Consider the following 55,725-nt stretch of genomic DNA (forward strand, 5'->3'; position numbering starts at 1 on the left):
TCGGCCAGGACGAGCGGCTCACCCCCTACGAGGCGCTGGAGGTCTACACGGCCGGGTCGGCGGCGGCGTCCGGCGACCAGGACGACAAGGGCCGGATCACCGTGGGCCGCCTGGCCGACTTCACCGTACTCGGCCAGGACCCGCTGCACGCCGAGCCGGACGAACTGGCGCAGATCCCGGTCCTGTCCACATGGGTCGGCGGCCGCCAGGTCTGGCACGCCGGATAGTCGAGCGTTCGACGTATGTCCCACGACCACTGCCATCGAACTCCACAGGGTTCGAACTGGAGCACACGTTCCGGTGTAAAAAGCAGACGCTGAGCTGGACCGCACCCAAGTCCGCACCCCTGAAGCCGTTGGCAGGTGGACCTGGATCGTCATTGCCGCGCACCCAACTCTAGATCGCCCAGCCCTTGGCCGAAGATCTGCGCGATCCTTGGAAGCGTCCCGCCGCTCGGGCCGTCTCCTCCCGGCCCGTCGTCCGCCCGAGCACAGCAAAGGCGTGCTCACGTGCACGGCACCAAGGGCGTTCCTAGCGGCCAGCGGTCCGGGCCGTACGTCCGTTTGAGGCCGCCACGCTCACCTCCGGGCCAGGCGACTGCAAGGATGCGGAGCCATGGTCGGCTCCGAGAAGTGCGATCCCCGGACGATCAAGGCACATCAGGCGACCGTGACGCTGCACGCCGATCGCGTGGAAATCAGCAGACGCGGTCTGGGGCGGGTGGCGAGCGACAAACACACCGTTATCCCGCTAGCCGAGATCGTCCAGGTGCAGTGGAAGGATCCGACCGTGTTGGTCAACGGGTGCCTGTTCCTGGCTACCGCCGAGGACGTCAAAACCGTGAAGCCGCTGGGTGCGTCCAAGGAGAAGGCGATCGGCGGGAACCCGCACGTCGTACTGTTCACCAGCTTTCAGCGAAAGCGGTACGCCGAGCTGCGGGCAGCGGTGAAAGCCGCGGTGCCAGACGTGCCGACGGCGCCGGTCGGTTAAGAACCTCCGACAGGGTGTTGCATGGCCTGTGTGCCGTCTCGGCGAGGCGGGCCGGCGAGACGAAGCCGTGCTCGGCGTACCAGACCGCTCGGCGCATGGGATCGACCTCCTGATCACCTTGGATCAGCTCGACGACGAGGCGGAGCGGGACGCGCCAGATGTCGGCGAGGGAGATCGCGTCGCGAAGAGCAGCCTCAGCGAAGCCCTGGCCGCAGAGGATGGGCACTGTGCGGATCAGGTCGAGGGTGACCGGCTCATCCGGGCCGGTCCAGACGAGATGGAGCTCGACATCCGGGCGTGCGGCCTGGAGCCGGGGACGTCCTGGCGGAACCGATCACAGGTCGGCACATGCCCGCTCCGCCCCTAGAGAGTCGCTGGTCACAGACCACCACCTCGATCACAGGACGAGACACGTGGGTCAAGTGTCAATCTGCATTGACACGGGTTCCCGGACTGCCGCGCCGCCATGACTGCTCGACCTTCAGCAGCTCGTCCGCGGACGTGGTGGTCGGGTGTGCCCGCGGACTCACAGACGCCCTGGCGGCCGGATGTCACTGTACGTCACGCCAGTTCGAGCCATTCGACCTAAACAAGTATTGCTCTTCGCCAGCAGGACCCGTTCACGCACTTGGGCGGTCAGACCTGCCCCTGTCAAGCGGCGTCTTCCCAGGTCAACGACGCGCACGCCCCGGACGGCCGCGCTATCGGCGCCCTGGAGTCGGAGGGCTACGTCTGGGCGGTGCGGTGTGCGGGTTCTGGTCCGCGGGACGCTGGCGCGTGCGGGAGCTGGCCGTCCAGGTCGGGGACGGCGATGATCGCTGCCATTGACAGGAAGAAGCCGCCGATCACGATCCGCAGCGCGACGAACCACCAGCTGGGCGGCTTCACGCCGCGGGAGGCGCCCGCCGCGCGGTGTTCCTCGATTCCGGCCAGCACCGACAGGACCTCGGCGCCGCGCCATCCCACCCGCGTGGCGGTCAGGGCGTGCAGTCTGCGCAGGTACACCGCGCGCAGGCGCGGCACGGACGTGCGCGCGCAGGGATGTCGAAGGACGGCATGTCCAGCCGCTGTGTTTGCGGCCATTAGAGTCTCGTTTGGGGCGCTGACGGTCGGGCTGATGAGCCTGGCCAGCATCGTGCTGCCGCGAGCACAGATGGTCGGCGCCGGTGCGGGCCTTGCCGCCGCGGCCGAAGTCGGCGAGTTCGATGTTGCCGTACTGGCGGGTGGAGGCGATGACTGTCCATCCCAGGCCGGGCACTCGTTCGACGTACACGCCGGTGAGCTGGTCCGCGCACACAAGCCGGTCGGACAGGTCGCGCACCCACACGCTGGAGGTCGCCATACCGGCAGTGTGACCCTTGCGCGCCGATAGTGAACAGCCCCCCTTTGATGGCGACGCTCGACAGGACGAACCTTTCGACGGTCGCTCAGGATGCTGCGTTGGAGGTGTTGGCTGAGGCCGAATTCCCTTCGGGGTTGTTCGAGCTGCTGTTCGCGTTGTTGCTCGTCTTATCGCCCGGCAGCGTTGGCCTCATGCAGCCGGCCGCCGCTGTGTCAGCGGCGGCCGGGCTCGGTAACCAGGCATTCGGTGGGGGCTCCGCCGCCACTCTCAGATCTCAGGGCCGCGCTCGGGACCGCCAGGCTCAGCAGCAGGGCTGACCAACAGATCGAGATCGCCGTCTATGCGCCTTCCCAAATACGGGGTGGGTACCCGGCATTCCTCCGCCGAAGCCGCGAGCCCCACCTCTGGTCGGCGCGACGAGCGGGAACACGGAGCCGCTGGCCGCGTCCACACGAAATCGCCTTCATTACATGCCTGGCGGTCTTTGTCCGCCGCACGATGAGCGACCTCGGGGTGCGGTCGACACAATGACGTCCTGTCATCGGCATCTGAGTTTGTGGCCCAGCCGAAGCCGCGCCTCCCCCGCCACGCGTGATTTGACGCCGACCGCGGTCAGCACGGCTTGGACGTCCGCCTCGGGCCGGGGGGCGAGGCCGGCCCAGCGTGGGGGCGTCGTCGTCGCGGCGGGCGACGGGAGCACGGCGGCGCACGAAGGTCTCCAGGACCTCTACAACGTCGTCATGATGCGGACGGGAGTCGGCGGCGACGTGGGCCAGGGCGTAGATGCCGCCGAGCCGGGCGTCGATGTCGTCGGAGCTGAGGCGTTCCAAGGCCTTCGTAAAGCGGTCGGTGACCTGTCCGCGGTGGGAGAGCCGGTAGTTGCGTGCGGTGTACCGCAGGGAGATCGCCACCACGATCGCTCCGCCGGCCGAGACCACCAGCAGCCGCGCGTTGTGCCGATCACGGGGCTCCGACACCCCGATCCAGTCGGGCATCCGCCACATCGCCACCGCGTACACCGCCGCCAGCACGGCCAGGCCGAGCCCGGCCAGCACCACTCCCCCGGCCCGCACGGCCGGCGTGGCGAGTTCGTACTGTGCTCGTCGGCGAAGACGCGTCATGCGATCCACAGCAGTCGGACGCTGCTGCCCTGCAGCCGGTTCGCAAGCCTCACAACCATCGTTTCTCGGACACTGCCCGAAGGCCTCTGTCCGATGTCGATGTCGTTGGCGGGAATGCGCCCGCAGTCGTTGACCTTGATACCGGCCCTCCTCGCCCATTCCCGATTCTCCGCGGACCGGTCCCGGTTGCCGGCCCCGTTGTCGTTAGGCGGACCGCTGGACGAAGTCGAGGGCGGTTTCGGCGACCTCTTGCCAGGCGTGGTCGATGGTGAGGGAGTGGCCCCGGTTGGGCATCTTCACGATCTCTGTGACGGCAGGGTTGCGCTTCTGCCGTTTGTAGGCGGCGTGCGCGATCGCCCAGGGAACCGTGTGGTCCTTTTCGCCGTCGATGATCAGCAGGGGACCGCGGTTGGGGCTCTTCGTGTTCACCTTCGCCTCGGTCCACGGATTGAGATTCGCGTTGCCCATCTGCATGAGAGCGAGCCCAGAGCCGGCGACGTGGAAGTTGTCGTAGAGTTTCCGCGCCTCCCTATCGTCCAGCGCATTCGCCCATCCGTAGGCGAACTGGTCGAACGTGAGAGTGATCGCGCGATCGCGCGTCAGCGGGTTGACCAGGAACGGGCCCGCCACCTTGAGCACGGAGGCCGGCAGCGGCAGAACGCCCCGGAAGATCCCGGGGTCGATGGCCACCGTGGCCGCCGAGAGGCCCTGGCCCGCCAGCATTTCCGCCAGAAGACCCCCGGTCGAGTGCCCAATCAGCACTGGCCGCTTGTCCAGGGCGTTGACGATCTCGGTGGTGTGGTCGGCGATCTGCTTCAAGCTCTTCTTGGCGAGGACGCCCGGGTTCGCCCGGGCCGCTTCCACCGTTTCCGGATCGTCCGGCCAATCCGGTGTCAGCGGTGCGTAGCCTGCCTGCTTGAAGAAGGCCACCCAGTTGGCCCAGCTGCTCGGCAGCAGCCAGAGCCCGTGAATGAGGACGACCGGGGTGTTGTGAGAGGCGTTGGCCGCCTCGATCTCCCGGTACTCCCGCTCAGAAATTGACAGCATGCCGACCCCCCTTCGGTCGGGTGAAAGTCAACTCCACCCCGTTGTTGCCGGTCGAATTGTTCGTCGTTGCTCCTGTGAGTGAATATGGAAGCGCCGCTGGCGACTCCCCGACCGGGCCTCCTCCGCTCGCTGGCCGGCGGAAGGGCCCGGAGCCGGGTGTGCCGGTCAGCTTCGGAGGAAGGCCAGCAGTTCGGCGTTGAGCTGGTCTTGGTGGGTGGCTGTGATGCCGTGCGGAGCGCCGGGGTAGTAGACGTCCTTGGCGCCCTTGATCAGCCGGGCGGATTTGATCGCCGAGTTCTTGACCGGGACGATCTGGTCGTCCTCGCCGTGCAGCACCAAAGTTGGCACATCGAATTTGGTGAGGTCGTCGTGAAAGTCGGTCTCGGAAAAGGCCTTGATGCTCTCGTAGGCGTTGAGGAGACCCGATTGCATGCTCCACAGCCAGAACTGATCCAGCACTCCCTGGGAGATGCCGGCACCGGGCCGGTTGGCGCCATAGAACTGGATGGCCAGATCCTGGTAGAACTGCGAACGGTCGTTGAAGAGGGCTTCGCGCATGTCGTCGAAGACCTCGATCGGGAGGCCTTCGGGGTTGGCTTCGGTCTTCACCATGAGCGGGGGCACCGCCGCGATCAGGACCGCCTTGGTGACCCGGCTCGTGCCGTGCCGGCCGATGTAGCGCGCGACCTCCCCGCCGCCGGTGGAGTGGCCCACCAGGGTGGCATCCTTGAGGTCGAGCGCCTCGATCACCGCGGCGAGATCGTCGGCGTAGCCGTCCATGTCATTTCTTGTGGGGGTCTGGCTGGATCGGCCGTGACCGCGCCGATCATGCGCGACCACCCGATAGCCGTGCTGGACGAGGAACAGCATCTGGCCGTCCCATGCGTCGGAGTTCAACGGCCAGCCGTGAGAGAACGTCACGGCCGGACCCTCGCCCCAATCCTTGTAATAGATCTCCGCACCGTCATGCGTAGTGATCGTGCTCATGGCACCGGCTCCCCGTGGAAGGCGAGGTCGATACGGAACACCGTCGACCCCACCGGTCTCGTCGAGTCCGTAGAACACTCGGTCCCGTCCATGGCCCGCGACTTGCCATGCTGGGCATGGCTCATCCCCTCCCCCCGAAGGATGAGCTCTTAACTTCAGAGCGTGAAAGGCCTGGCAGATAGATGGTGAATTTCGCTTTACCTGATGCGTCCTGTATCAAGACGGCGCGTAACTCCAACCAGACGGCACGATGGGGTCGGATTGCTGCCGCTGCTTCACCAGCGCCGGCTGACTGACCATGCCTCCTTGACCGAAGGATGTGACATATTCGACAGCGAACCGGATGCCACGCTGGAGCCGTTCTCGTCTCCAGACGCGCCGCCGACGCCGAGGGCGTCGGCCGCCCGCCCCCCACCTGAACCCAAGATGTCACCATATAATTACGTGCAGTGACAGTCTCTAGGTCGGGCGCGCTGAACAGTTTGCAGGAGGGGCTGGGTGGTGACCGGGAGGCTTGGGGCATCTCTGTTACCACCGGGGCCCACCAACCTGCCCGGGGTTCGTCCGCACCCACCGCCAACGCTCCGCGGAGAGTTGCATCCTGTGCCTGGGTGCAGGGCTTGCCGTCGGATTTGTGGCCCCCGTCAAGGCAGGCGGGACGAGGAACTGGGATGGCCGAGTCTGAGGTGCCGATCACGTGCACGCTGAGCGAGTTCCTCGGCGGGGCTCGTCGGGATGGTGGCGGCGGGTTCGGTCAATTCGCTCCCCTCGATGGCGGGCGGTAGTCGATGGGTCAGAGGTCGGTGATGCGGATTGCGGGCGCGCGGGGCGATCAGCTGCGCACCGAAGACGTGCCTGGCCCTCGCGGCCCTCGCTGCGGCCTGTCGCAGCTCAGCCTCGCGTTGTTCCCTGTGCAGTGCCTCGCTCATGGCCGCATCGATGGCGCGCTCGTCCACCACGATCAACTCGCTGTCGGGCACGACCGGGGTGGCGATGACCTTGTACCGCCCCGACAGGCCGCGCGCCGCGATCCAGCATTTGATACGGGACTCGTTCTCGTGTGAGCAGCAGATGGTGCGTTCGGCGTCGGTAAGGACCTGCGCCCAGAACTGGATCTCGGTCCTTGAACACAGCCGGGACCGGGCCCTCGCCGTACTAGCCGATTCCGAAACCGTCCCCATTGGTCGTCTCCACCCCGAGACGGGAGTGCAGGCTCTGGTCGATGAGGGAATGGACCGGCCTGAACAGCAGATCCTCGGCAGAATGGGGATCGCCGACGTAGACCATCCATCTGCACATCGCTACCTCGCATCGATTGGACGACGACGCACCTGTGAGCCTGGTCAGGTCGGCCGAAACCCGATGTCATCGCCCTTCGGATCAGGCCCATGTCCTTGCCGGCGCGATCAGGTACACGAAGGCGCCCAGGAACGGCAGCACGATCACGAAGATCGTCCATCCCGCCTTGCCCCAGCCGCTTGTCAACGGCCACTCGTTCGTCCCCGCTTGTGTGGTCCGGGGAGATGCTTGACGCAGTGTTCCTAGGACGTGCTTGACGGCGTCTCGCGTGATGCTTGCCGGTCCCAGGTGATGGTTGACGGTTAGCTTGTTCTTTACCTCAGCCGTCGTTCATGCTGGTCAGCACGTTGAATGGAAGAGGCCGCCGACGAGGTGGGTCTGGGCCAGATTGTTGTAGGACTCGACGGCTGCGGTCGTCTCTTCGATGTGCACCTCGATCCCGTGATCTTCCAAAATCTTCAAGGTCTCGGGCATGGTCTGCAGGCGTAGTTCCATGCCGCGGCTCAGCACGATCACGGTGCAGCCGTTGTCGAGGAGTTCTTGGACGTCGGCGGGTTGGATGCCAGGTTCGTGACGGGTGCCGTGCTCGGACCAGTCCCAGGCGCGGCCGCCCCCCGGATACAGCTTGAAGTCCTTGCCGGATGCCAGGCCCTCGACCTCCATGCGGCCCCACGAGATGTGCGTGATCAGGGGCGACTTGTCCATCGGCGGACTCCTTGTGGCTCGTACCAACCCTGGATCTTCTGGATCGTAGGCCCGGCCGAGGCGTTTCCCAGACATCAGACCGGCCTTGGCGCGATCATTTATGGATCATTCAGCCCGTTCGTGACTCCGTCACCGTGAACCCCCCGCGAACGGCTTTGTGCCGCCGCCACGCCCGTCTCCGGCACCGCGGACTGCAGAAGATCGCCCCCGTCTACCGCTCGGCGCCGACCACCCACTCGGTTCGGCCCGCGAGGAAGCTGCTGAGTGCAGGAATTAACGGTAGGCGGGATGTCGGTAATGCTCGTGTCACCTGGTAAGCGCCGCAGTCGAATATGCCCCCCGGCATCCGCATCAACGCCGTGTGTCCCAGCCTCATAGAGACCCCGACGGTCGCCGACATGTTCGAAGGCCAAGCCGAGGCCATGGCCGACATCATGAAACAGCAGCCCATCGGCTGGCTGGGCACCGGGGCTTGAGCAGCAACCGAACGGCCAGTCACGGTAGCCCACGACGTCGTTACCATGCTCCAGCGCGACGGCCCACCCCACCGCCCTCGGCGAGGCCATCCCCTCCTACGGCCGGATCTTCAAGACCCTGCACATCCTTCAGTTTATCGACGTCGACGAGACATACCGGCGCGACATCAAGGACATCCGCAACCTCCAGGAGAACCGCCACTCCCTGGCCCGCAAGATCTGCCACAGCAGGAAAGGCGAGCTCTATGACCGGTACGAACGCGGCCTTGAGAACCGGTTCGGCGCGCTCGGCCTGGTCCTCAACTGCGCCACTCTCTGGACGACCGTCTACCTGGACGCCGTCGTCCGCCAGCTCAAAGCCCAGGGCTACCCGGTCCGGGAGCAGGACATGGCCCGGCTCTCGCCGTTCGTCCACTCCCACCTCGGCGTTTATCTGGACAAGTTGCAGACTAGTTATGCGGCTGGATCAGCGAGGTCTGCGGCCTGGCCGCGGCAGGTGATGCCAAGACACCGGCCGCAGTCGTTCGTCGATCAAAGGGCTCGTTCGTCGGGGTCGGCGGATTGGGTGCTCTCGCCGAGATCAGTGAGCAGCTCGCAAATGCGGCCGGATATGGCTGTGTGGCGTTCGGCCTCGCGGGGCCAGCCGCGTTCAACGGCGTCCTGGACGAGCTGCTGTTCGCGAACCAGCCGGGCCCGTAGCCGTGGGGCGTACTCGTTGGTGGTGAAGAATTTCGAGCAGCGCAGATAAAGGTCGCACTCGCACGGCCCCTCAGCGGGGTGCGCAGGCAGTGGCCGAGTTCAAGCTCGGTCTTGAAGTAGTTGGTCTTCAGCCAGTCGAGGGTGTCTTGATCCAGTTGGTTGGCCAGCAGGGCTTCGGCGGCGGGGCCGGCGACCCGGCCTCCGGCCGCGATCACCTTCTCGTACTGCTCCCGCAGCACCGGGTCGCTGATGTGGGAGTACGTCGCCGACATCGTCGCACTCCGGTGGCCGAGGATCGCCATGATGGTCTGGATCTGCGCGCCGCCTTCGGCGAGTTGCGTGCCGACGGTGTGCCGGAATCTGTGCGCGGACACGGTCGGCCGTCCTTGGGTGTCGAGGAGCCCGGCGGCGTGGCAGGCGATCTCCAACGGCTCGTCGAACAGGTATCCCTTGCCCATGGGCTGCCCGCGGTGCATGAACACCCATCGGACCGCCTGCTGGGCCCAGGTGTCGAAGCGGGCCGCTGGGGCGGCCGCCTTGGCGAGCTCGATCAGTTCCTGCAGCGCCTCGGCGGCCTGGGGGTGCAGCGGGATCATGCGTTCGGTGTAGGTCTTGCCGACTGGGATCCGCAGCCGTGGGTAGCCGTCAGGGTAGGTATCCAGGCAGTCGATGGTGAGACGGCGGACTTCGCCCTTGCGGGCGCCGCTCCAGCGCATCAGCAGCGACGCGGTGCGCTGGTAGGGGTTCTCCAGGCCTTCGATGGCCTTCATCAGCCGGTCCAGCTCGTCACGCGGGATGAACCGCGGCAGCCGGGCCGGCAGCTTCGGCAGGTCGGAACGGCCGAGCAGCGGGCGGGAGGGCACGTCGACACCCTCGCCGTGATGGCCTCGATGCCTGGCTTGAGGCCAAGCTGCTGACCAGAGAAGAAGACAGGTTCGTGCGTGTGGCCGATCTCGACGGAAGCGCGATCGGCTTCGTTGACGCGGTGTTGGCACGGCCGCATGAAGAGGCCGAACGTCAGTTGCTCCGCGAGCTTGCGCTTCCTCGGGTGTTGGTCAATGCGCTCGCCGTGCAGCGTGGCCACTGGCGGTCCGGCGCGGGTGCGGGGCTGATGACGGCGGTGGAGCAGTGGGCCCGTGCACGTGGGGCACATCTGATCACCTTGGACACCTACGCCACCAGCCCGGTATCGGTGCCGTTCTATGAGCGCCGGATGGGATATCACCGGCAGAGCATCGTCTTTGCCAAGCGACTTCGCTGAGCTTGACCTTTGACCCCTGAGCCTGATCGTTGGGCGATGCGTGCCTAGCAGGTCTGGGCCAAGGGCATCAAACCGGTCATCGCCCGCCGTGGCAGCCCGCAGGTTCAGGGTTGGGTGTCCCGCTACGTCGTCGAGCACACGACCGGCCTGCTGCACTGGTTCGGCCGCTTGCGCATCCGCTGGGAGATCCGTGGCGACATCTACCAAGCGTGCATGGCCCTGACCGCAGCCATCATCTGCTGGCGACGCCTCATCCGCTGATTCTGTTAGGACCTTCTAAGGGGGACGGGGTTGCAGGGCTCCGCCGGGCCGCGCACCTGATAGGAGTTCGTTGCCACTGCCGTCGAGCCGTTGCCGCGGTGCACCGAGAGCGTCCACAGCAAAGTGTTCCCCGGCTTGATGCGGTCAGGGTGCACAAAGAAGACCGCGCGCTTTTTCCTGTCAGGGCGGAGCCACCCGTCATCCACCGCGCTCGTGCGGCTGTTGGTTCCCCGGTCGGCGTCGCCACGCGGGAAGACTGAACATCGCATGCCGAAAGGGAGGAGATCGATGTCCGCATTGATTCCCAGCGCGGCGAGCTTGCGTTCCACCCCGTTCAGCCGGTGCTGGACGGCCTCGGGTGGGCCGGTGAGGTCATCCATCGTCACCTTTATCCGGCCGTCCGGCAAGCGCTCGGCCGCGTACGCCTGGTCACTACCCGATTCGCCGGCGCCGATCGCGCTCAGGGGCACCGTCACGACCGCTGCGATTCCGACGGTTGCCGCGCCCAGCACGTACCGCCGCCGCCACGCCCCGGGGAGGCGTTCCCGCGTCCGTGTCTTCTCCTCGAGCCGGGCTCGGGCCTCGACGACCGCCTCACGCGACGGACCGGGACGGGCGTCGTGGTGCTTCCGCAGCATCTGCATCTCGTCCATCACTCCACGTCTCCTTCGAGTGCCTTGCGCAGCTTGCGCCGCGCCCGATTGAGCCGGGAACCGACCGTCCCGGCGCGGATACCGAGGGCTTGCGCGACCTCCTCGTAGCTCAGATCGCCATACGCGACCAGCAGCAAGACGTCGCGGTCTCCCGCGCCCAAGCCCGCCAGCACCGCCGCCAGCCGGGGCTGCATCCGCTGGGCGCTGACCATCTCGGCCACCCGGTCGGCGTGGTCGGTCTCGGCGGTCGCGCGTCCGGTCACCCGGTAGGCGCGCGTCTCGGAACGGCGATGCCGCCGAATGAGGTTGGTGGCGATGCCGTACAACCATGCGCGCGCCTGCGGCCGTCCGGCGTCGTACTTGTGCCGCAGTGTGAAGGCGGTCAGGAACGTCTCGGCGGCCACGTCATCGGCCGAAGCATCGCCGAGACGGGACGCGACGTAGCGGTGGATCTCCACAAAGTACCGGTCGAAGATCTCCGAGAACCGCTCAGGAACATCACGGGACGCCACGATCACCTCGGCGTCGCTGGGCTCCGCGGGCACCCTAGCTGGCGCCGCGGACGTAGGAGCAGTGGCGGTCATGCATCGGCACCTTCCGTATCCCTACGCTGACACCTGTTATTGCCCGCCTGCTCGATCCGTCTTCACGGGAGCGGTCGAAATCCGGAAGGGGACGGAGGCAGGCTGGACGCCGTTCCGGGCGACCAACAAGATCCGGCACAACACCTTGCGGTCATCCAGCCGCCTACGCCGGGGTGGCGCTTACGGCGCTCGAGCCTCGGCAGCAGCGGCTCAACCCGCAGCTTGGAACGGTTGCTGAGCGTAGTCGATCTTCTCGGTCTAGCCGAGTGCGCCGTGCATGCCCCATGTGGCGTGGTTGATCGTGCCGTCGTGGCTGAAGGTGACCGCACGCACCTCGTTCAGGCCACTTTGCTATGCCGGTGAGAACCGGCACCGTTGTCGGTGAGTTCGGGCACCGGTTGGTGATCGACCGGCCGAAAATGTCGATGAGTTTGGGCACCACTTCGGCTCCGGTGAGTTCGGTGGGAGTGCCAGCGGTCCGCTGCCACCGCTGCTGGAGCACTGTCATCGGACCTCGGCTTATCCGTTGGTCCTTGCCGGTGGAGTTGAGGCAGGCTCTCTGTGTGAACCGCTACCACTACGTCGGCCCTGCCGAAATTCGCGAACGAGTTCGAACCAGCGGCCCCGGACGCGCGATCGCTTGCTATGGCGACCTCGCCGCCTGGCTAGAAGGTCAGACCCAGGACGATCGAGAGAACCCGTTCACCTTTGTCGTCGATGTGACCATGACACTGGTGCTCGCGCCGCAGCGAAGTGAACACGTTGCTTGCGCGGGCGGCGGCCCGGTCCTGAGCGCCGGTGAGGTGACGTTCGCTCGCGAGCGAGGCCAGTGGCTGGTCTTTGAGATCAGTAATCAGTCCACCGGTTACTGTCCCGACGTCACCTCGTGGGCAGCGGTCGAGGTCGCCCTCGATCGCATTGGCATCGATCATCCCCGCGCCTTTACTCACCCGATAGAGTTCCGCCGCTGTCCGCGATGCCGACAGCGCAACATCGTCAAGGATGATCACTTCGTCTGCGCTGTTTGCCAAGCGCCGCTGCCCAGCACCTGGAACGTGGACGAACCAGACGACGAGGCCACCGGGTTCGTTCACGATGCCCCAAGTTCGATGGCGACAAGGAACCGCCAGCCTTGATACTCGATCTGAGACACCGCAGGTCAGCACCCGCTCTGGGGGTCTTGTCTTCATCGACGCAGGACACCGGCTGCGGGTCAGCCGGCGACGCGTGCGGCCTGAGCGCGGGCCTGGGCGAGCCGGTAGGAGTCGGTGCCGGTTTCGATGATGGTCCCGTGGTAGGTGAGCCGGTCGACGATGGCGGAGCAGAGGCGGGGGTCGGTGAAGGTCTTCCAGACATAGGAACAGCCTTCTCGTGATCATGTACTCCGGCGTAGAAGACGTGATCGAGACGAAGACCGTGGGGGGTCGATTCCGCTGGAGGCGCGTGCTGATGTCGATGGGCTGGGGGTGTTGTCCGGTTTCCGGATGGAGTTCTATGGGTGCCTGACAGCGCGGCGGGACGTGTTGTTCGAGCCGGCCGACGCGGTGTTGGCACCGACGGGCCGGTGAGGACGCTGGTCGATCTCACGCTCGCGCCCGAGCATCGGCGGGGTCATGGCGCACTGTATGACGCGATCAACTGCGGCCGACTCGATGTTGCCCGGCTGCGCTGGAGACGATCAGCGCGGCGCTGGAAGAGCTGGCCCGCGATGCCCCGCACCTTCTTGACGATCTGATCGACGAGGACTGGGCAAAGCAGTACGGTCGTCCGGTCCGCCTGGTCAGCCAGCCCTCCCGTCCGGCCACCGGCTCAAGCAGGCCAGCGGCGCAGACACAGGTTGCAACTCTCCACGCACCGCCCACCATGTCAAACCGCAGCTCAGCGACCGCGTGACGAGTATTGAAGCGGCACACGCTTGGGCGGACGTCGGTCCACACCGCTTCAACACGCTCAACACCCGGACGACCCGGGAGATCTACGAGGCGGAAGCCCGCGCCCATCTCCACGCAGCAGCCATCGCTGCCGAGGGCTTTGATCAGTTGACCCGGCGGGCACGCCCGGCCCAGTAGGGCTCCCGCAGCTTGTATTTCTGCAGCTTGCCGGTGGCGGTGCGGGCCAGTTCGGTACGGAACTCCACTGAGGTCGGCGCCTTGTAGCGGGCGAGTCGTTGCTTGCACCAGTCGATCAGCTCGGCCTCGGTGACCTGCTCGGTCGCCGGCACCACCAGGGCTTTGATGGTCTCGCCCCATTTTTCATCGGGCACTCCGATCACCGCGACCTCGGTCACGGCGGGATGATCGAACAGTGCGTCCTCCACCTCGACCGAAGAAACGTTCTCACCCCCGGTGATGATCACGTCCTTCTCGCGGTCGCTGATCGTCAGGTAGCCGTCCTGCCCCAGGCTGCCGCCGTCACCCGTGTGGAACCAACCGCCCTTCAACGCGTGCGAGGTCTCCTCGGGCTGCTGCCAGTACCCTTCCATCACCGTGTTCGACCGCGCCAGCACCTCGCCTGAGGCCGACGTCCGCAGTGTCACGCCGAGCACGGGTCCCCCGGCCCGCGCGAGTTTCTCCGCTCGTTGCCGCAGGTCGAGCCCATCCCACTCGGCGCGCGCCCGGTTGACCGTCAGCAGTGGTGAGGTCTCGGTCAGCCCGTAGATCTGGATGAACTCCCACCCCAGCACAGTCTCGACGCGGGCGATGGTATGGGTGGGCGGTGGCGCCCCCGCGACGATGACGCGCAGCCGGTCGCGACCGGGTATCTCGCCGTCCCAGTCCTCGGCGGCGGCCAGTACGGCGTTGACCACGGCCGGGGCCGCGCACATCACCGTGACTCCGTGTTCGGCCACCCGCCGGAGGATCTCCGCGCCGTCGACCTTGCGGAGCATGACGTGACGGGCGCCCATGCCGGTCATCCCGAAGACCATTCCCCACCCGTTGACATGGAACATCGGCAGGGTGTGCAGGTAGACATCGCGGTCGGTCACCCCGGTGTGGAGCGCGAAGGTGGTCGCATTCACCCAGATGTTGCGGTGGGTGAGCTGAACGCCCTTCGGGCGGGCGGTGGTGCCGCTGGTGTAGTTGATCGTGGCGGTGGCGTTCTCGTCCGGCTGCCACGGCTCTGGCTCGAAGCCGAACCGGTACAGCTCGGCGTCGGCGGTCTCACCGAGGGTGAACCGATGCCGGCAGGACACCGGCGCTAGCGTGTCCGCCAGTTCCGGATCCATGAGGAGCACCTCAGCACCCGAGTCCTCCACGATGTAGGACGCCTCGTGGGCCGACAAGCGGAAATTGATCGGCACCAACACGCGGCCGTAGCCACTGACCCCGAAGAACGATGTCAGCAGCCGGGCGCTGTTGTGCGACACGATGGCCACTCGTTTCCCGTGCCCGACCCCGAGGGCGTCCAGTCCGGCCGCTTGCGCCGCCGCGAGTTCCGCCACGCGCCGGTAGGTCAGCCGCTGCCACGCCTGCGCCGACCGGCCGGGCTCGTCGACAATGCCGATGCGATCTGGATAGACGGTCACGGCGCGGTCGAGAAAGTCACGAATCCCGAACGGGACGAGCATGCGGTCCTCCTGCTACCCGGATGATGACGGCGTTCCTGCCGACCCAGACCCCGCACGGCATCGCAGGCGCGGACCGCGAGGGCGTCCGCGTCCGCCGCGCCGCGTTGATGTGCTTCATGCCGGGCCCTTGGCCAGCTCTCAGCTTTCCCGCGCTCCCTCGTCCTCTCGTCCAGAGAACGGAAGAATGGTGATCTCGCTGCAGCACACTCCAGGGGGCTGCTCCAGCGCGAACCGCACCGCGCGCGCGACGTCGGCGGGATCGAGCAAGCCCGGATAGCCGTCGTAATAGGCGGCGGCCCTGGCCTCGTCGCCGTGCCAGCGCGCGGCGGCGAAGCCCGTCCGGGTCATGCCCGGAAGCACCTCCGTCACGCGCACCCCGATCTCGGCGCACTCCTCACGCAGCGCCTCGGTGAAACCGCGCACCGCGAACTTGCTGGCGCTGTAGGCGGCGAGCCCCGCCGCGGGCCGGACGCCGTTCACCGACCCGATGTTGACCACGTCCGCCGGACTCGCCTTGGCCAGCGACGGCAGCATCGCGTGGGTGAGCCGGAGCAGGCCGACGGTGTTGGTTTCCAGCACCGAGACGGCGTCGTCGATGTCCGATCGGTGGAAGGGGGTCCGGCCGCCGATATCGTGCCCGGCGCAGTTGACGAGCGCGTGCAGGTCCATCGCGCCGTTCCGGACGGTTCGGGCGAGGCGGGCGACGGACTCCGCGTCGGTGACGTCCACGGCGACGGGGACGCAGGCGGGGCCGAGCCGCTCAGCAAGGGCGGCCAGCGCATCCAGCCGGCGGGCTGCGATCGTGACGTGCCAGCCGGAGCGCAGCAGGGTCTGCGCGACGGCCGCTCCGATGCCGCTCGACGCGCCCACCACCAGAGCGTGCCTGCTCACCGGGCACCCCGCTGGGGGCACGCCGACCGGCCCGGCTCCTCGGGAAGCCCGGCGGGCCGGTCGAGGAGCGGGGGGTGCACCGGCCAGGGCCGGGCTTCCTCGAACCGCGCCGCCGCCGCTATCACCCGGTCGTCACGATGCCGATCGGCGACGATCTGCAGGCCCACGGGCAGCCCCGCATGGTCGAGGCCGCAGGGGACACTGGCCGCCGGATGCCCGGTGAGGTTGAACGGGTAGGTGAACGGCAACCGGTCGAACAGCGGGGTCTCCGGCTCCACGTCGGCCGGCCACGCGGTGGCCGGCATGGTGGGGGTGAGCAGCAGGTCGTAGGTGTCGAACAGTTGCCGTACGCGGTCGTAGAGCTCGGCCCGGCGGGCGAGGAGCCGCCGGTACTCCATCGCGCTGCGCCCGTGCCCGTCGCGCACGTACGCCAGAAGGCTCGGCTCGATCCAGTCGGGACGTTCCTCGGCACTCTCCGCGAAGCGGGCGACGAAGTGGATCGCCCAGGTGGGATGAATGATCTCTCGGGCGAGACGCCCCCATCCGATTCGCACCTCCTCCACGGAGGCTCCGAGTCGCTCGAACAGCAGGGCGGCCCGCGCGCTGACCTCGCCGACGGTGGCGTCCACCGTCGCGTGGCCGAGGTCGGGACTCCAGGCCACGCGCAGGCCACGCACAGATCCACGGCACGCCTCGATGAAGTCGGGCGGTTCCCGGTCGATCGACAGCGGATCCCGCCGGTCGGGGCCCGCGAGAACGTTGAGCATGAGAGCGGCGTCGGTCACGGTCGTGGTGAGCGTGCCGGCGGTGGCCAGCCCGGCGTACCAGTCACTGCTCGGCCACTTGGGGATCAGCCCGTTGGACGGCTTGACCCCGACCGCCCCGCAGAAGGAGGCGGGGATGCGGACCGAGCCCCCGCCGTCCCCGCCCTGTGCCAGCGAGCCGAGCCCCGCGGCGACCGCGGCGGCGGCGCCACCCGAGGACCCGCCCGGGGTACGGGTCGGATCCCAGGGATTCCTGGTGGGCGGGCCCAGCAGGTTGTCGGTCATGTCCTTGTAGCCGGCATGCGGCGTGTTCGTCTTGCCCAGCAGGGGCGAACCGGTGGCGCCCAGCCGCGCGACGACCAGCGAGTCGTGGCCGGGAACGTGGTCCTTGGCCCACATCGAGCCGCCGGTCGTGCGAATTCCGGCGGTGGGTTCCAGGTCCTTGATCGAGTGCGGGACGCCGTCAAGCGGGCCGAGGCGCTCCCCTCGCAGGGCACGGGCCTCCGCCGCCTTGGCGTCCCGGCGAGCCCGTTCCGGGGTGACCGTGATGAACGCGTTGAGGTGCGGGTTCAGCTCGTCGATGCGCTCAAGGAGTGCCTCGGTGAGTTCGACCGGGGAGAGTTCTCTCGCCTCGATGAGCGTTCCGGACTCGTGCGCGGACAACCGCCACAATTCGCTGCTCACCGGTCACCTGCCGCGAAGGACGCGAGCACGTCGCGAAATCCCCGGAGCGTGGTCGAGATGTCGTCGTGGGTGTGCGCGGCCGACAGGTACCAGTTGCCGCGGGCACTGGCCCAGATGCCGCGGTCCACCAGCCCCGCCACAAGCCGGCGGTAGCCCGACATGTCGGGCGGTGCCGCCTCCTCCCAGGGCTCGCCGGGGTCCCGGTCGACCAACGCGATGTAGAACGCCGCCGGGAAGCCGCGCACGCGAAGCCGGACCCCGACCTTGTCGGCGATCTCGGCGAATCCCGACATGAGGCGCGAGCCGACCGCTTCGATGTGCCGGTGGACCTGGCCGTCGGCGATGGCGTCCACGGTGGCCACGACGGCGGCCATGCTCGCGGTCGAGCCGTTGTAGGTCCCGCGGTGGTTGACCGTTCCGTCCTCGACCATGCTGAGAGCCGCGCGGTGCCCGGCCACCGCCGCCACGGGCCAGCCCGCGGCGATGCCCTTGGCGTACATGGCGAGATCTGGAGTGACGCCGAACACCTCGGCCGCTCCGCCAGGTGCCAGGCGGGCGCCGGTCACGATCTCGTCGAAGATCAGCTGCGCGCCGCACGCCTCGGTGAGGCGTCGGCACGCCCGCAAGTAGCCGGGCGCGGGAAGGGTACCTCCATGGTTGAACATCACCGGCTCCATGATCACGGCGGCTATCCGCGTGCCACGGCGCTCCAGCAGCGTTCTCAGAGCGTGCTCGTCGTTCCACGGCAGCATGTGGGTCCACGGATCCACTCCGGCCGGCCACCGTGCCGCCGTCTGATCGGCGCCGGGCGCGGGCGCGTCGTCCACCAGCCAGCCGTGGTAGTGACCTTCGAATCGGACGATCTCCTGACGGCCGGTGTACGCCCGCGCCACGCGGAGGGCCAGCTCGGCGGCTTCGCTGCCGGTGGTGGTGAACCGGAGCATGCCGGGCCATCCCAGCAGTGACCGAAGCTTCTCCGCGGCCAGCACCTCCAGCGGGTGCTGGGATCCGAGGCACATGCCCGACTCGGCGGCCGCGTTGGCGGCCTTGAGCACGGCCTGCGGCGCGTGGCCGAGCAGGTTGGGTCCCCGGCCGAGGACGTAGTCGATGTACCGCCGGCCCGTCACGTCCTGCACATGTGCCCCGCTGCCCCTTTCGAAGAACATCTCGGCGTGACCGAGCCGGGCGTTGGAATGCACCCCGCCCGGGGCGACGTCCAGGGCTCGCGGACGCAGATCGGTGGTCATGCCGTGGCCGTCATCGGCGCGGTCGTCGGTCATCGAGTCGCCTCCCATTGCGGCGCGTCTCAGTAGGCGGTCATGGCTCGCCGGTCCTTCGGCTTGAGCACCGGGGACTCGGTCTTGGAGGAGATGACTTCGAGCACGACGGGACTGCCCGTGTGATCGGCGGCGGCCTTCGTCACGGCCTCCGCGAACTCGTCCGGCGTCGCGCAGCGGCGCCCGAGAGCGCCCATCGCGACGGCGGCCGCCGCGAAGTCCACGTCGGTGAAGTCCTGGGAGATCGGTTCGGTGTCCGGGTATCGCTGTTCGGCGGAGTGCCGGGTCCAGGCGAGCACCGAGTTGTTCAGGACCGTCGCCACGACCGGTAGTCGCAGCCGGGCGAGGGTCTCGAGCTCTGACTGGGAGTAGGCCCATCCGCCGTCCCCGGCGACGCAGTACACTCGCCCGTCCGTGCCTGTGTCCTTGAGCGCCAGCGCGCTGCCGATCGCCGCCGGCAGGCCCCAGCCGAGGCCGGCCAGTCCGCGCGGGGCGACAAAGGTCCGGCCCGACCGGCGGGTACGCCAGTGCGCGGCGCCCCAACCGGAGGAAAGGCTGGCATCGGTGACCAGCACGTCGTCCTGGCCCATGACCGCGCCGAGAGCCCGCATCACCGCCTGGGGCTTTACCGCGCCGTGCCCGTCCACACCGCCGTCCAGGGCGCCGCGCCACCACTCCTCGACCAGCCGCCGGATACGTTCCAGGTCCCAGTCGCTGCGACCCCGCTCCGGAAGGGCGTCCGCGAGGGCCTTCGCGCCGAGTCTGGCGTCGCATTCCAGGCCAAGGCTCTGCGGGAAGTTCCGCCCGATCTCCGTCGCGTCCAGGTCGAGGTGCACGATCGGCGTTCCCGGCGGCGGCAGCGTCCAGTTCAGAGTGGCGCCTTGGGCGGCCTTCGTGCCGATGAACACAACGCAGTCGGCCTCAGCCAGCAGATCGTTGACCAGCGGTAGCCCGAAGGACCCTGCCGGCCCGACGGCCAGCGGATGGTGTTCGGAGAGCACGCCCTTGCCGTTCAGTGTCGTCGCGACGGGCGCCTCCAGGTTCTCGGCCAGCCGCTGGACCTGGTCTCCGGCTCCGGCGCTCAGCGCCCCGCCGCCGGCGAGCAGCAGCGGCTTCCGGCTACGCCGCAGGAGTTCGACGGCACGTTCCACGGAGGACGGATCCGGGCTCGTCCGTGACTGCGGGTAGGTGACGCTCAGCCGGGCATGGGGCGCGAGCCCAGGGGCCGGTGCCGGGAAGTCCGCTGAGAAGACGTCGTCAGGTATCTCCAGGATGACGGGCCCCGGCCGCCCGGCGGTGGCGATCCGCAGCGCGGCGGCCAGAACGCCGTCCAGATTCTCGGGGAGCTCGACCCGGCCGTAGTACTTCACGCACGGTTCGAGGAACGAGCGCTGCTCGAAGCCTTGCGAGGCGGAGCCGAACCGGCGCCGGGTCTCCCAGTGCCGGGGGATATCGGCGATGATCGCCAGCATCGGGATGGAACTGGTGTACGCCTCCAACAGTCCGGATATCAGGTTGCTCACGCCTGGCCCGACAGTCGCGTCGCAGACGCCGACCCTGCCGGACATCCGTGCGTACGCATCCGCCGCGAAGGCGGCGCTGCGCTCGTCTCTCATCAGGGTGTGCGTGATCGCCCCACGCTGCCGGGCGATCCCGTGGTAGAGCGGCGTCGTCTGGCCCCCTGGGACGCCGAACACACGCCGGACACCGGCGGCGACGAGAAGTTCGGAGAGGCGCTCACCAACATGCAAGGCATACTCCCAGGCCAGTCGTTCACATCATGGACGCCATATTCTCAATCCGGACAGTAGAGTCTCGGTAGGGTGAGCGTCAACCCATCGTGAACACGTCGACCACGACGTGGTCATCGGGCCGGAGCGCAGCATGTGGAACGAAAGGTGCGACGATGTCCATGGATCCGGCGAAGATCGGCACGATCAAGGTTCTCGACAAGGCCGCCGCGATCTTGCAGGTCCTTCGCGAGCACGAGCGGGTGACCCTGGCGGAACTGGTTTCAGCCGTCGGCGAGAGCCGGACGACGGTCGTGCGGATATGCGAAACCCTCGTCCGCCACGGGCTGCTGGAACGCGAGGACTCCACGCGCGTCAGCTACCGCCTTGGCCTGGCCCTGCTTGAGCTGGGCGCACTCACCAGGCAGCGGCTCAGCATCCGCGGCGTCGCCTATCCGATCCTGGCCGAGCTGTCGAAGAAGACGGGCGACTCGACCAACCTCGTGGTGGAGCGGGACGACGCGGCCGTCTGTCTCATCCGGATCGTCGGCTCTTACCCCGTCGTCAGCCAGGCCCTCTACGAAGGCGGCCGTCTCCCTTACCACCAGGGCGGATCGAGCCTCGCCCTGCTCGCCTTCGGCGGCGAGGAACTGCAGGAGGCCACGCTCGCGCGGCGGGCGGCCGACGAGCAACGTTCGCTCGCGGAGAGGCTCGAACAGATCCGCAAGCTCGGCTACTGCGTCAGCCGTGGCGAGTTCCTGCCGGAGACCGGCGCGGTCGGGGTTCCGGTCTTCGACGCTCTCGGTGCCACGGCGGTCGCCGGTATCAGCGTCAGCGGCGTGGTCGGCCGGCTCAGCGACTCCCGCCTACCGGAGTTGACGACCGCGGTCATGGCGGCGGGTGAGAGCATCAGCCGCGGGCTGGCCTACACCGGGCCTTATCCACGGCACCGAGCCTGACGACACGGACGGCCTGCCTTCCGAGGTTCACCACCGCAGGCGTCCCCTCCGGCGCCCATCCACACGCTCTGTCTCGCCGCTGATACACGTGTGCGTGCAGGCGTCCGCATGCGGGCGTCCCGTCGCAGGCCACGGCGTTCTCCCGGTCGCCAGGCCATTGACAACCGTTCATGTCAACGCTCATAGTGTCCGCACACTATGTGGTTACGGTCACCACGATGTGAACAGAAGTGGATGGCCGGGGAACCCCGGCCGTGAACCACGGGAGGCGTGATGATGAGACGCAGCCGGATCACCGCAATGCTCTGCGCGGTGCTCGCCTCTGCTGCCTGCGGCCTGGTGGGCGCCGGGTCCTCTGGCTCCGACGGCGAGGACTACCCCACCAAGGAAGTGCGCCTCCTGGTGCCGTTCGCGGCCGGCGGCCCCACGGACCTGCTGGACAGGACCATCGCGAAGGCACTGGAGCCGCGACTCGGGAAGCCGGTCGTCGTCGAGAACAAGCCCGGCGCGGGGGGCGGCAACGCCTACAACGAGATGCTGCGCGGCAAGGCGGACGGCTACACGCTCTGCGACCTGAGCCTGCCGTTCGCAGTCATCAGCTCGACCATGCAGGACGTCGGATACAAGATGGACAAGTTCCAGCCCATCGGCGTCACCTACCGCGGACCGGGCGTCATCGTCGTACCGGCCGGCTCTGAGTACCGGAGCGCGAAGGATCTCTTCGACGCCGCGCGCGCCAAGCCCGGCGACGTCGAGATCGCGACAGCGGGTGCGACCGTGTCCGCGCATATCGAGTTCGAGCGCATGCGACGCGACTACAAGGTACCGATCAAACCGGTGCCATTCGAAGGGGTGGCACCGGCCCTGACCGCGCTCCTCGGCAAGAACGTCGACGCCGCGGCCATCGACGCCAACAAGGAGAACCTGCGGCGGATCGCATCGGGAGAGCTGCGCGCGCTGGCGATCACCTCCCCCGAGCGCGCTCCCTTCCTGCCCAGCGTCCCCTCGCTCAAGGAACTGGGGTTCACCGACCTGACGCTCAGCGTCAGCTTCGCCGGCCTCGCCGGCCCCAAGGGCATGCCGGACCCGGTGCTGCGCAAGCTCGAGACGGCGCTGCGGGCGGCCCTCCAAGACCCCAAGGTGATCGCCGCGATCGGGGAGAACTACATTCCCAAGCCGTTCCTCGGACCCGAACCGTACGCGCAGAAGATCACTGAACTCCAGCAAACCTACGGCCGAGTGCTCAATCGCTGATCGGGAGTCCGGCATGGAGCAGCTTCTGAAGGTCGTTGGCCGGCGGGCCGCCGCCCTGTTCTCGCTCAGTGTGGGATGCGTGGGCATGGCGGGCTCGCTGGCCCTGGAGACCGGATCGTTGAGCGATCCGGGGGCGGGCATGTGGCCGCTGATCGTCAACTGCCTGACCGTCATCGGGTCGCTGGCGCTCCTGCTGCACCGCGACTTCCAAGACCACGAACCGTTCACCGGCGGATTCCGGGCGGTGGCCGCGGCCGTCGTGGGCATGATCGGTTACGCGGTGCTCTTTCCGTACACGGGATTCACGCTGCCGGCGTTCCTGCTGCTGGTGTTCTGGATCCGGGTGCTCGGCGGGGAGACCTGGCGTCTCACGGTCATCGTGTCCGCAGCCGCCCCCACCGCCTTCTTCTGCCTGTTCTCACTGGTACTGAACGTCCCGCTGCCCCGGGACATCATCTGGGGAATCTGAGGAAGGCTACACATGGGTCTTCTCGACGGCCTGGCCGTTGCACTCCAGCCCACGAACCTGGTGCTCGTCTTCTTCGGCGTGTTCGTCGGCATGGTCATCGGGGTGCTGCCCGGACTGGGACCGACGGCGACGATGTCCCTCCTGCTCCCGCTGACCTTCTCCATGGGTCCCGAGTCGGCGATCATCATGCTGGCCGGCATCTACTACGGCTCCATGTACGGCGGAACCATCACGTCCGTGCTGCTGCGGCTGCCCGGGGAGGCCGCGTCGATCGTCACCACGTTCGACGGTTACCAGATGGCGCGGCAGGGCAGGGCGGGCCCGGCGCTCGGCATCGCGGCGGTGGGCTCCTTCCTCGGCGGCACGGTCTCGGTGATCGGCCTCACGCTGCTGTCCGGCCTGCTCGCCAAGGTCGCCCTGGCCGTGGGGCCGCCCGAGTTCGCGGCGCTCACAGTTCTCGGTATGGCAATGGTCGCGTTCCTGGGGACCAAGTCGTTCACCAAGAGCCTCGTCATGGTCGGGATCGGCCTGCTGATCGCCGCCGTGGGCCAGGATCCCATCACCGGGCAGGCGCGCCTGACCTTCGGCTTCGGTGAACTGCTGGACGGCGTGGACTTGGTCGCCGTGGCCATGGGCCTGTTCGGCATCGGCGAGATGCTGCACAACCTGGAGCACCAGACCACGACGCCGACCTCGCTGCCCTCGGTGTCCCGCGTCTGGCCGACGAGGCGCGACTGGCGGCAGGCCCGCGGATCGGTAGTGCGCGGCGGCGTGATCGGATTCCTCATCGGCACCGTCCCAGGCGGCGGAGGTGTGGTCTCCTCTCTCGTCTCCTACGCGGTCGAGAAGCGCCGGGCGAAACAGCCCGAGAGGTTCGGCAAGGGGGCCATCGAGGGCGTGGCCGGGCCGGAGACCGCCAACAACGCCTCCTCAACCGCGGCGTTCATCCCGCTGCTCACCCTCGGCCTCCCCTCCAACGTCGTGATGGCGGTGATCTTCGGTGCGCTGCTGATCCACGACATCACTCCCGGCCCACAGCTCATCAGCGAGCACCCGCAGGTCTTCTGGGGCGTGATCGCCTCGATGTACGTCGGCAACCTCATGCTGCTGGTGCTCAACGTGCCGCTGGTCGGAATGTTCATCCGGCTGCTCAGCCTGCGGTTCACGCTGCTGGCGCCGCTGACCGTCACGGTGATCATGCTCGGCGTCTACACGATCAACAGCAGCACCTTCGACGTGTGGGTGGCGCTGGTCTGCGGGATCATCGGCTACCTGATGCGCAAGACCGGCTTCGACCCCGGACCACTGGTGCTCGCGCTGGCACTCGGCGCCATCCTGGAACGCTCCTTCCGCCAATCGTTGCTCATCTCGAACGGCAGCCTCGCCATCTTCGTCACCCGTCCGGGCTCGGCCGTCATCCTCGTTTTCGCCACCCTGCTCCTGTTCAGCCCGCTGATCGGCAACCTCTGGCGGCGTTCCAGGAAGCAGAGCGATCCGCCGGCGCTGACCGGCCTCCCAGAGGCCATCCCCCGTGCCCGCGAGAAGGCGGCCGGCTCGTCCGGCTCCGGCGTCGACGATTGAGAGTTTCTCGGGAAGGTCCTATGAGTTACCAGACAGGCGTCGTGAACGAATGCGACCTCATCATCTCCGGGGCGCTCATCGTGACGGCCGATGAGGCCGGCACGGTCATCTCCGGCAGTGTCGCGATCAAGGACGGGTTCATCGTCGGCCTGGGCCCCGACGGCGTGGTCGCCGGGCGGTACCGGGCGGATCGTGCGATCGACGCCGCCGGGGCGGTCGTGCACCCCGGCTTCATCGACGCGCACATGCACATCAGCCAGTACACCGCCCGCTCTGCCCTCCCGGCCCTCGAACGCGCCGGAAAGACGATGGGGCACTGGAAAGCGCGGATCTCCACCGCCGACGAGGTGGCGAGCGCCCGCCTGGCCATTCTCGATTTGTTCCGCGCCGGCTATACCGGCTTCGTCGACCCGGGCACCGTCTACGATCCGGACGCCGTCGCCGAGACGGCCTCGCAGGCGGGAATCCGGGCGTGGCTGACCGACCCGTACGTCGCCGACTTGGGACACGAACTCGCCGCGTCCTACCCAGAGCTTTTCGGCGGGGGCTTCCTCGAACGGTGGCCGCGCACCACCGACGAGGCCAAGTCCCGGGTCGGCGGCCAGCTCTTCCGGAACAAGGAGGACGGGCTCGTCCGAGGCTTCGTCGGACTGTACGGAGAGGCGAGCGACTCCTCCGAGTTGTACCGGCACGCCGTCGAGGTCGCCCGGAGTGGCGGCGTCACCGTCCAGGAGCATCTCGGCTACAGGCAAGCGGGGGCCATCTCGAAAGAGCAGCGGCACGGCCGCACTACCGTGCAACGGCTGGCCGACGCCGAGCTGCTCGACGAGCACACTTCGTTCGTGCACATGAACCGCGTCACCGCCGCGGACGCCGACCTGCTCGTCCACGCCGGAGCATCGCTCGTATGGTGCCCATACGGGCAGATGCAGGCACTTTCCAGGCCCGGCGCCCAGCCGCGGATGCCTGAGCTCTGGCGCCGCGGGCTACCCGTCGGCATCGGCAGCGACATCGCACGCATCGGCAACCTCGACGTCCTCGGAACTCTCGCGGTGTCGGCGTCGACCATGGCGGGTGACGCCGCCCGACCCGCCGAAGTGCTCCAGATGCGCTGCTCGGGCGCGGCCCGCACGGTCGGCGCCCGCGACCTCGGCGAGCTGCGAGTGGGGCTGCGCGCCGATCTCGTCATCCGGTGGCCGGCCGCCTCACAGGCGCTGGGAGCCGATACCGATCTTGAAACAGGCGTGCTCGGCGCGCGCGGATCAGTCCGCACCGTCATCGTCAACGGCGCGGTCGTCCTTGACGAAGATCAGCCCACGAGGTTCGACGCAGGCGAGACCGTGACACACGCCCGCGCATCGGCGCTCCGCCTGCGGGAGAGCATCGGGCTGGCGTGACCCCGCTTCTGCCGAAAACTCCATCCGCGCAGGTCAAGCAGCATGCTCGTCCTCGTTGAGGATTCCGCCCAGACGTGGGGCTCTTCGGATGCTCAGGTGGGCGATCTGGTCGGGTTCGGTGATCGGTAGGGGCCGTGGATGCAACCGGCGTATCGGAGGTGGTCCAGCGGCTGCGTCGGCACGCCTCCGTCCCAGCCGTGATCGAGGTGATCGAGGTGATCGAGGTGATCGAGGTGATCGAGGTGATCGAGGTGATCGACCAGGCTAGGGCGATGTCTCCCGCTTGAGCCACTGCAAGTACGCTGCCGACCCGCCGTCGATCCGCGTGTACGTCACCTCAGGGTTGTCCCAGGAATGGTGTTCGATCAGGTGCGCTTCCAACTCGGCATATCGGTCGCTCGTCGTGCGCAGGAAGACCTGCCACTCCTCGCCTGTACCCAGCTCCTCAAGGTACCGGAATGCCGCCCCAGCGGGCCCGACCACCTGGCCGGATGCTGCGAGTCTCGCACCGACCGCGGAGCGGATGAGCGACATGCCGGCCTCACGGTTTGCGGTGGTGGTAGAGACCTGCAAGTAGTCGGTCATGCGCCAGACCATACCGACCCACGTCCATGCCGGGGAGCCGGCGCCTACGGCGCCTTGACAGTGCTGGTGGTTGCGGTATCGCGTGTTCGGCGTTGTGCGCTCAGTACAGAGTCGAGCAGGCCGGGGAACAGTGCGTCGAGGTCCTCTCGGCGCAGCCGTACCAGCCGGGATCGGCCCTGCACGGTCGTCCACGTCACGCCGGCCTCGCGCAACACCCGGTAGTGGTGCGACAGCGTCGTCTGGTGCACGTCGATTTCGGCGCCGATCGCGTTGCAGAAGTCCTCGCCCATCCGGTCGAGCCGCAGGACGAGGTCCAGCCGCACCGGATCGGCCAAAGCCCGCAGCACCTCCACCAGCCGGATGGCCTCGGTCGTCGGCTGTGACACCTTACGCATCGCCGCCCCCGTGTTCCGCACACCCGCCACGCTATCAACCCATGGATACATGGACAAGCATCCATATGTTGCCTAGGGTTTCCCCTCGGTACTTCTGAGGTCCTCTGGAAAGGCGGCACCACCCGGTGTTGAAGCGACTTCTTCCGCTGGCCCTGGCGACCTTCGCCGTCGGCACCGACAGCTACGTCATCGCGGGCCTGCTCCCGGCCATCGCCACCGACCTGCAGGTCTCCACTCCCGCCGCCGGGCAGCTGGTGACGGTGTTCGCCCTGGTGATGGCCGTGTCGGCGCCTGTCATGGGCGCGCTCACCAGTGGACTGGACAGACGGTCCGCGCTGCTGATCGCGTTGAGCGTCTTCGTGGCCGGCAACGCATTCACCGCCCTGGGCACCGGCTACGAGGTGATGATCGCCCGCGTCGTCACCGCAGTCGGCGCCGGGATGATCAACTCTGTCGCCTCCAGCGCTGCGGGGGCCATTGCGCCACCGGCACGCCGAGGCAGGGCACTGGCCTTCGTGCTCGGCGGGCTCACCTTGGCGACGGCGTTGGGCCTGCCTCTGGGCATGCTGATCGGCCGTACCGACTGGCGCATCACCCTGTGGGCCGTCGCCGGGGTCGGCCTCGTCGCCATCATCTGGATCGCCGCTGGCCTTCCGAAGGTGACACTTCCCGCCGCCTCACTGGGCGACCGGCTGCGCCCACTCAAACAAGGCCGGGTCCTCGCGCTGCTGGCCGTCACCACGCTGGTCTTCCTCGGCACCTACACCTCTACACCTACATCGGCCCGGCCCTGGAGGATGCGACCGGCGGCTCCCAATCGCTGTTCACCGTCATCCTGCTGGCCTGGGGAATCGGCATCCTGGCCGGAAACATCATCGCCGGACGGCTGGTCGACCGGCACGATCCCGCGCGGGTGTTGACCGGGCCTCTCATCATCGCCGCCGTCGCCCTCGCCCTCACTTCGGTGGCGACCACCACGCTCGTGTCCACCCCGGCGTGGGCCGCAGTCTGGGGCGCGGCCCTGGGCGTCGTCGTCGTGCCCCAACAGCACCGACTCATCGCCCTCAGCCCGGCTGCGGCACCGATTCTGCTCGGCCTCAACTCCTCGGCCATCTACGTCGGAATGGCCCTCGGCGGCGCCCTGGGTGGACTGGCACAGGAGTGGCTCGCCATCGCGCCCGCCGCAATGGGGCCGCCAGCCGCCGGTGTCACGACCCTGGCGCTGCTCTACCACCTGACAACCGCACGCCGCCGTGCGCCCGCAGCACCTCAGCCGACCCCCTCCACCCCGGAGAAGGCCGAAACGTGAGGCCCCTGCCGGGCCCCGCCACGAGCTCCGGAGTCGTTGCCGGTTCCGGGGCTCCCCGGCCTGGTGGTGCAAGTCACGGGGTGAGGCCGAGTTGGCACAGTTCCGCCGGGCGTAGCGGCCGCCAGCCGGATCCATCGAGTTCGGCAAGTTCGCCTTCCTTCGCAATCCCGATCCTTCCAGGCCAGAGGCACTTTTCTCATGTCAGCAGACACACTCCGCCCGCCCCAGGCGAAGCCCGAGGTTAGATGACGCGGTGGAGGAGTTCGTCGCCGCGGGCGAGGCGGTGGCAGTTCCGCGCGGCCACTTCGAAGTACCGAGCCCAGGTCTCACCGGTCAGCCAGGCGACGTGCGGCATCACGACGACGTTGCCGAGGGCGAGGAGCGGGTTGTCCGGTTCCACCGGTTCTTCCTCGAAGACGTCCAGCCCGGCGCCGCCCAGGTGCCCAGACGCCAGGGCGTCCATGAGGGCGGCCTCGTCGATCACCGCGCCGCGCGCCGTGTTCACCACGATCGCGTCCGGCGGCAGCAGGGCCAGCTTGTCCGCGTCCAGGAGATGGCGGGTTCGGCCGGTGAGCGGGACGTGCACCGACACGATGTCGCTCGCCCGCAGCAGGTCGTCCAGCTCCCTCCAGGAAGGGTCGTCGCGGCGCGGCCGGCGCGATGTGTAGACGACGTTCGCGCCGATCGCCTCCAGCATCCCGCGCAGCAGCCCCGCGATCTCCCCGCCGCCGAGCAGCCCGACCGTCCGGCCACCCAGCTCGCCGCCCACCAGCGCACGGTCGGCGTGCCAGCCCTCGCCGCGCCGCATCCGTGCGTCGAACGCCACGAGGCGGCGCAGCACCGCCAGCATCAGCAGCAGGCTCGTCTCCGCCACGGCCTGCGCGTTGCGGCCCGGCATGTTCGCCACCCGGATCCCGCGCTCGGCGGCGGCGTCCAGGTCGATGGTGTTCACCCCGGTGCCGAGCTTCTGGATCAACTTCAGCTTCGGGGCCCGTTCCATGTCTGCGGCGGTGAGGGGACGCAACACGTGCCAGATGACCTCGGTGTCGGGCAGCAGCGCGGCAAAGCGCTCGTCGTCCCGCTCCGAGCAGCTCACGATGTCCAGGCCCGGTTCGGCATGGTCCATGTCGTAGTGCAGCAGTACCCGCATCCGGATTCCCTCCGCTCAGCGCCGGTTCATGACTCGTGGATCCGGGCGCGCCGCCTGGGTGTTCCGCGGGGCCGTCCCGCCCTCCGCCCAACGGCGGCCGAACCGCCCCCGGGCCGCTGGGACCGCCCTGTGTGCTGCCGTCGTCTTCGCATCCTGCGGCACGCGCGCCGATCGAGCGTCCAACTCAGCCTTCCGCGCGGTGACAGCGGCGTCGCCGACCGGACCGACGGGAGTGTCAGAGGACCGTACCTCGGACGGCCGGAGGTCCGCCGCCCCCCAGACCGGCGGCTCCGCCAGCTTGGGTGGCATGGCTGCGCCGGGAGAAAACACCGTGAGGCGGGGCTTCCAGCACGATCTGCGCCGCAGACCTGCCTGCCGGCAGGCTACTGGAACAGGGTCGAAGGGTCAGCAGCCGGCGCTGACCCGCAGCAGGCCGCCGGTGCCGACCGCGTTCTCGTCTCTACCGGCACGGGCGGACGACGGCAGGGCGTCCGGGCCGTCCAACTCGTCCACGAAGAACTGATGGCCGGGGATCAGCTTGCCTAGTTCCCGCCGGGTGAAGCACCGGCCGGCGAGGAAGGTGTACCGCGTGCGTCCCAGATCGAGCAGGTCGCGGTCGGGGGCGCCCTCGACGAGGACCAGGTCGGCTCGGGTGCCCGGGGTCAGGGTTCCGACGCCCGCTCCCTGGCGCACGATCTGCGCGCCGTTCCGCGTCGCGGCAGCCAGGGCGGCGGCGCGTGAGGCACCGCCGTACTTGTGCAGCAACCAGGCCTCCTGCGCGACGGTGCCGAGCGTGTCGGTCCCGGTGCCGATCAGCACGCCCGCGTCCACGGCGTTGCCGATCGTCCTCTGGTGGACGTTCCATAGCGCCGCGTAACGCGGCTGCCAGGACCGTCCCCAGAACTCGCGGCTGTTCTCGAAGAACCCCGACAGCGTCGGAGTGAGAGCGATGCCCCGTTCGGCCATGGCGGACGCATGGTCGGCCGAAAGGTAGATCCCGTGCTCGATCGTGTCGACGCCGGCCTCGATGCACCGCTCAAGGGCCCGCGACCCGTTCGCGTGGGCGGCGATGGGCAGGCCGCACTCGTGCGCGGTCTCCACCGCCACCTGGACGGCCTTCGCGGAGAACCAGGGCACCGTCAGCTCGTCGCCGGGCGGGTGCGGAAGGTCCTCGTTGCTGGCGATGATCTTGATGAGGTCGGCGCCCTCGTGGGCCTGCCGGCGGATGGTCTCCACCAGGCCGTCCAGCGTCGCGACACTCTCGGCGACGAAGTATGCGTGGCCGTATGACATCCCGATCGCGGCGCCCGAGACGGTCGCCCGGGGGCCGACCATGACCCCGTCGCGAATCGCGTCGCGGACGTGCAACCGGGAGTCGTCGTTGTGGCCGAGGTCCCGGACACTGGTGACGCCCTCGCGGAGAAGGTTGAAGGCGGTCCGCGTGGACTTGAGGGCGTCCAGCGCCACGGGCCCGAGGATGTTCGGCCCGACCGGACCGCCGAGACGCCGGTAGTGAAAGTGCATGTGCGCGTTCACCAGGCCAGGGAGAACGGTGAGGCCGGTGCCGTCGATCACTTCGGCCGCATGTGCCGGCACCATCCCGTCGTCCATCGGCCCGAACGCATCTGTCTTCCCGCCGCGGACGGCCAGATATCCCCGGTCGATGACCGTGTTGTCGGCGTCGCAGGCGACGATTCTGACGTCCTTGATGAGCACATCGATCGAACTCATGGGCATCTCCAATTCCTTACGGTCACGTCATCGCCATCCAGCCGTTGTCGGCCACCAGCGCGGCGCCGTTGACGATCGCGGTGTCGTCGCTCACCAGGGCGAGCGCCGCCGCGGCAATCTCCTCGGGCTCGCAGAGGCGGCCCTGCCGGCCGGCGATCTCTTCCTCGACGTCGCCGGCGCCGTGGGCGACGAGCTCGTCGATCTCGCGCCGCCCGTGCGCGGTCCTGATGAACCCGGGGCAGAGCGCGTTCGCGCGGATCCCGTGCGCGCGGTACTCGACGGCGATGGCCCGCGTGAGCTGCAGGACGGCGCCCTTGGTGACGCAGTAGGCGCTCTCATTGGGGGACGCGGTGAGACCCGAGATCGACGACGTGTTGAGGATCACTCCGTGGCCGGCCGCCATCATGTGGGGCAGCACCTCCCGGCACATCAGGAACATGCTAGTGACGTTGATCGCCAGGAGCCGGTTCCAGTCCTCCTCAGAGGTGTCGATCAGTCGCTCGACCAGCACCGTTCCCGCGTGGTTGAACAGGATGTCGACGCCTCCGAGCCGTTCGGCGGCGGTCGCGACGTACCGCCGCACATCGTCCGCCCGTGAGACGTCGGCCTCGATGAGGTGGGCCTGCCCGCCCGCCGACCCGATCTCGGCCTCAAGCGCCCGGCCGGCCGGCCCGTCCACGTCCGCGAACAGGACATGCGCGCCTTCGCGGGCGAAGCGGCGGACGCTCGCCGCCCCGGCTCCGCCGGCACCGCCTGTGACGAGCACGCGGCGCCCGGCCAGTCGGCCCATGCCCGTCATCCGGACGCCGCGACGGGGAGCGACTGGCCGGCCTGTTCCGCGAAGAAGGGAAGCGCCTCGGTGACGTCCCGTTCGGCGTGCCCCTGGAGCACCATCAGCTCGTACAGGTGTATCGCCTGCTCGTTGAGCGACAATGTCACGCGGTGTTCGTCACCGAGGTCGGCTGCAAGACGGTGGTCCTTCAACTGCAGTGCCACGCTGAATCCGGGATCGAGGTCCCCGCGAAGCAGGCGTGGCACCAGATAATCCGTCATGAAGTAGGACTTGGCGTCGGTATGCTGGAACACCTCCAGCAGGCGTTCGGGCGAGAGCCCGACGGCCGCGCCGAGCGCGAACGCCTCCGCCGTGACGAGCGTGTAGACGCCGGACATCATGTTGCTGATGAGTTTGATCGTGCTTCCGCTACCGGACGGGCCGATGTGGAGGTACACCTTGCCCAGTGCGTCCATGACCGGCTTGGCCTTCTCGAAGGCATCGGCGTCCCCGCCGACCATGAAGGTGATCGTTCGCGCGGCCGCACCCTCGACGCCCCCGTTCATCGGCGCGCCGCCGCTGACCGGCGTGTCGAGGTAGGCGACGCCGTGCTCGGCCGCTGCCGCGTACATCCGGCGGCTCGTGACGGGTGACACGGTGCTCAGATCCAGGACGACCGTCCCGGGGGCGGCGCCCGCCAGGATTCCGTCGTCGGCCAGGAACGCCTGTTCGACGGCCGGCGGGTTGGGCAGCGACACGACGATGACTTCGCTCGCGGCGGCCAGGTCCCGAGCGCTGCGGGCCCCGGTCGCGCCATCGCGCGCGACCGCGTCGACGCGCGCCCGGTCGAGGTCGAACACACTCACCTCCTCGGCGGCGTCGAGGAGGTGCCGGGCATAGATCCGGCCGATCGAGCCCAGCCCGACCTGCCCGATGCGCTGCTTCAGTTTCCGCACGGAGATCCTCTTTCCGGTTGACCGTGCCCTCAGAAGAGAGCAGGGAATTCCAGTCGTTCCTCGAACCGCCGCGCCGCCCAGAGAACCTCGGGGTCCAGGCCCGGCCGGCCGACGAGCAGGAGCCCGATCGGCACCCCATCGCGGTCCAGGCCGCAGGGAATACTGACGCTGGGAGGGCCGCCATTGGCCCACCCGACGTGCGGGCACGCCCCGGACGTCCACCCGTAGGCGAGCTCTTCGATCACGGCGCATTCGTCGTGCCAGGGCAGCTCGGCGTCGAAGGACGGGTAGTAATTGCAGGCGAGTACCAGCAGGTCATAGCGTTCGAACGTGGACGTGAGGCGGCGGCCGAACCGCTCTGTGAGCTCGCGGACCACCCTGTCGGCCTGGTCCGCGGATCCGGCCGAGGCGCGCGCCCGCGCGACCGTCTCCCGTACCACCGGGTGCAGGCGTTCGGCGAACTCCGGCGGCCTGCCGTCCAGCGACCGGCCGATCCGCGCGAAGGCCGCGGCGACGGCAGCCTCCCACATCGGGCCTTCGAAGATCGGCTCTGGGATCTCCTCGATGCGGACCGTCCCGCTCAGCCGGTCGAGTGCAGCCTCGACCGCCGCCCGCACGACGGGATGGACGTCGCCGACGCCCGGGTCGGCGCTCGCGTTCGGCAGGTACCCGACGCGCAGGTCGCCGAGCGACTCCCAGCGCGGGGCTCCGGCCGGCCCGGCGACCTCGTCGAACACGAAGATGTGGTCGTCGACGTCCCGGCTGATGAACCCCCGCATACCGCTGGACCGGGGAACATCGCCGGGCGGATGGCCGAACGGCCCGGACTGCGCGGTGGCCTTCAGCGCGACGCACCCGCAGCCGCCCGCGGGCGACCGCAGCGACCCGCCGCCGTCGGTGCCCAGGTGGACGGGGCCGAGGTGCGCGGCGGCCGCCGCCGCGCCGCCGGAGGTAGAACCGCCCGTGCTCTTGGCCAGGTTCCACGGGTTGCGCACCGGCCCGTACAGGGCGCTGAAGCTCCCTGAGAACAGGCCGGTCTCCACCATCGTCGACTTGGCGAACAGGACGGCGCCGCGGTCGAGGAACGCACCGACCAGCGGATCCCGCTTCGCCGGAAAGCGCGTGAACAGATTCGTCCGGGATCCCAGGTACGTCGGCGCGCCCGGCACGTCCATGTTGTCCTTGACGGTGATCGGCAGCCCGTCGAGGCGGCTGAGGGGCGTGCCGCGCAGCCAGCGACGTTCCGACGCGGCGGCGGCCGTCCACGCGGACTCGTCGAAGCGCCAGTACAGCGCCGATAGATAAGGATCGACCCGCTCGGCGCGGGCGAGCACTGCCTCCAGCACCTCGACGGGCGACAACTCCCCCGCCGCGTACGCGGCGCGGATCTCACAGGCGGACATCCGGCAGATCGGGTCGGGTGGAATCGCCAGCCGTCTCGGCTCGTTCGCCACGGTCACGGCTTCCTTCCTGTCATCCGGTTGTCGCCGTCGGCCGGCGGAGCGACGCCGCCCGGCCGCCGGATTCGCGCTTGCCCGCAGATCCGGGGCCGGCTCATCCGGCCCACCGGTCGAGACGCAGGGAGAACGGCCTGCCGACCGCGGGGCCGGCGGTGAAGGATTCGTTCCCGGACAGGCGTACCGCGCAGACGCCGGCCCCATGCGAGGCCAGCGCCTCGGCCGCGCCCGCGCCGGACGACGGCCCGCCGAGCCGCAACTCCACGCCGCCGAGGCCGATCACGCCGCGGTCCTCCTCGCCATGCGCGACCGCCTCGAATCCGAGCGCGCGGTAGTGCCGCATGTGCGGCTCCACCCGCGGCACGAGGACGTCGAGGGCGGTGATGTCCGTGGCGCCGTTCGGGTGGTCGCCGGGCACGGCCGCCGGCAGGGGGGCGTCACCCCAGTCGATGAACGAGGGAAAGCCCCGCCGCCACGGACCGGCGCCCGGCTGCAGCACCGAGAAGGCCACGGCCCGGCCCGCCGGATCGTCGCGGGACAGCCGGTCCGGCCCACCCATGGCGATACCGGCGGAATCCAGCCGCGCGCGGACGTCCTCCAGGTCTCCGGCGCGCAGCACGAAGATCAGGGGAATCTCGTCATAGGCGTCCACGAGTTCCACGAACCGGGCGCCTTCGTTGAGGCGCCGTCTCGCCGCGACCGCGTCGCGCACGCCGATCAGCTCGATGTAGCGCCCGGCCCGGAACGGGATGATCACGTTCTCCGTGCCGAGGGCGTGGTGCCGACCGCCCGCCCGAACGTCGAAACCAAGCCCCCGGTACCGCGCCGCAGCGGTGTCGAGGTCGGCGACGGCGATCATCAGGTGGTCGAACTCAGGTCTGCTCATCGGCAGCCGCCTTCACCAGAAGATCGACGAAGATCTCGGGCTCGCTCAGGTGCGGTGTGTGACCCTGCCCGGGCAGCACCTGGTGGGACCAGCCCCCGCTTGCCCGGAGGGCGGCGGCAACGTGGCGCAGGAACGACGGACTCTCCGATCCGACGGTCAGCCGCACGAGCGGCGCGAGACGGGCGAGTTCGCCGTCGGAGAACCGCCGCAGGGCGATGAGCGGCAGGTCGTCGCGGATGAAGGCCTCCGCGTTCCTCGCCTCCATCGCCCAGCGGCCGGGCGCCATCCGGGCGATGGAGCCCTCGCCGTTCACCGCCTCCATCAGTGCGGCGTAGGCGCCGGCGTGATCTCCGGGCGTCCCGGCGAGGGCGTGCCGGACGGTGCCGTCGAGACGCTCGAACTCCTCCATCCCGTAGCCGACGTGTCGGAACGCGGGGGGTTCGTGCACGTGGGCCCGAACGACCGACGCCGGTGCGCGCAGGGCGAGTTCCAGCGCGACCATCGCTCCCGAGCTCACGCCCAGGACGGTCACCTCGGCGAGGTCCAGTGCCGTCAGCAGCGTAACGGCGTCGCGCGCATGCCCCGGGGCCCCGTCGACCGGCCACCCGTCCCGCCCGCTGCGGCCGGTGCCGCGCCGGTCGTAGACGAACGCCTCGTACCCGGCCGCGGCGAGCGCCTCGGCCTGCGAAACCCATCCGGTGGAGTCCTCCGCGCCGGCGTGCACCAGTAGAACCGGTCGGCCGACGCCGCGGCGCTCGACGTAGAGGGGGCATCCGTCCGGCATGATCACGTGCTCGGCGGTGTACTCCGAAGCGCCGCTCACTTGGCGACCCCCGCTCCGTCGGCCGGTCTGGTGGAGGCGACCAGGGCCTCCGACAGTGAAGGCGCCGCCTCGACCAAACGGCACGTGTAGGGGTCCTGCGGCGTGCGCAGCACCTCGCCGGCCGGCCCGTACTCCCGGCACCGGCCGCGCTCGACCACCATGATCGTGTCGGCGACGACGCTGACCGCACCGAGGTCGTGCGAGATGAACAGGAGCGCCAGGTCCAGGTCACGGCGCAGCTCGTTGATCAGTTCGAGCACCGAGGCCTGCACCGAAACGTCCAGCGCCGAGGTGATCTCATCGCACACGAGCAGGTCCGGGGAGGAGGCCAGGCCCCGGGCGATGGCGACGCGCTGGCACTCGCCGCCCGAGAGCTCCCCGGGATACGCGGCGGCGATGTCCTTCCGGATCCGCACCCGCTCGAGCAGCCGCGCGACCTCAGCGCGGGCCTCGCGCTCGGGCATCCCCCGCAGGACGCGCAACGGCCGCCGGATGGAGTCCCCGACCGTCCGGCGCGGGTTCAGCGACGCGAAGGGGTCCTGGAAGATGTACTGGATCCGGCGGAGCTCGTCCCTGCCGCGCGCGGTGGCCGAAGGCGGGAGCGGCGAGCCGTCCAGGAGGACGGCCCCGTGGTCCGCCCGGTGCAGGCCGACCACGGTGCGGGCGATCGTCGTCTTACCCGAGCCGGACTGCCCGACGATCGCCAGGCACTCTCCCGCGCGGATCTCGAACGAGATCCCCTCCGCCGCGACGATCGCGCGGCCCTTCGTACGGTGGCTCGCATGGAGATCTTTGACGGCCAGCAGCGACACCGGCCCGATGGCCGGGGGACCATCCGGCGCCGCGGAGATGACGGCACGGGCCGGTGATCCGCCGAGGGCACGATGGTCGACGACCGCGGCGACGAGGCCGCGGGTGTACTCGTGCGACGGCCGGGCGAGCAGGCTCCGGCTGAAGCCCGCCTCGACGACGCGGCCCTGGTACATCACGACGACGCGGTCGGTGTGCGCGGCGACCAGCGCGAGGTCGTGCGACACCAGGATCACCCCCACCTTCAGATCCCGCCGGATCCGGTCGAGGTGTGCGAGGACCGCCGCCTGGGTGATCACGTCCAGGCCGGTGGTCGGCTCGTCGAGGACGAGGACCTTGGGGCGGTTCGCCAGTGCGAGGGCCAGGCAGAGCCGCTGCTGCTGGCCGCCGGACAGCTGGTGCGGGAATTTGCGCCGGAAATCCTCGTCGTCCGGCAGCTCGACGAGGTCGAGCGTCTCCGCGACGCGTGCCGCCCGCTCGGCCGCCGTCATGCCGGTGAGGATCTCGGTGATCTGGTCGCCCACCCGCATCAGGGGGCTGAGCGCGGAGGCGGGGCTCTGCGGGACGTAGGCGACGAGCCGCCCGCGCGCCGCACGGGCTTCCTTCTCCGGCCGCCCGGTGAGTTCGGCATCCGCGACCCGCACCCGGCCGGAGACGACCCGGAGCCCGTGTCGCACCCACCCGAGAAGCGTCAGCGCGGTGGTCGTCTTCCCCGACCCCGACTCCCCGACAACGCCGACCGCCTCGCCGGCGCCGACCGAGAACGAAACCTCATGCAGGATCGTCCGGCCCGCATGATCTTCGATGGTCAGGCCTTCGACTTCAACCAGGGGATTCACGCGCCGTCCCGTCCTGCTCGGCCACCGGCGATACGCCGGTGCAGGCCGTCGGAGAAGATGTTCACGGAGACGGCCAGGGCGATGATGGCCAGTGCGGGGAAAGCCACCGGCCACGGGCTCAGGGTGACGCCCGGCATGTTCTCCTTGATCATGAGCGCCCAGTCCGCTGCCGGCGGCTGGGTGCCGACGCCGAGGAAGCCGGCCGAGGCGATCACGAAGATCGAATAGATCAGGAGCAGTCCGGTGATGGCGAGCACCGGACCGGCGATGTTCGGCAGGATCTCCCGCAGGAGGATCGCCCGGCGTGACTCACCGCGCAGGACCGCGGCCTCGACGAACGGGCTGCGCACGACGCCGAGCGTCGCCGTGCGGACGATCCTGGCGATGTACGGCGCGGCCGAAATCATGATCGTCGGGATGAGGATCGTCGTTCCCCGGGCCGAGCCGGACGTGAGCACGAGCAGGACGACCAGCGGGGGAAGGATGAGGAAGAGGTCGACGACCCGGTTCAGGACGGCCGCGGCGACCCCGCGGATGTAGCCGAGCAGGAGCCCGAGCGCCGTGCCGAGGACACCGGCCGCGATCGTGCAGGCCGCCGCCAGCAGCATCAGCGATCGACCGCCGGCCAGCAACCGGCTCAGCAGGTCCCGCCCGAGGTAGTCGGTGCCGAGGACGCCGGCCTCCCCCGGCCCGGCATAGGGCGCGCCGATGACCTCCCGGACGGGATGCGGCGCCAGGAAGGGCGCCAGCTGCGTGAAGAGGACAACGGCCAGGACGACACATCCGCTGGCCGACGGGACGGCGGAGGCGAAGTGCCGCCTCGCCGGGGACGCCCCGCCGCCGAGTTCCCGCGCGAACTCGTCGCCGGGCTGCAGCACGGTCGCCGTCGGGCGGTCCCCGGCCCCGTGTTCGGTGATCGCTTTCATAGCGCCGTCCGCAACTTCGGAGTGAGAAGGCTGACCGCCAGATCGGCGGCGGTGTAGGCGATGATCAGTGCCGCCGCGAGGACCATCACGATGCCCTCTACAAGAGCGAAGTCCCGTGTCGTGACGGCCGCGGCGAGCGCCGAGCCGAGCCCCGGGTAGGAGAACACGGTCTCGACGATCACCGATCCCCCGATGACGACGCCGACGCTGCCGGCCAAGACCTGCAGCGACGGGCCGACGGCGTTGGGGATCACGTGCCGCAGAACGACCCGCCTCTCCGGCAGGCCTTTCAGGCGCGCCAACTCGACGTAACGGGAGCGCATCACGTCGGCGACGCCCACTCGCACCTGCCGCGATGCGCCGCTCGCGGCGACCAGGGTCAGCGTCGCCACCGGGAGCACGAGCACGGTCGGATGCATCAGCGGGGAGTCCTCCACCGGGAAGATCGACGTGGCCGGCAGGAGCTTCAACCCGAAACCGAAGATGACGATCAGGGCGGCGGCCAGCACGAACTCGGGGATGGCGACGAGGCACAGCGTGATCAGCGAGAAGACACGGTCACCGATACGGCCCTCCCGGGTTCCGGCGAAGACTCCGACGGCCAGGGCCAGCGGGACCATGAGGAGGATCACCAGGACGCCGAGGATCACCGTGTTCCCGATCCGGCCTTCGATCACCGCGGACACCGACTGCCCGTTGATCGCCGAACGGCCCATGTCTGCCTGCAGCAGCCCGGAGAACCAGTCGAGATACCGCTCGGGCGGTGACCGGTCCAGGCCGAGTCGGTGCCGCGTCTCGGCCATCAGTTCCGCGGACGGGTTCTGACCGGCGAGCGCGTAGACCGCCGCGTCGCCGGGCAGCACCTCGATCGCGGCGAACACCAGGACCGACAGCGGCGGCAGCATCGCCAGGCCGCCCAGGGTCCGGAGGAACAGGAAGCGCGCGACCCGCATCCCCCTAGGACTTCCATGCCTTGCGGACGCTCGGCGCGTCCTCGACGCCAGCAAGACTGACCCCGTGCACGGAGGAGGCCGTGCCGTTGACGATGGTCTGGTAGCCCCACACGATCCAGCCGCTGTCGTCCCAGAACTCCGATTGGAGCCGGAACATCAACTTCTTGCGTTTCGCCTGGTCGGTGGTGGCCCGGGCGGCGAGAAGGCGCCGGTCCCAGTCGCGGTCGAGCCAGCCGGCGACGTTGAACGTCGACTTGGAGACCAGTGACCGCGGCGCCACCGAGGTCGCGAACGGCTGGTTCCCCGGAACCGCCACGGCGAGGACCTGAATGTTGCTGAACGTCGGGAAGTTCTTGAACAGCTCGGGGGGCGTGATCTCGCGGACCCGCGCCTTCATCCCCACCTTGCCCAGCTGCTCCGCGTAGATCTGTGCCGCCGCCGCGGTTCCGACACCGGGGAACACGGAGATCTCGACGGTCTCACCGGCGACGCCGGCCTGCCGCAGCAACGCCTGGGCCTGTGCGGGATCGTAGGCGCGCTGGGGCAACTCGTCACCGTAGTAGTCCGGGAACCCGATGCCCTGCAGGTCGTTGGCGACCGAGCCGTAGCCGAGCAGGGCGCCCTTGACGAGGGCTTCGCGCTGGCAGGCGAGCTTGAACGCGAGCCGCACGCGCGGGTCGTCGAACGGCTTCTTCCTCGAGTTCATGATGAAGCAGCCCTCGTTCGCGTAGACACGATCGGTCTTGGTGAACGAGAAGGCCGAGTTCGAGGCGTTCACTTTCGCTCCGGCGTAGTCGAGCTTCGCCGCGAGGTCGGCCTGCCCGCCAAGAAGCGCGTTGAGCCGCGCCGTCGGGTCGGGGATGTTGAAGACCTCGATCTCGCTGAAGTACGGGCCTCCGCCCAGGAGCCCGCGGCCCCAGTAGTTCTCGTTCATCGCAAGCTTGGCTGACTGGCCCACCTTCAGGTCGGCCAAGGTGTACGGACCTGACCCGACGACGTTGTCGACCGTGAAGCTCTCCGGCTTGCTGAGGTGGGAGCCGGCTTTGATCACATAGACCTTGCCGGCGTAGATCTGCGTGTCCATGTCGGCGAGCGGTTCCGTCAGGCGCAGTTCCACCACGTCCTTGCCCACCGTACGGGACGCCTTGAAGTCGATCGACGCCGCCGCGGCGCTCAGCAACCCGCCGCCGATCTTCGGATCGCTGGCCGAGCGCAGCGAGAACAGGACGTCGGCCGCCGTGACCGGTGAACCGTCGGAGAACCGCGCCTCCTTGTGGATCCGCATGCGCCACCGGCTGACGTCGTCCGCCGGCTCGATCGACTCGACGATGTACGGGACGGGCTCGCCGCCCTCCATGTAGCCGACCCAGTCGAAGAGGTGCCGGTTGCGGGCGATCTCCTGCGGCGAGTTGGTGTTGAAGACGTTCTTCGTCTCCGACTGGACGCCGGCGCCGGCGAAGCGCAGCCGACCGCCACGCTGAGGTGTCAGCGCGGGTGCGGCGTCGCTCTTGCACGCGGCCAGGAAGGGGCTGAGCGCCAGCATGCCTCCGCTGAGAGCACCGAAGCTGAGAACGTCCCGACGTCCGAACACCGGAGCCTTCCCGTCGGTGGCCGTGCGGGGATCTGTGGCGTTTCGACTGTCGACGTTGGACATGACTGGCTCCTCGGGTCACTCGCCAGTTTTGACGTTCCGTGTACGGTATTCCATATCTGATATGACGGTCAATACTCCCCATGCGGACGTTTGCGGAGGTAGAGCAGGGGTTCGATGACTCAAGGCGGCGGTGGCGGTGCGGGCGCTCAACCGCCCCTGGGGCCGGAACCGGATGCCCGGCGTCGAAACCAGCTCGATTCAAGCGGCGTCGGCGGCCTTCGCGAACGCGCCTTGGAGGGTCGTCCAACGCATGGTGCCGTGCCTGATCGACTGGTGCCGTGACTTGAGGAGCGAGCCCGGATCGGCCGATTCGGTTACTGGGATGTAGTGCTCGACCCAAGTGTCGAGGGCTGTGTGTGTTGGTCGTTGGTCCGCTCGGCGAGAAGTGCGACGGCACGCCGCCGCGCTCTGGAACACGCTGTCGGCCGGTCCACCGGACCGGTCACCGACGGCGACGGGTGGGTGACGTTCAGGCGGACGCGGACGGCCGGTCGCGGTCGTTGAAGAGCTCCTCGACTGCGGCGAGATGGTCGCGCATGTGCCTGGCGGCCGAAGCCTCGTCGCGCCGGGCCAGTGCCTCGGCGATGGCGACGTGCTGGTACGCGGATGCGACGATCCCGGCCTGGGCGAGGGCCTCAACGTGCCGCAGCGCACGCATCAGGGTCGCCGCGTCGTGGATGAGGCCGGCGATCCGCTGGTTGCCGGACGCTTCGGCGATCGCCGCGTGGAACTCCCGGTCCAGGCCGAAATAGCCGTCGAGATCACCGGCCTGCGCGGCCGTCAGGGACCCTTCGGCGAGGTCCCTGATGTGGGCGAGGGCATCGTCGGAGCCACGCTCTGCGGCGGCCGTCACGGCGAATGCCTCAAGCGCCTGCCGCGTCTCGTAGGCGTCACGCAGGACCTGCTCGGAGCGTTTGATCACGCGGTTGCCGCGGAGTCCGTCCGGCTCGATCAAGCCCACCTGCCGGAGGCGCAGCAGCGCCTCGCGCACAGGGGTCTTGCTCACCTGGAGCTGCTGGGCGACACCCGCTTCGGTTAGCCGCGCGCCAGGAGACAGCGCACGCGTCGCGATCGCGTCGTGCAGCTGGGTGTACACCACGTCTGCGAGCGTGTCTGTTCTGGAAACCGGATCAAGTGCCATCTCGTATACCATACACCGAGTATGCCGAAGGGCGCCCTGCGGGAAGCCGTTGGCCACGTTGTGCCGCGAGCGCAGGAGGCGATCACGGCCGCGCCTCGCGTGAGCGTACAAGAGCTTCCGTGAGTGCCGTGGTGTGCTCGGCCAGCGCCGCGACCAGGGCAGGCGGCGACCTGATGGTGAACCGCCAGGGCAGCCCGGTCAGGAGGCGGGCCATGGCCGGCAGGTCCTCTGCGCCGCTGACCAGGAGCACGCCACCCTCGGGGCACAAGTGCAACTCGCCGAAGGTGACCGGCAGCCGCGCCCGCGCGGTATCCGGGTCGGTGTCGAGCCACACCTCCGTGCGGTGCGTCCACGCGCCGAGTGTCAGCGTCCGCAGGACGTGCTCCACCGGGTCGACCCCGCTGGGCGGGGAGAATCGGCGCGGCAACTCGGCGGCGTCGGCGATCCTGTCCAGACGGAAGACGCGGAGATCGCCGCGGAGGTGATCGTGGCCGACCAGGTACCAGCGGCGGCTGTGCACCACGAGGCCGTACGGATCCACGTCGCGGACGCCGCGGGCGTGCTCGATCCGGACGGTGCGGTGCCCGTGCACGGCGGCCGCCAGTATCAGGGCCAGATCCGGATCCGGTGTCAGCGCGCCGGCGGCCGTGGCGCCGGTCGTGGCGAGAAGCATCATGACGCGCTCGCGGAGCGCGCCGGGCAGGAGACGGTTGAGCTTGAGGAGCGCACGGTCGGTGGCGCTGGGCTCGCCGGTCTTCTCGCGCTCGCCCGCGGCGGCCAGCGCGATGGCCACGGCGACGGCCTCGTCGTCGCCGAGCATGAGCGGGGGCAGCCGGTAGCCGCGGGCGAGCCGGTAGCCGCCGTACCGTCCGCGGACCGACTCGACCGGGATTTCGAGCTCGCGGAGGGCGGTGACGTAGCGGCGGACCGCCCGGGGGTCGACCCCGAGCCGACCGGCCAGTTCCCCGGCGGACACGAGCCCGCGGTCCTGCAGCAGTTCGAGCAATGCTAGGACGCGAGTCGCCGGACGTGACACGGCCCACAGTCTAATGAGGGCAGAAAGCGTCCACAATCCTCCCTAGCCTTTGCTTCCCCGAAGCTCTCTCGAAAGGAAGCAGGCATGTCCACCATCGTTCTGGTCGGCGGATCGTTCCTCGGCGCCTGGGCCTGGGAACGGGTCACGCCGATCCTCATCGCCGCCGACCACGACGTGCACCCGCTGACGCTCACCGGTTTCGGCGATCGCGCGCACCTCGGCTCGGCGGCGACAACGCTCGGCACGCACGCCACCGACATCGTCGCCGCGATCGAATTCGCCGGGCTGCGCGACGTGGTGCTCGTCGCGCACTCATACGGAGGCGCTCCGGCGACGGTCGCCGCCAGCAGAATTCCGGACCGCGTCGCCCGAATCGTCTACGTCGCCGCCACCATTCCACAGGCGGGGAAGTCGCTGTTCGGCATCCTCCCGCCAGATGCGGAAGAGGCGATCATGCAAACCGTCGAGGACGGTCTGATCCCCGTGCTCAGCGATGAGGTGCTCGACGCCAACTTCGGCCGGCACGAGCTCACCCCCGGCGACCGCGCGTGGCTGCGCGCCCGGGGAACCGGCCAGCCCGTCAACACCTACCGCGACCCCGCGCCCGCCGACCTGAGCGCCGTGGACGGGATACCGCGCACCTATGTCGCCTGCTCCGGCGACCCAGGCGACCCGGCCGCTCCCCCGGGCCACGAGCTGGTCACCCTCGACAGCGGCCACTGGCCGATGATCAGCCGGCCCGGGGAACTGGCCGGGGTCCTCGACAAGGCGGCCAGGTCGTGATCCGGCCGTTCCGGGTGGAGATTCCGCAGCACCGGCTGGACGACCTGATCGGCCGCCTTGCCGCGACCCGGTTCACCCGGCCGCTGCCCGGCGACGGGCTCGGCGTGCCGACCGCCCGCCTCCGGAAGTTGGTGGAGTACTGGCGCGACGGGTACGACTGGCGGGCGTGGGAGTCCCGGATCAACGCCCACCCGCAGTTCATCACCGAGATCGACGGGCTGGAGATCCACTTCCTGCACGTCCGCTCGGCGCGGCCGGACGCCGTCCCACTGATCCTTACGCACGGCTGGCCGATGTCGGTAGCGGAATACCTGCCGCTCATCGGCCGGCTGAGCGGCCAGTTCCACCTAGTGATCCCCTCCATTCCCGGTTTCGGGTTCTCCGGCGCGCCGGACGAGCCCGGCTGGAACCACCACCGCATCGCCCGGACATGGGCGGAGCTCATGCGGCGGCTCGGATATGACCGCTACGGCGTGCACGGCAATGACGTCGGCTCGCTCATCTCCGTGGAACTGGGCCGCGTTGACCCCGAGCACGTCGCCGGGGTGCACGTCACTCAGATCTTCTCCCTGCCCTCAGGAGATCCGGCGGAGTCGGCGCCGCTGAACCGGGAGGACGTGGCACGGCTTCGCGCGCTGGAGGGGTTCGTGGCGCACAAGGGCGCTTATCTCCGACTCCAGGCCACACAGCCGCAGACGCTCGCGCACGCGCTGGCCGACTCCCCCGCCGGCCAACTCGCCTGGAACCTGCAGCTGTTCGGCGAGACGGTCGGCGACGACTACGTCCTCACCAACGCCACGATCTACTGGCTCACCGACAGCGCGGGCTCCGCGGCCCTGTCCGGCTACCACGGAAACCAGCCTCCGGCAGAACCCTCATCGTTCCCCCTCGGCCTGGCCCGCTTCGCCGGCGACTTCTTCCCTTCGATCCGCGCCCTCGCGGAACGGGACCACCGGCGCATCGTGCATTGGAGCGACTTCGATAGCGGCGGGCACCACCCCTCACACGAGGCCCCCGACCTGCTCGCCGGCGACATCCGCGCCTTCTTCACCTCAAGCATGACGTAAACCCTCGTCGCCCCCTTGCCCTGGGCGAACTCGTTCGGTCGGCATGCTCCTCACGGCGCATACCGAGGCGTTCCACCCCCACGCGCGGGACACGACAGTTCGGCCCTCGGTCTGGATCGGGCAGCTCATCGAGGAGCGCCGCCAGGCGTTCAAGGCCCGCACTGGGCAGGAGATGAGCTGCGTCAACGTGTGGTTGGCCGGGCACCTGCAGGAACAGGACGCGCTCGGCCGTATCATCGTCAAGATCGAGCAGACCCGACTCGCCGACGGGACCGTCCAGGCCATCCGCGGCGCGGGAGTCGCCGCTCGCACCGACGCCATCCCACTCATCTAGTTGCCGGGGCGACCGAGGTACCGTCGCCGTTCAGCAGCACCCGTGGAGTGCCCGCCCGCGACGTGCTCATGCCTGTTCCTCTTGCGTGCCGTGGGTGTCGGGGAGCAGTGGGGTCATCCGTTCGATGAACGCCTCCAGCCGACGTAGCAGGTCGCGCTCTCGCTCCTTGACCACGATCTCCGGAATGGCCGCCGCCGCGCCGCGGACCGGGACGGGCAGGCACTGGGCGTCCAACGCGTCGTTGCCGCACCGCAACTGCTCGTGGGCGGCCGGTGTCCATCCACCGTGCTCGCGCAGCACCTCAGCGGTAGCCGCCGTAGCCAGCACGTAGTTGCCGAGTGAATCGCCCCCGTCGTCGGGCCGGTCGTCCGCGTCATCTTGGCCGTGCCCGTACTCGCGTTCGTCATGGCGGCGACGCTGCCACCGTTCGCGCGGTGGTGGTGGGGAATCGGCGCTCCAGTCCCTATGCCGACTTGCCCACCGTCAAGCCCGGCGCGGAGCATGCGCAGCTGTCCTTCCACGCCGCCCGCGTTCAGGCCGACCTGCTCACCCGCGCCCCGCAGGCGCTGCCCCGGCTGGTCAACGTCGGCGAGTTCCGGCAGCGCGGCCAGGGGTTCTGTTCCCGTGTGATATGACCGTCGGCGTCCGCGACCGGCGCCTCTACCTCGCTGAGGCCGTCATTGGCACGCGCCTGGAATTCCTCGCCCCCACCACGATCAACTTCCTGTGGAACAACCACACTCCACCCCTGGCGCCGCTCCTGGCCGAGATCAGCCGGGCCCAATAGCGCAAGTGACCTGGTTCCACTGGGGCGCAGCCTGGACCTTGCCGTTCACCCCAGCGCTGCACTACCGGCGCTCGATTTTGGGCCCGCGCGAAGGAGACTGCCAGCCCGGTACCTGTTATTGAGAGAATTCCGGGCGTGGGTTGCGCGCTTGGTTGAACTCCTCCAGCGTGGCGCCGGCCTGGGCCAGGAGGGAGATCAGTGCCTGTTCGCCAAGCTTCAACTCGCCCTGGTCGCGACGGGCGATCAGGTCGGGGACTGACACCTTGCCCGGCATGATGTCGTAGTCGCTGAAGTAGACGAACTTGGGCGGCATGCCGTGCAGGTGCTCGTCGATCAGGTGGCAGTCGATGCTCTGATCCCGCCAGACCCGGATCCATCTGATCATTTCCCGGACGGTGCCGGGCGGCTCATCGATCGCTTCGATCGCCTTGCGGAATTGGGCCATGGAGGTAGCGTCCGCCAGCTCGGGGGAGGCGTCGAGCACCAGCCCCAGCTCGTCCCGGAGGTGCCGGACGATCGCCACTTCGTCAGCATCGAAGTCGTAGGTGCGGCCGGAGTAGCGGTAGCCGTAGTTGACGGTGATGGTGCGGCCGGTGAGGGTGCCGGGACCCGAGGTCGTCCTCGATCTTGGCGATCTCCTCGTCCGTCAGCCGGAACGTGGTCTTGATCGCGGTGATCTTCTCGTTCGCGGGCGTCTTCTTGAAAAATCCGGAAAGAGTGGGCAATGCACTCTGCCCTGAAGAGTTCCGACCAGGAAATCCAACAATCCCTCCTGGTAATGCCACCAGCGTCCCCGGACGATCATGACCGTCCATCTATCGGAGTCTGGATGCGTCAGCAACATACATTTGTCGCCATTGTAGGTATTGCCTCACTGCAGTACGGGGCTCGGACACCCCGATCCAGTCGGGCATCCGCCATATCGCCACCGCGTATACCGCCGCCAGCACGGCCAGACCGAGCCCGGTCAGGGCCACTCCCCCGGCCTGCGCAGCCGGTTTCGCGAGTTCGTGCTGTGCTCTGCGCTGAAGGGCGCCCCATCCGGTTCACGGCGGACCAGTCAAACGGGAACCGTCTCGACCCTGCTCGCAAGTCACCGCATCCGGCCGACATCCACCGCATCCGACACCCCCGGGACGGGGCGCGGCTACCATCGCTCGGTGGCGTGGATCGACCCAGTGACCTGGTACGCAACGCTACCCGGCTGCTACCTGGCGACCGGCATGCTGCTCACCGATCCCCAGGGCCGCGTGCTGCTGGTCAAGACCCACTACCGCAAGGACTGGGGGCTGCCCGGCGGCGTCGCCGAAGAAGGCGAACCCCCGCACCTGGCCTGCCGCCGGGAAATCCGTGAAGAACTCGGCCTGGACCGCCCCGCCGGCCCGCTGCTGGCCGTCGACTTCGCCGCCGCCGACGGCAACCGGCTCCGCTCGATGATCTACCTGATCTTCGACGGCGGAACCCTCACCGACGCCCCCGCCATCACCGTGCAGGAAGACGAGATCGCCGCCTACGCCTTCCTGCCACCAACCGGCGCCGCCGCGCACATGGCGGCCACCACCGCCCACCGGCTGCCGCGAGCGCTGGCAGCGCGCCGCACCGGCCACGTGGCCTACCTGCCGTCCTGACCGAACCATCGATTCCCGGACACCTCAGAACCGGGTGCGTGCGTCCACGCGCGCCACCGCCTGGATCTCCTGCTCCGACACCCGATCGCCCCGCGCAGGTCCGCGCCGCTGAGGTGCGTAGGTTGCGTCCACGGAGGTGGTGTACGAGTTTCCGCAGGTGAAGAGCGTGGCGTCGTGACGTGAGACGGCCACCGCGTAGATCCTTCGAATCGACCAAGATCAGAAAGAAGGAACGCGATGGCCGTGGACAACAGTGTGGACCCTAATGACGTCCTTCGCCTCCAGGTTCTCCACTCCGACTGGCCATAACGCTCTGTCACTGGCGGAGCTACTGGGCGCAGACCGCCGCCACGCCGACGGTCCAGTCGCCCGCAGTACCGGTCTCGTCCTCGACCGCGCCGATAGTGACCTGATTCAGCGCGGGGTCGACGACGACACGATCGACCACCAGATGGGACAGGATGGCGTTGGTCGCGGCCGACACGCCCGGACCAGCGCCGTGCACGCGCGTGCCGGGCGGGCAGGTGACAGTCGCGGACTTTCCGGCCGAGCTCGCCGCGGAGCTGCCGTACACGATCTGCAGGCCGGGGACGGGCACCGCGCACACCGCATAGGACGTCAGGCTCCAATTCCCGGCGAAGCCGTTGGAGTCTTCGATCGCGGCGACGTTGTTGGCGATCGGCGGATCGAAGAAGAAGTTCGCCTCGGCGGTGATGTGCACCTGGCCCGATCCGTTATTGACCTGGACGCCCAATCCCAGCATGTTCGTACCGGACGGACAGAACGCGAAGAGGTTCCGCGTCTGGTCGGACGATGTGGCCGACGTGGCGGCGACGATCTGGAGCCCCGGCAGCGGGTCGGCGCACACGGCGTACGCACGCAGGCTCCAATTTCCAGTGAAACCGGTCTCGTCCTCCCGCCCGGCCACCACATAGCGACCACCGGCGCCGTCTTGAACCGGCCGGAGCTGGGTGAGCACCACCTGTCCGCCACCACCGATGATCTCACCCCCGCCGCCGACGACCCGTTTACCGACCGGGCAGGAGGCCGCGATGCTCTTTTGCGTCAGCGAGTCCGACGCGCCAGTGGCGACCACACGGCCCAACCCGCCCACCGCCGAGGCCGCGGGCGCCACCGCCACGCCCGCCACCGTCATGCCCAACAGGGCGGCACCACATGCCGCCCCTTTCCGCCACCATCGCATTGACCGACTCCTCATCGTGGACAACAGGTTCCGACGTGCATTCGCCGCACCCCACCCCCCGGATGAGCAAAGAGCCCGAGCATCTTCAACGATCCGCTGTGGCAACCCCGCATGGGGGGAATACGCCCCGATGAGCGGTCCGAGAGGCCGGGCGAGACGCACCAGTGGTAGCCGCCGAGCTCGGCCCGGTGATCGCGCGACGCGGGCGGCGGGCACCCGTCGGCGGTGACACGTCGATGTCCGGCTTCAGGGAGGACCCGAGGGATGGTTTCCTACTTAATTGGTAGATATAGTTCAATCAATGTCGAGGCCCCGCGAGGAGGACGCGATGGCCCTGCCGGACTTCCTGGTGGTCGGTGCTCCGAAGGCCGGGACCACCGCGCTGCACGCGGCGCTGGCCGGTCACCCCGCGCTGCACTTGTCGGCGGTGAAAGAGCCCAAGTTCTTTCTCACTGACGGCGCGCCTCCGACCCGGGGCGGGCCGGGCGACGCGCAGACCTACCGGGAGCATGTCTGGCGCAGGATGGAGTACGATGCGCTGTTCGCGGACGCCCCGCCCGGCACGCTGCGCGGGGAGTCGACCCCGTTCTACCTGTACGACCGCGCCGCCCAGCGGCGCATTCACAAGCTGATCCCCGAGGCTCGGCTGATCGCCGTCCTGCGCGACCCGGTGGAGCGGGCCCACTCCAACTGGACGCATCTGTGGTCGGCCGGGCTGGAGCCCATCGACGATGTGGTCCGCGCCTGCCGGGAGGAGGAGCGGCGGATCGACGCGGGCTGGGCAGCCTTCTGGCACTACGTCCGGCTGGGCCGGTACGGCGAGCAGTTAGAGCACCTGTACGGGTTGTTCCCTCGCGACCAGGTCTTGGTCTTCCGGTATCGCGAGCTGCTGGAGCGCCCGGCACCGACGCTGGACCGCATCTGCTCGTTCCTGGGCGTCGAGCCGGGCGTGCTCACCGAGGTGCCGCGGGAGAACGTCACCGTGCATCCCGGCCGCACGATGCGTCATCGCGTCCTGTCGCGGGTGCTGCGGACCGGCGTGGCGGCGGGCGCGGTGCTGCCCGTCGACCTGGCCACCCGGGTCACCACGCCGCTGGAACGCGCCCTGCAGCGGGGCGGCCCGTCCCGGCGGCCGCTGACCTGGGAGCAGCGCGAGGCCCTCATCCCCTGCTTCGAAGCGGACCTCAAGCTGCTGGAGGAGGTCACCGGGGAGGACTTCGGCGACTGGCTGGAGCCGAAGCCGGCCTCCGGCGGCCGGGTGGGCGCCCGGCCCAACGGGCAGCACCAGGCCCGCAACGGCCGTCCGCGTTCACGCTGAAGATGCGGGACGGGTCAGCGCGACTCGGTTCGCAGTTCGTGTGCTCCATCCGCACGGGTCACCTCGTAGAACAGACGGAGGCGACCGTCCTGAGTGGTGAGGACCTCCAGGTAGCGCAACCCGCCACCGAGATAGGGCGAGGACGCCCATGGGGCGGATCCGATGGCCGAGAGCGCACCAGGGTCGTCGCCGATGGCGAAGCCGGTGCGCTCCTCGAAGTTCTCCGCCGCGCCGGCCCGGCCGTCATAGGCCGCCACGATCCCGTCGGGCGTGAAGCGCACCGCGCTGACCCGGACGCCCCGGGCGTCCCACTCGCCGGCCCGGGGGTTGAGAGCCGTCCCGTGCCAGACCCACTCCAGGCCGTCCGCGCTGGTGGCGTACTCGGTGGCCATCTGGTCGGCCTCGGCGGCGTCGGCCAGCGGATGGCACGAGGCCCACAGGTGCCAGCGGCCGCCGTGCTGGACGATCACCGGATCCTTCACACCCGTCTTCTCGTCGCCGGGCAGGACGACCCGCCGGTCACGGGGGCTGAACCCGTCCGGGGCGTCGGACTGGAGCACCTCCACACGCCAGTGCTTGGTTCCCGGCGTGGCACAGCTCAGGTAGAGCCGCCACGTTCCCTCGGGGGTCCGGACGAGAGTGGGCCGCTCCAGGGACTCGGCCTCCATCGCGTCCTTGCTGATCACTACCAGCGGTTCGAAGCGCTCCCCATCGGCGGAGCGGGCGACGACCACCGCGTAACCCCGCCCCTTCCCGATGGGGCGGCGTAGCCGGTAGGCCAGGTAGATCCAGCCCTCGCTCTCGACCGCGCTGGGCGCTCCGGCCCAGTACCCGTCGCCGTCGCCCGGCGGTTCGACGGCGACCACCGAACGGTCCGGGCGCGGCAGCAGAGCGGCGACCCGCCGATCAAATTCCCCCATTTCCATGTCGGAATAATAGGGCATGGTGCCCCGGCCCAAGGTCCAGCCATCCGGCGCGTCCAGGATGGCGGCGCGCCCGCGGCGGCCCGGCGCGTGACACGCGAGACGACCAAGGTTGTCGCATCATCTTCAGAGTCATCGCCGCGACCACGACAACCTCAGAGGACGCCTGGCGGCCAGGGCTGCGCGAACGCGTTCGATCCCGGAAATGCGCAGCGGGCGACGGCCGACGAGCAGACCCAGCACGAGCGTGCCCGCGAGTGCCACGCGCAGCCGGGCGTCCTCACCGATCAGGGCCCGTCGGCGACTAGGGCGTCGTCGAGGTGGGCGGCCGACCCGTCTGGCCCGTCCGTGGCCGTGCCCAGCGCCGGCCGCCGCTGGTGGACGTGAGCGAGATCGCCCGGGACTGGCAGAGCCGCTCGGCGCGATCGACGACCTGCCGGTCGCCGTCCTCGGGTTCGGGCGTCAGGACGACGACCAGGCCGTCGTCCCCGTTGTCGAAGACGCCGGGAGCGGTGATCGCGCAATGGCCGGCGCCGATGCAGCGTTCCCTGCCGGCGGACACCTTCATGCCGTTCCTGACGGCGCAGCGGCTGGGGTTCACCTTGGAGGAGGTCGCCGAGCTGCTGGAGGCCGGCACGCACCGGCCATCGGCGCCCCGACGCCGCGTTGGGAGAACGCGCGCGCGGCAAGCTGGCCGAGGTCGAGGCCAAGATCGGTGGCCTGGAGGTCATCGCGGGTACGCTGCGCCAGGCCTTGGTTATTGGTCGACGGGTCGAGCCTGCCGGCTTCCGCTTACCAATTGTTTACCTGCTCGACCAGATCACATATCTCGGACGGGCTCAGCGTGCGCCCTTGGGCGAATGCCTTGTCGAATGCCTCGTCGCCGAGCGCCGCCCAGACCGTCCTCTCTGTCTCGTCGATGTCGTGCTGATCGGCCGGGGGGACGATCGTGTCCGTCGCCTCGCGTGCGCCGGCGGCGGCACCGAGCAGGAGGGCAGCGTGGGCTGGCCGTTCCGCAGCGGCGGTGGTGGCCAGTCCAGTGAGCGCCTCAGCCGTGTCGCGGACGGCGCCCAGCCGTCCCGCCGCGGTGAACGCCTCGCGGTGATGTCGCCGGGCCGACGCGGTGTCGCCGTACAGCATCTCGATGTGTCCGAGTTCGACGAGCACGCTCGGCAGGTACAGCGGCAGACCGGGACCGTCGTCGCTACAGTCCGCGAGGTCCAGCAGGGTCGTCAGCTCTCGTTCGGCGGTGCCGAGATCGCCTTGCCGCCGGGCCGCGTACGCCACTCCCAGCCGTGCGAAGATCACGCACAGGTGGGCGTCCTGCCGGACGGCGAGCCGCAGGCCCTGCCCGCTGAGGTCGAGCGCCGCCGCATGCGCACCGCGTTGCATGGCGTTCCAGCCGAGCCAGCACAACTGCCCGGCGACCTCCGACCACAGCCCGAGCTCTTCGGCGATCGCCAGCGACTCGCGGTGTATCCGGGCGGCCCGGTCGTGGTCGCCGCGCAGGGCGGCCGAGGCGGCGAGCCACTCGGTGGCCTGGAGCAGACCCCACCGGTCGCCGAGGCGGCGGAACAGGGCCGCGCTCCGTTCGCCCGCCGCGTCCAGAGCGGGGAAGTCGCCCCGGATGTGCGCGTGCTTGGCGCGCAGGGCGAGCGCGGCGGCCTGCGTCCACTCGTCACCGGCGGCCTCGGCGGCGGACAGGACGCGGTCGATCAGCGCGCCGGTGGCGCCGACGTCACCGAGGTCGATCTCCGCGTATGCGAGCAGCCACTCGGCCCGCACCCGTCCCACCGGATCATCGGACGAGTCGGACGAGTCGGAGGCGTCGTCATGGCCGCGCAGGGCGGCGGCGTGGCGGTCGGGCCACCCGCCGATGTCGCCGAGCAGGAACGAGACGGCCGTGTGCCAGGTCAGGGCCGTGGCGCGGGCGGCCTGGGGCGCATCGCCCGGCATGTCCAGCGCCGCCTGGATCGACCGGCGCGCTTCAGCGAGCCGGCCGCGCAGGAACCAGTACCTGGCCAGCGCGTTGACAACGCGCAGCGCCGCCCCGGCCGCGCCGTCCCGGATCGCGCCGTCCCGGATCGCGCCGTCCCGGATCGCGCCGTCGAGCGCGGCGCGCAGGTTGGCGCCCTCCGCATCCAGCCGGGACAGCCAGTCTCGCTGCCCGTGCCCGTACAGGTGCTCCTGCGCCCGCTCGGCGAGACGGACGTAGTACTCGCGGTGCCGGAGCCGGATCTCCTCCAGCTCTCCGGCGTCGGCCATGCGCGCTACGCAGTAGGCGGCCACGGACTCCAGGAGGCGGAAGCGCGGCCCGTCCGGGCCGTGGTCGGCCACAACGAGGGAGCGGTCCACCAGCCGGGACAGGACGTCGAGCACCTCGCCGTCCGGGGCGGACACCGCTGCGGCGGCCTCCGCCGTGCACCCGTCGGCATGCACCGCCAGCCGGCGCAGCACGACGCGTTCGGCGTCGGTGAGCAGCCGCCAGCTCCAGTCGATCACGGCGACCAGGGTCTGCTGGCGTGCCGGGGCGCCCCGGTATCCCGCGCCGAGCATGCGGAACCGGTCGTCGAGGCCAGCCACGAGACCGTGCACGCCGAGGGTCCGCACGCGGGTCGCGGCCAGCTCCAGCGCCAGCGGCAGCCCGTCGAGGCGGCGGCACAGCACGGCGACCGCGTCGGCGTTGTCGCCGGTCAGCGCGAAACCGCGCAGCGCCGCCGACGCCCGCGCCACGAAGAGCCGGACCGCGCCGTAACGCTCCAGCGCGTCCGATCCGATCGCCTCGCGGGGGAAGTCCAGCGGCGGCACCGACCACACGACCTCCCCGGCCAGCCCGAGCGGTTCCCTGCCGGTGGCCAGGACGCGCAGGCCGGGCACGGCGCCCAGCAGCCGCCTCACCAGTTCGGCCACCGGCTCGACCACGTGCTCGCAGTTGTCCAGGACGAGCAGGATCCGCCGGGCGCGCAACGCGCGGGCGAGCCGGCCCACGGCCGTCGAGGAGTCGCCGGCGTCCTGGATTGCGAGCACCGTCATGATCACGTCGGCCAGCGCGTCGAGCGCGTCCGGCCGGTCCGCGCAGTCGAACGAGGCCAGCTCGACGAGCCACACCCCGTCGGCGAACGCATCGATCCGGCGCGCGGCCACCTCGGCCGCCAACCGGGTCTTGCCGACTCCGCCGACGCCGGTCAGCGTGACCAGGCGCTCTTCCGCCAGCAGCGCGCCCACCTCGGCGGCGGCCTCGTCGCGTCCGATCAGCGGGGCGAGCGCTGCGGGCAGGTTCGTCGTCGGCGGTGTCACCGAGACGGTCCGCGTACACGGGGCCTCCAGCGCGCCGTCCTGGCGCAGGATGGCCTGGCGCAGGGCCACGAGTTCCGTGCCGGGGTCCAGGCCCAGTTCGTCGGCGAGCCGCTCGCGGGTCGTGGCGAAGCCGGCCAGCGCGTCGGCCTGCCTGCCGGACCGGTAGAGGGCGAGCATGTGCAGGGCACGTGCGCGCTCACGCAGCGGCTGGTCGGCGAGCAGCCCGTCCAGCTCGGCCACGACCGCGGCGTGCTCACCCAGCGCGAGCCGCGCCTCCGCCAGGTCTTCCACCGCGGTGAACCGCTGCTCGGTGAGGCGGGCAATCACCGGCCCCGTGAAGGGTTCATCGGCGACGTCGGCATAGGCCGGGCCGCGCCACAGGGCGAGCGCGTCGGACAGCAGCGTCGCCTTCGGCCCGGGCTCGCCGGTCCGTCCGGCGGCCTCAACCAGCCGGGTGAACCGGCGCGCGTCGAGGGCGGCGGCGGCGAGGCGGTAGCCGGGCGGCGGCGACCGGATGAGCGCACGGCCGCCCGGCTCCGCGTCCTCCAGCACGCGGCGCAACTGGGACACCTTCACCGCCAGCGCGGAGGCCGGGCCGACCGGCGGCGCGTCCCGCCACAGGAAGTCGATCAGCCGGTCGCCGGAGACAGGATCACCGTTGTGCACCAGGAGCGCGGCCAGAAGGGTGCGAATCTTGGCGCCCGGCACCCTGACCGGGCGACCGTCGTCGGTCCAGACGGAGATCGTCCCGAGCACCCCGAATCGCATGGCCGCACTATAAGGCGGGGCGGCGTCTCCCTGGTCTGGAGACCGGTGCACGCCAGGCTGGCCGCGGGCGCAGGGGTCCTGACGTAATCGGGCTGTAAACAAATCGTAAGGCACTCCCCGCAGAGTCTTCGGCACCGGCCGGCCGACCGGATCGGCCGACGTCACCGACCGCCGGAAGGACGCCTCCATGATCC

At 69.3% G+C, this 55,725-nt stretch carries 60 protein-coding genes and 3 pseudogenes (1 of these 63 only partly in view); 25 read left to right on the forward strand and 38 right to left on the reverse strand.

The genetic code is table 11. The features are described 5' to 3' along the window. From ETD83_RS02460 to ETD83_RS02470, 3 genes are all read left to right on the forward strand, one after another. Nucleotides 1–227 (forward strand): amidohydrolase family protein (locus tag ETD83_RS02460; protein ID WP_138643394.1); only part of this gene is annotated, 227 nt, incomplete at its 5' end. A 388-nt stretch (nt 228–615) separates the two neighbouring features. Beyond that, complete coding sequence (locus ETD83_RS02465) at nt 616–990, forward strand: DUF4429 domain-containing protein (protein ID WP_138643395.1); 375 nt, start codon at nt 616–618, stop codon at nt 988–990. A gap of 67 nt (nt 991–1,057) precedes the next feature. Beyond that, nucleotides 1,058–1,357, forward strand: coding sequence for a hypothetical protein (locus tag ETD83_RS02470; protein WP_138643396.1), 300 nt, complete (start codon nt 1,058–1,060; stop codon nt 1,355–1,357). 359 nt (nt 1,358–1,716) lie between these two features. Here ETD83_RS02470 and ETD83_RS02475 read toward each other — a convergent pair whose 3' ends face one another. Next, the gene (locus ETD83_RS02475; RefSeq protein ID WP_138643397.1) at nt 1,717–1,995 is read right to left on the reverse strand and encodes a hypothetical protein; all 279 of its coding nucleotides are present in this window, start codon (nt 1,993–1,995) and stop codon (nt 1,717–1,719) included. A 112-nt stretch (nt 1,996–2,107) separates the two neighbouring features. On the opposite strand from ETD83_RS02475, the gene ETD83_RS02480 reads away from it, so the two are divergent. Further along, nucleotides 2,108–2,362 (forward strand): hypothetical protein, encoded by a 255-nt coding sequence (locus ETD83_RS02480; RefSeq protein ID WP_138643398.1) that lies wholly within the window; start codon nt 2,108–2,110, stop codon nt 2,360–2,362. 17 nt (nt 2,363–2,379) lie between these two features. Further along, on the forward strand, nt 2,380–2,649 hold the full coding sequence (locus ETD83_RS02485) for a hypothetical protein (RefSeq protein ID WP_138643399.1): 270 nt from the start codon (nt 2,380–2,382) through the stop codon (nt 2,647–2,649). Nucleotides 2,650–3,449: 800 nt separating this feature from the next. Here the strand turns inward: ETD83_RS02485 and ETD83_RS46270 are convergent. From ETD83_RS46270 to ETD83_RS02520, 6 genes and pseudogenes are all read right to left on the reverse strand, one after another. Further along, nucleotides 3,450–3,629, reverse strand: a pseudogene (locus ETD83_RS46270) (Lsr2 family DNA-binding protein); the annotation flags it as partial. 28 nt (nt 3,630–3,657) lie between these two features. After that, the gene (locus tag ETD83_RS02495; protein WP_138643400.1) at nt 3,658–4,500 is read right to left on the reverse strand and encodes an alpha/beta hydrolase; all 843 of its coding nucleotides are present in this window, start codon (nt 4,498–4,500) and stop codon (nt 3,658–3,660) included. Nucleotides 4,501–4,665: 165 nt separating this feature from the next. Beyond that, entirely contained in the window at nt 4,666–5,487 is an 822-nt protein-coding gene (locus tag ETD83_RS02500; RefSeq protein ID WP_171063982.1) for an alpha/beta fold hydrolase, read from the reverse strand. Between the two features lie 644 nt (nt 5,488–6,131). Further along, nucleotides 6,132–6,668: a hypothetical protein gene (locus ETD83_RS02505; protein WP_138643402.1), complete on the reverse strand. Its 537-nt coding sequence runs from the start codon at nt 6,666–6,668 to the stop codon at nt 6,132–6,134. A 199-nt stretch (nt 6,669–6,867) separates the two neighbouring features. Then, nucleotides 6,868–6,972 carry a PLDc N-terminal domain-containing protein gene (locus tag ETD83_RS43475; RefSeq protein ID WP_205717450.1) on the reverse strand — a complete coding sequence of 35 codons (105 nt, stop codon included), beginning with the start codon at nt 6,970–6,972 and terminating at the stop codon, nt 6,868–6,870. 153 nt (nt 6,973–7,125) lie between these two features. Then, entirely contained in the window at nt 7,126–7,491 is a 366-nt protein-coding gene (locus ETD83_RS02520; protein ID WP_138643404.1) for an Mth938-like domain-containing protein, read from the reverse strand. Between the two features lie 332 nt (nt 7,492–7,823). Between ETD83_RS02520 and ETD83_RS02525 the strand changes: the two genes are divergently transcribed. Both ETD83_RS02525 and ETD83_RS45825 read left to right on the forward strand, forming a co-directional pair. Next, nucleotides 7,824–7,967 carry an SDR family oxidoreductase gene (locus tag ETD83_RS02525; RefSeq protein WP_138643405.1) on the forward strand — a complete coding sequence of 48 codons (144 nt, stop codon included), beginning with the start codon at nt 7,824–7,826 and terminating at the stop codon, nt 7,965–7,967. A gap of 106 nt (nt 7,968–8,073) precedes the next feature. Next, nucleotides 8,074–8,334, forward strand: a pseudogene (locus ETD83_RS45825) (Tn3 family transposase); the annotation flags it as partial. A gap of 82 nt (nt 8,335–8,416) precedes the next feature. Here ETD83_RS45825 and ETD83_RS02535 read toward each other — a convergent pair. Next, nucleotides 8,417–9,529, reverse strand: a complete 1,113-nt coding sequence (locus ETD83_RS02535; RefSeq protein WP_205717452.1) for a tyrosine-type recombinase/integrase — start codon at nt 9,527–9,529, stop codon at nt 8,417–8,419. Nucleotides 9,530–9,579: 50 nt separating this feature from the next. On the opposite strand from ETD83_RS02535, the gene ETD83_RS02540 reads away from it, so the two are divergent. Together ETD83_RS02540 and ETD83_RS42220 are read left to right on the forward strand one after the other, a co-directional pair. Beyond that, on the forward strand, nt 9,580–9,927 hold the full coding sequence (locus ETD83_RS02540) for a GNAT family N-acetyltransferase (protein WP_268920402.1): 348 nt from the start codon (nt 9,580–9,582) through the stop codon (nt 9,925–9,927). Between the two features lie 114 nt (nt 9,928–10,041). Next, nucleotides 10,042–10,188: a hypothetical protein gene (locus ETD83_RS42220; protein ID WP_171063984.1), complete on the forward strand. Its 147-nt coding sequence runs from the start codon at nt 10,042–10,044 to the stop codon at nt 10,186–10,188. 5 nt (nt 10,189–10,193) lie between these two features. Here the strand turns inward: ETD83_RS42220 and ETD83_RS02545 are convergent, their stop codons facing one another. Continuing rightward, nucleotides 10,194–10,841, reverse strand: coding sequence for a hypothetical protein (locus tag ETD83_RS02545; protein ID WP_138643407.1), 648 nt, complete (start codon nt 10,839–10,841; stop codon nt 10,194–10,196). Next, nucleotides 10,841–11,425, reverse strand: a complete 585-nt coding sequence (locus ETD83_RS02550) for an RNA polymerase sigma factor (protein WP_138643408.1) — start codon at nt 11,423–11,425, stop codon at nt 10,841–10,843. Before ETD83_RS02550 ends, ETD83_RS02545 begins: the two co-directional genes overlap by 1 nt. Nucleotides 11,426–11,988: 563 nt before the next feature. On the opposite strand from ETD83_RS02550, the gene ETD83_RS02555 reads away from it, so the two are divergent. After that, nucleotides 11,989–12,561, forward strand: a complete 573-nt coding sequence (locus tag ETD83_RS02555; protein WP_205717453.1) for a hypothetical protein — start codon at nt 11,989–11,991, stop codon at nt 12,559–12,561. Nucleotides 12,562–12,638: 77 nt separating this feature from the next. Here ETD83_RS02555 and ETD83_RS44175 read toward each other — a convergent pair. The 6 genes and pseudogenes from ETD83_RS44175 to ETD83_RS02590 form a co-directional block, all read right to left on the reverse strand. Further along, a pseudogene (locus tag ETD83_RS44175) lies at nt 12,639–12,761 on the reverse strand (ATP-binding protein); the annotation flags it as partial. 699 nt (nt 12,762–13,460) lie between these two features. Beyond that, nucleotides 13,461–14,993: an AMP-binding protein gene (locus ETD83_RS02570; RefSeq protein WP_138643409.1), complete on the reverse strand. Its 1,533-nt coding sequence runs from the start codon at nt 14,991–14,993 to the stop codon at nt 13,461–13,463. 138 nt (nt 14,994–15,131) lie between these two features. Next, on the reverse strand, nt 15,132–15,884 hold the full coding sequence (locus ETD83_RS02575; protein ID WP_171063985.1) for an SDR family oxidoreductase: 753 nt from the start codon (nt 15,882–15,884) through the stop codon (nt 15,132–15,134). Next, nucleotides 15,881–17,332 carry an amidase gene (locus ETD83_RS02580; RefSeq protein WP_138643411.1) on the reverse strand — a complete coding sequence of 484 codons (1,452 nt, stop codon included), beginning with the start codon at nt 17,330–17,332 and terminating at the stop codon, nt 15,881–15,883. Before ETD83_RS02580 ends, ETD83_RS02575 begins: the two co-directional genes overlap by 4 nt. After that, entirely contained in the window at nt 17,329–18,612 is a 1,284-nt protein-coding gene (locus tag ETD83_RS02585) for an aspartate aminotransferase family protein (RefSeq protein WP_171063986.1), read from the reverse strand. The genes ETD83_RS02580 and ETD83_RS02585 overlap by 4 nt, the downstream gene beginning before the upstream one ends. A gap of 26 nt (nt 18,613–18,638) precedes the next feature. Further along, nucleotides 18,639–20,360: a thiamine pyrophosphate-binding protein gene (locus tag ETD83_RS02590; RefSeq protein ID WP_138643413.1), complete on the reverse strand. Its 1,722-nt coding sequence runs from the start codon at nt 20,358–20,360 to the stop codon at nt 18,639–18,641. Between the two features lie 155 nt (nt 20,361–20,515). On the opposite strand from ETD83_RS02590, the gene ETD83_RS02595 reads away from it, so the two are divergent. From ETD83_RS02595 to ETD83_RS02615, 5 genes are all read left to right on the forward strand, one after another. Next, a complete protein-coding gene (locus tag ETD83_RS02595) occupies nt 20,516–21,298 on the forward strand; it encodes an IclR family transcriptional regulator (protein ID WP_138643414.1) in 783 nt (260 codons plus the stop codon). A 273-nt stretch (nt 21,299–21,571) separates the two neighbouring features. After that, nucleotides 21,572–22,552 (forward strand): tripartite tricarboxylate transporter substrate binding protein, encoded by a 981-nt coding sequence (locus ETD83_RS02600; protein ID WP_138643415.1) that lies wholly within the window; start codon nt 21,572–21,574, stop codon nt 22,550–22,552. Nucleotides 22,553–22,565: 13 nt separating this feature from the next. Continuing rightward, nucleotides 22,566–23,021 (forward strand): tripartite tricarboxylate transporter TctB family protein, encoded by a 456-nt coding sequence (locus ETD83_RS02605; protein WP_138643416.1) that lies wholly within the window; start codon nt 22,566–22,568, stop codon nt 23,019–23,021. A 12-nt stretch (nt 23,022–23,033) separates the two neighbouring features. Then, a complete protein-coding gene (locus ETD83_RS02610; RefSeq protein ID WP_138643417.1) occupies nt 23,034–24,602 on the forward strand; it encodes a tripartite tricarboxylate transporter permease in 1,569 nt (522 codons plus the stop codon). Nucleotides 24,603–24,622: 20 nt separating this feature from the next. Continuing rightward, nucleotides 24,623–25,999, forward strand: a complete 1,377-nt coding sequence (locus ETD83_RS02615; RefSeq protein WP_138643418.1) for an amidohydrolase family protein — start codon at nt 24,623–24,625, stop codon at nt 25,997–25,999. A 264-nt stretch (nt 26,000–26,263) separates the two neighbouring features. Here the strand turns inward: ETD83_RS02615 and cutA are convergent, their stop codons facing one another. Beyond that, the gene (gene cutA / locus ETD83_RS02625; RefSeq protein WP_171063987.1) at nt 26,264–26,584 is read right to left on the reverse strand and encodes a divalent-cation tolerance protein CutA; all 321 of its coding nucleotides are present in this window, start codon (nt 26,582–26,584) and stop codon (nt 26,264–26,266) included. 44 nt (nt 26,585–26,628) lie between these two features. Next, nucleotides 26,629–27,000, reverse strand: a complete 372-nt coding sequence (locus ETD83_RS02630; RefSeq protein WP_230420630.1) for an ArsR/SmtB family transcription factor — start codon at nt 26,998–27,000, stop codon at nt 26,629–26,631. A gap of 107 nt (nt 27,001–27,107) precedes the next feature. Here ETD83_RS02630 and ETD83_RS02635 point away from each other — a divergent pair, with 107 nt between their 5' ends. Further along, a complete protein-coding gene (locus ETD83_RS02635; RefSeq protein ID WP_205717454.1) occupies nt 27,108–27,899 on the forward strand; it encodes an MFS transporter in 792 nt (263 codons plus the stop codon). Then, nucleotides 27,818–28,288 (forward strand): MFS transporter, encoded by a 471-nt coding sequence (locus ETD83_RS43485; RefSeq protein WP_329602670.1) that lies wholly within the window; start codon nt 27,818–27,820, stop codon nt 28,286–28,288. The genes ETD83_RS02635 and ETD83_RS43485 overlap by 82 nt, the downstream gene beginning before the upstream one ends. 241 nt (nt 28,289–28,529) lie before the next feature. On the opposite strand, the gene ETD83_RS02640 is transcribed toward ETD83_RS43485, so the two are convergent. The 13 genes from ETD83_RS02640 to ETD83_RS02700 form a co-directional block, all read right to left on the reverse strand. Beyond that, nucleotides 28,530–29,438, reverse strand: coding sequence for a 2-hydroxyacid dehydrogenase (locus ETD83_RS02640; protein ID WP_138643419.1), 909 nt, complete (start codon nt 29,436–29,438; stop codon nt 28,530–28,532). A 405-nt stretch (nt 29,439–29,843) separates the two neighbouring features. After that, a complete protein-coding gene (locus ETD83_RS02645; protein ID WP_171063988.1) occupies nt 29,844–31,169 on the reverse strand; it encodes an amidohydrolase family protein in 1,326 nt (441 codons plus the stop codon). A gap of 22 nt (nt 31,170–31,191) precedes the next feature. After that, nucleotides 31,192–31,959: an SDR family NAD(P)-dependent oxidoreductase gene (locus ETD83_RS02650; RefSeq protein WP_138643421.1), complete on the reverse strand. Its 768-nt coding sequence runs from the start codon at nt 31,957–31,959 to the stop codon at nt 31,192–31,194. Nucleotides 31,960–31,964: 5 nt separating this feature from the next. After that, entirely contained in the window at nt 31,965–32,897 is a 933-nt protein-coding gene (locus ETD83_RS02655) for an NAD(P)-dependent oxidoreductase (RefSeq protein WP_171063989.1), read from the reverse strand. Between the two features lie 29 nt (nt 32,898–32,926). After that, nucleotides 32,927–34,357 (reverse strand): amidase, encoded by a 1,431-nt coding sequence (locus ETD83_RS02660; RefSeq protein WP_171063990.1) that lies wholly within the window; start codon nt 34,355–34,357, stop codon nt 32,927–32,929. Between the two features lie 94 nt (nt 34,358–34,451). Next, nucleotides 34,452–35,240, reverse strand: coding sequence for a VOC family protein (locus tag ETD83_RS02665; protein ID WP_138643424.1), 789 nt, complete (start codon nt 35,238–35,240; stop codon nt 34,452–34,454). Then, nucleotides 35,227–36,063, reverse strand: a complete 837-nt coding sequence (locus ETD83_RS02670; protein WP_138643425.1) for an alpha/beta fold hydrolase — start codon at nt 36,061–36,063, stop codon at nt 35,227–35,229. Before ETD83_RS02670 ends, ETD83_RS02665 begins: the two co-directional genes overlap by 14 nt. Then, on the reverse strand, nt 36,060–37,712 hold the full coding sequence (locus ETD83_RS02675; RefSeq protein ID WP_171063991.1) for an ABC transporter ATP-binding protein: 1,653 nt from the start codon (nt 37,710–37,712) through the stop codon (nt 36,060–36,062). Before ETD83_RS02675 ends, ETD83_RS02670 begins: the two co-directional genes overlap by 4 nt. Continuing rightward, the gene (locus ETD83_RS02680; protein ID WP_138643427.1) at nt 37,709–38,638 is read right to left on the reverse strand and encodes an ABC transporter permease; all 930 of its coding nucleotides are present in this window, start codon (nt 38,636–38,638) and stop codon (nt 37,709–37,711) included. Before ETD83_RS02680 ends, ETD83_RS02675 begins: the two co-directional genes overlap by 4 nt. Further along, on the reverse strand, nt 38,635–39,591 hold the full coding sequence (locus tag ETD83_RS02685; protein ID WP_138643428.1) for an ABC transporter permease: 957 nt from the start codon (nt 39,589–39,591) through the stop codon (nt 38,635–38,637). The genes ETD83_RS02680 and ETD83_RS02685 overlap by 4 nt, the downstream gene beginning before the upstream one ends. A gap of 4 nt (nt 39,592–39,595) precedes the next feature. Further along, complete coding sequence (locus tag ETD83_RS02690) at nt 39,596–41,245, reverse strand: ABC transporter substrate-binding protein (protein WP_138643429.1); 1,650 nt, start codon at nt 41,243–41,245, stop codon at nt 39,596–39,598. A gap of 469 nt (nt 41,246–41,714) precedes the next feature. Next, a complete protein-coding gene (locus tag ETD83_RS02695; protein ID WP_171063992.1) occupies nt 41,715–42,344 on the reverse strand; it encodes a GntR family transcriptional regulator in 630 nt (209 codons plus the stop codon). A gap of 124 nt (nt 42,345–42,468) precedes the next feature. Continuing rightward, nucleotides 42,469–43,422, reverse strand: coding sequence for a helix-turn-helix transcriptional regulator (locus ETD83_RS02700; protein ID WP_138643431.1), 954 nt, complete (start codon nt 43,420–43,422; stop codon nt 42,469–42,471). 84 nt (nt 43,423–43,506) lie between these two features. Between ETD83_RS02700 and ETD83_RS02705 the strand changes: the two genes are divergently transcribed. The 3 genes from ETD83_RS02705 to ETD83_RS02715 are packed head-to-tail and all read left to right on the forward strand — an operon-like array spanning nt 43,507 to nt 45,606. Then, entirely contained in the window at nt 43,507–44,205 is a 699-nt protein-coding gene (locus tag ETD83_RS02705) for an alpha/beta fold hydrolase (RefSeq protein ID WP_138643432.1), read from the forward strand. Further along, on the forward strand, nt 44,202–45,272 hold the full coding sequence (locus tag ETD83_RS02710) for an epoxide hydrolase family protein (protein WP_138643433.1): 1,071 nt from the start codon (nt 44,202–44,204) through the stop codon (nt 45,270–45,272). Before ETD83_RS02705 ends, ETD83_RS02710 begins: the two co-directional genes overlap by 4 nt. A gap of 43 nt (nt 45,273–45,315) precedes the next feature. Further along, nucleotides 45,316–45,606 (forward strand): hypothetical protein, encoded by a 291-nt coding sequence (locus ETD83_RS02715; protein ID WP_138643434.1) that lies wholly within the window; start codon nt 45,316–45,318, stop codon nt 45,604–45,606. Between the two features lie 66 nt (nt 45,607–45,672). On the opposite strand, the gene ETD83_RS02720 is transcribed toward ETD83_RS02715, so the two are convergent. Beyond that, a complete protein-coding gene (locus ETD83_RS02720) occupies nt 45,673–45,906 on the reverse strand; it encodes a hypothetical protein (protein ID WP_138643435.1) in 234 nt (77 codons plus the stop codon). A 173-nt stretch (nt 45,907–46,079) separates the two neighbouring features. Between ETD83_RS02720 and ETD83_RS43490 the strand changes: the two genes are divergently transcribed. Next, nucleotides 46,080–46,241, forward strand: coding sequence for a hypothetical protein (locus ETD83_RS43490; RefSeq protein ID WP_205717456.1), 162 nt, complete (start codon nt 46,080–46,082; stop codon nt 46,239–46,241). After that, a complete protein-coding gene (locus ETD83_RS43495) occupies nt 46,238–46,393 on the forward strand; it encodes a hypothetical protein (RefSeq protein ID WP_205717457.1) in 156 nt (51 codons plus the stop codon). Before ETD83_RS43490 ends, ETD83_RS43495 begins: the two co-directional genes overlap by 4 nt. 115 nt (nt 46,394–46,508) lie before the next feature. Here ETD83_RS43495 and ETD83_RS02730 read toward each other — a convergent pair whose 3' ends face one another. Then, complete coding sequence (locus tag ETD83_RS02730; protein WP_138643436.1) at nt 46,509–46,916, reverse strand: hypothetical protein; 408 nt, start codon at nt 46,914–46,916, stop codon at nt 46,509–46,511. Between the two features lie 637 nt (nt 46,917–47,553). Between ETD83_RS02730 and ETD83_RS02735 the strand changes: the two genes are divergently transcribed. Beyond that, on the forward strand, nt 47,554–48,021 hold the full coding sequence (locus tag ETD83_RS02735) for an NUDIX domain-containing protein (RefSeq protein WP_205717458.1): 468 nt from the start codon (nt 47,554–47,556) through the stop codon (nt 48,019–48,021). A gap of 24 nt (nt 48,022–48,045) precedes the next feature. Here ETD83_RS02735 and ETD83_RS42225 read toward each other — a convergent pair whose 3' ends face one another. Together ETD83_RS42225 and ETD83_RS02740 are read right to left on the reverse strand one after the other, a co-directional pair. Further along, nucleotides 48,046–48,213, reverse strand: a complete 168-nt coding sequence (locus ETD83_RS42225; RefSeq protein ID WP_171063993.1) for a hypothetical protein — start codon at nt 48,211–48,213, stop codon at nt 48,046–48,048. A gap of 136 nt (nt 48,214–48,349) precedes the next feature. Continuing rightward, the gene (locus tag ETD83_RS02740) at nt 48,350–49,177 is read right to left on the reverse strand and encodes a hypothetical protein (protein WP_171063994.1); all 828 of its coding nucleotides are present in this window, start codon (nt 49,175–49,177) and stop codon (nt 48,350–48,352) included. 349 nt (nt 49,178–49,526) lie between these two features. On the opposite strand from ETD83_RS02740, the gene ETD83_RS02745 reads away from it, so the two are divergent. Continuing rightward, a complete protein-coding gene (locus tag ETD83_RS02745) occupies nt 49,527–50,543 on the forward strand; it encodes a sulfotransferase family protein (protein ID WP_230420631.1) in 1,017 nt (338 codons plus the stop codon). Between the two features lie 14 nt (nt 50,544–50,557). Here ETD83_RS02745 and ETD83_RS02750 read toward each other — a convergent pair whose 3' ends face one another. The 3 genes from ETD83_RS02750 to ETD83_RS02765 all read right to left on the reverse strand — a co-directional run bounded on the left by ETD83_RS02750 (nt 50,558) and on the right by ETD83_RS02765 (nt 55,531). Continuing rightward, nucleotides 50,558–51,469 (reverse strand): glycoside hydrolase family protein, encoded by a 912-nt coding sequence (locus tag ETD83_RS02750; protein ID WP_230420632.1) that lies wholly within the window; start codon nt 51,467–51,469, stop codon nt 50,558–50,560. A 301-nt stretch (nt 51,470–51,770) separates the two neighbouring features. Continuing rightward, nucleotides 51,771–52,034, reverse strand: coding sequence for a ferredoxin (locus ETD83_RS02755; RefSeq protein WP_138643438.1), 264 nt, complete (start codon nt 52,032–52,034; stop codon nt 51,771–51,773). A 224-nt stretch (nt 52,035–52,258) separates the two neighbouring features. Continuing rightward, nucleotides 52,259–55,531 (reverse strand): BTAD domain-containing putative transcriptional regulator, encoded by a 3,273-nt coding sequence (locus ETD83_RS02765; RefSeq protein ID WP_138643439.1) that lies wholly within the window; start codon nt 55,529–55,531, stop codon nt 52,259–52,261. 187 nt (nt 55,532–55,718) lie between these two features. Here ETD83_RS02765 and ETD83_RS02770 point away from each other — a divergent pair, with 187 nt between their 5' ends. Continuing rightward, nucleotides 55,719–55,725, forward strand: partial view of an SGNH/GDSL hydrolase family protein gene (locus ETD83_RS02770; protein WP_138643440.1) — the 5' end (the start) only. Its footprint extends 1,268 nt past the window's final position; the window shows 7 of its 1,275 coding nt (coding positions 1–7); the start codon lies at nt 55,719–55,721; its stop codon lies beyond the right edge, outside the window.

The organism is Actinomadura soli, assembly GCF_005889715.1.
GTDB classification, from domain to species: Bacteria; Actinomycetota; Actinomycetes; order Streptosporangiales; family Streptosporangiaceae; genus Spirillospora; species Spirillospora soli.

Excerpts from the sequence above, each read along its gene's own strand:
- ETD83_RS02465 (WP_138643395.1), top strand. The coding sequence starts at position 616 with ATGGTCGGCTCCGAGAAGTGCGATCCCCGGACGATCAAGGCACATCAG.
- ETD83_RS02480 (WP_138643398.1), top strand. The coding sequence starts at position 2,108 with ATGAGCCTGGCCAGCATCGTGCTGCCGCGAGCACAGATGGTCGGCGCC.
- ETD83_RS02485 (WP_138643399.1), top strand. The coding sequence starts at position 2,380 with ATGGCGACGCTCGACAGGACGAACCTTTCGACGGTCGCTCAGGATGCT.
- ETD83_RS02495 (WP_138643400.1), bottom strand. The coding sequence starts at position 4,500 with ATGCTGTCAATTTCTGAGCGGGAGTACCGGGAGATCGAGGCGGCCAAC.
- ETD83_RS02500 (WP_171063982.1), bottom strand. The coding sequence starts at position 5,487 with ATGAGCACGATCACTACGCATGACGGTGCGGAGATCTATTACAAGGAT.
- ETD83_RS02505 (WP_138643402.1), bottom strand. The coding sequence starts at position 6,668 with ATGGGGACGGTTTCGGAATCGGCTAGTACGGCGAGGGCCCGGTCCCGG.
- ETD83_RS02520 (WP_138643404.1), bottom strand. The coding sequence starts at position 7,491 with ATGGACAAGTCGCCCCTGATCACGCACATCTCGTGGGGCCGCATGGAG.
- ETD83_RS02525 (WP_138643405.1), top strand. The coding sequence starts at position 7,824 with ATGCCCCCCGGCATCCGCATCAACGCCGTGTGTCCCAGCCTCATAGAG.
- ETD83_RS02545 (WP_138643407.1), bottom strand. The coding sequence starts at position 10,841 with ATGGACGAGATGCAGATGCTGCGGAAGCACCACGACGCCCGTCCCGGT.
- ETD83_RS02550 (WP_138643408.1), bottom strand. The coding sequence starts at position 11,425 with ATGACCGCCACTGCTCCTACGTCCGCGGCGCCAGCTAGGGTGCCCGCG.
- ETD83_RS02570 (WP_138643409.1), bottom strand. The coding sequence starts at position 14,993 with ATGCTCGTCCCGTTCGGGATTCGTGACTTTCTCGACCGCGCCGTGACC.
- ETD83_RS02585 (WP_171063986.1), bottom strand. The coding sequence starts at position 18,612 with ATGACCGACGACCGCGCCGATGACGGCCACGGCATGACCACCGATCTG.
- ETD83_RS02595 (WP_138643414.1), top strand. The coding sequence starts at position 20,516 with ATGTCCATGGATCCGGCGAAGATCGGCACGATCAAGGTTCTCGACAAG.
- ETD83_RS02600 (WP_138643415.1), top strand. The coding sequence starts at position 21,572 with ATGATGAGACGCAGCCGGATCACCGCAATGCTCTGCGCGGTGCTCGCC.
- ETD83_RS02605 (WP_138643416.1), top strand. The coding sequence starts at position 22,566 with ATGGAGCAGCTTCTGAAGGTCGTTGGCCGGCGGGCCGCCGCCCTGTTC.
- ETD83_RS02610 (WP_138643417.1), top strand. The coding sequence starts at position 23,034 with ATGGGTCTTCTCGACGGCCTGGCCGTTGCACTCCAGCCCACGAACCTG.
- ETD83_RS02615 (WP_138643418.1), top strand. The coding sequence starts at position 24,623 with ATGAGTTACCAGACAGGCGTCGTGAACGAATGCGACCTCATCATCTCC.
- cutA (WP_171063987.1), bottom strand. The coding sequence starts at position 26,584 with ATGACCGACTACTTGCAGGTCTCTACCACCACCGCAAACCGTGAGGCC.
- ETD83_RS02640 (WP_138643419.1), bottom strand. The coding sequence starts at position 29,438 with ATGCGGGTACTGCTGCACTACGACATGGACCATGCCGAACCGGGCCTG.
- ETD83_RS02645 (WP_171063988.1), bottom strand. The coding sequence starts at position 31,169 with ATGAGTTCGATCGATGTGCTCATCAAGGACGTCAGAATCGTCGCCTGC.
- ETD83_RS02650 (WP_138643421.1), bottom strand. The coding sequence starts at position 31,959 with ATGGGCCGACTGGCCGGGCGCCGCGTGCTCGTCACAGGCGGTGCCGGC.
- ETD83_RS02665 (WP_138643424.1), bottom strand. The coding sequence starts at position 35,240 with ATGAGCAGACCTGAGTTCGACCACCTGATGATCGCCGTCGCCGACCTC.
- ETD83_RS02680 (WP_138643427.1), bottom strand. The coding sequence starts at position 38,638 with ATGAAAGCGATCACCGAACACGGGGCCGGGGACCGCCCGACGGCGACC.
- ETD83_RS02685 (WP_138643428.1), bottom strand. The coding sequence starts at position 39,591 with ATGCGGGTCGCGCGCTTCCTGTTCCTCCGGACCCTGGGCGGCCTGGCG.
- ETD83_RS02690 (WP_138643429.1), bottom strand. The coding sequence starts at position 41,245 with ATGTCCAACGTCGACAGTCGAAACGCCACAGATCCCCGCACGGCCACC.
- ETD83_RS02705 (WP_138643432.1), top strand. The coding sequence starts at position 43,507 with ATGTCCACCATCGTTCTGGTCGGCGGATCGTTCCTCGGCGCCTGGGCC.
- ETD83_RS02715 (WP_138643434.1), top strand. The coding sequence starts at position 45,316 with ATGCTCCTCACGGCGCATACCGAGGCGTTCCACCCCCACGCGCGGGAC.
- ETD83_RS43495 (WP_205717457.1), top strand. The coding sequence starts at position 46,238 with ATGACCGTCGGCGTCCGCGACCGGCGCCTCTACCTCGCTGAGGCCGTC.
- ETD83_RS02740 (WP_171063994.1), bottom strand. The coding sequence starts at position 49,177 with ATGACGGTGGCGGGCGTGGCGGTGGCGCCCGCGGCCTCGGCGGTGGGC.
- ETD83_RS02745 (WP_230420631.1), top strand. The coding sequence starts at position 49,527 with ATGTCGAGGCCCCGCGAGGAGGACGCGATGGCCCTGCCGGACTTCCTG.
- ETD83_RS02750 (WP_230420632.1), bottom strand. The coding sequence starts at position 51,469 with ATGGAAATGGGGGAATTTGATCGGCGGGTCGCCGCTCTGCTGCCGCGC.
- ETD83_RS02755 (WP_138643438.1), bottom strand. The coding sequence starts at position 52,034 with ATGAAGGTGTCCGCCGGCAGGGAACGCTGCATCGGCGCCGGCCATTGC.
- ETD83_RS02765 (WP_138643439.1), bottom strand. The coding sequence starts at position 55,531 with ATGCGATTCGGGGTGCTCGGGACGATCTCCGTCTGGACCGACGACGGT.